The organism is Sellimonas caecigallum, from assembly GCF_019754295.1.
Classification (GTDB): domain Bacteria; phylum Bacillota; class Clostridia; order Lachnospirales; family Lachnospiraceae; genus Sellimonas; species Sellimonas caecigallum.
In genome coordinates this window covers 1-57671 of record NZ_VIRV01000009.1, presented here as the reverse complement: position 1 = coordinate 57671, position 57671 = coordinate 1, and the positions used below count along the sequence as shown (strand labels likewise).

Genomic DNA, 57671 nt, shown 5'->3' with positions numbered 1-57671 from the left:
ATCTATACAACGGCAGTTCCGCTGCTTTATAACCCGGCATCCCGATTTGCAAAAGAAGGAACGCCAAAGTTTAAGATTTTGACGGTTGTCCTTGCAGTGATCGGTCTTATCGTCGGACTATTCCTCCCGTTCAGAACACTCGTAAATGTGATCTACGTTTTGAATGGCTATGTGGGAGCGATTCTGATCATCTTCATGATAAAGAAAAATATATCAGATTTTCTTGCTAAGAAGAAAAAGGCATAACAAAGCATAATATATGAAAAGAAAGACAGCAATCAGATACGGTTGCTGTTTTTTTTGAAGACTGAAAAGATTGCGGAATCAGCAAGTTTGAGACGTCATTGTCGGTATATAGATAAAAGCTGGAAAAAATATAGAAAAAAACAGGTGCCTTTTTTTGAAAATGATGTTATGATTCTCTTGGGGAAGACACAAAAGAAATGGAGTGAGATGTGTTTATGAATTACAACACGATTGTTGAAGAAATCTTGGACATTGGCGAAGAAATGTTAAAGAGCGGCGCCGAGAATTTTCGGATTGAAGAGGCACTTTACCGAATGCTCAAAAGTTACGGATTTACAAGATACGATGCTTTTGTCATACCGAGCAATATCCAGGTTACTGCAAAGACGCCGGACGGAGAATTTATCACACAGATCCGGCATATCGAGACGTCGGAAAATGATTTTGACCGCTTAGATTATCTGAATAATTTATCAAGGTATGTCTGTGCTAACACACCGGATGAAGATACACTCAGGGAAAAATACATGGAAGTCATGCATCGAAAGCCGCAGCATCCTGCAGCAAGATATTTTGCCGGTATCATGGGAGGGGCAGGATTTGCTGTCTTTTTTGGATCAAATTTCGAAGATGCGATTGTGGCGGTTATCGTCTCTTTGATGATTGTCATTGTGGGGAAATGGCTAAGCAAAAGGGAAGGAAATTTGATGATCTACAATCTGATTCTTGCGTTTTTGTCGGAAGTCATCATCATTGGAGCTGTGAAATGTGGAATTGGTCTGCATCCGGATCGAATCATGATAGGGATTGTGATGCTTCTGATCAGTGGTCTTGGAACGACAAACGGAATCAGGGAACTGATTCAGAGAGATTTTATATCCGGTTCTATCAATATTATGAATTCTTTCTTGGGAGCGGCAGGGATTGCGCTTGGCATTGCGCTTGCCATGATGATTTTTGACAGAACGCCTATGGAAGCGTTTATGCTGGCTCCGGGGATTCCTTTGCAGTTAATTTCCTGTACCATTGCATGTACCGGTTTTGCCATGTGGTTCCAGGTGCGGGGAAGACAGGTCTTTTATTCCAGCGTTGGGGCTTTTATTACATGGGGGATCTATGCACTTGTGTATGAGATTCGGCCGAGCAATTTCCTGGCTACGCTGATAGCGGCAGTTTTTGTTGGATTTTATGCATACATCATGGCACGTATCAATAAGGCACCGTCCACAATTTTCCTGACAGCGTCGGTGTTTCCGCTCATACCGGGGCCGAATCTTTACTATCTTTTATACGGCTGCGTAAGCAACGATATGGATTTGGCAGTAAGTGAAGGAATCCTTTTGTTTACGACCTGCCTTGCAATTGCGTTTGGCTTCAATATTGTGGATGTCGTGTCCAGAAGTATTACGAATGCGCTGAGAAAAAGAAATCAGAATCATGTCGGAGGAGACTTCTGATAAAGACATCTCGCAGAAAAAAAGAAAAACATTGATTTTTACAGCAATGTCTAGTAGAATTGTTTTTAGAATGCTAGGAGGTAGAAGCATGGCAGAATTTACGAAGGTGGCACTGGACGCCATGGGAGGAGATAACGCTCCTGTAGAGATTGTCAAAGGTGCTGTGGACGCAGTGAACAAGCGTAAGGATATCAGAGTGGCTCTTGTGGGAAAAGAGGAAATCATAAAGAAAGAGCTTCAGCAATATACTTACGACAAAGAGCAGATTGAGATTGTCAATGCTGATGAGGTAATCGAAACCGCAGAGCCGCCGGTCAACGCGATCCGGAAGAAAAAAAATTCATCTATCGTTGTAGCTATGGGAATGGTTAAGCGCGGCGAGGCGGATGCCTTCGTGTCGGCGGGAAGTTCAGGTGCTGTTCTCGTAGGAGGTCAGGTTCTAATCGGCAGGATCAAAGGTGTGGAGCGTCCGCCGCTGGCCCCGCTTTTACCGACGAAAAAAGGATTCTCTTTGTTGATCGACTGCGGGGCAAATGTAGATGCCCGGCCATCCCACCTGGTGCAGTTCGCAAAGATGGGATCGATCTACATGGAACATGTAATGGGAATCAAAAATCCGAAAGTTGCGATCGTAAATATCGGAGCGGAAGAGGAAAAGGGAAATGCACTGGTAAAAGAAACGTTTCCGCTTTTGAAAGAGTGCAAGGATATCAATTTTACAGGAAGCATCGAGGCAAGAAATATACCATATGGAGATGCGGATGTCATTGTATGTGAAGCGTTTGCCGGAAATATCATACTGAAGCTGTTTGAAGGCGTAGGCGGAGTGCTGATGGAGAAGATCAAAGAAGGATTGATGCAGGATTTGCGGACAAAGATAGGCGCCCTTTTGATCAAGCCGGCTCTCAAAAAGACAATGAAGGGATTTGATGCAAGCGAGTATGGCGGAGCCCCTCTTCTTGGTTTGAATGGGCTTGTTGTGAAGACGCATGGAAGTTCCAAGGCAAAGGAAGTTTGCAATTCCATCATTCAGTGCGTAACTTTTAAAGAACAGAGAATCAATGAAAAAATCAAAGAATGCATTCAAAAAGAGGAAGAATAAAACAGTTAAGGAAGGTATGTGACTATGGAATTTGAAAAATTGCAGGGAATTATTGCAGATGTATTAAACGTGGATACAGCAGATATCACGATGGACACGACATTTGTAGATGATCTGGGAGCAGATTCTTTGGACATTTTCCAGATTATCATGGGAATTGAAGAAGAATTTGACATTGAGATCGATAACGAAGATGCAGAAAAGATCGCTACTGTCGGAGATGCGGTAGAGCAGATCAGAAATGCGACAAATAATTAAGAAAATAGATACGGAAAAGCCCGTCAGGGCTTTTTCGTGTTAATGGGGGATTTATGAGAAAATTGAAAGATCTGGAAAAGAGAATAGGATACCAGTTCAAGGACAAATCACTCCTGGAACATGCGGTGCGGCACAGCTCCTATGTCAATGAAAAGCATATGAAAAAATACGAATGTAACGAGCGGCTGGAATTTCTCGGCGACGCAGTGCTGGAACTTGTATCCAGTGAATATCTGTTTTTTACATACCGGACGATGCCGGAAGGAGAACTCACGAAAAAGCGTGCCAGTATGGTATGTGAGCCGTCTCTTGCTTTTTGTGCCAGAGATATTGAGCTTGGGGAATATCTCCGGCTTGGAAAAGGGGAAGAGGCTACCGGGGGAAGAAAGCGGGATTCCGTGACATCTGACGCGATGGAAGCCCTGATCGGGGCAATCTATCTGGATGGTGGTTTTGCTAGTGCGAAAGAGTTTATACACCGTTTTATCCTAAACGATCTGGAGGACAAGCAGCTCTTTTTTGATAGCAAGACTATCTTACAGGAAATGGTGCAGGCTTCCTCCGATGCAGGGGTTGTCTACGAGCTTTTGCAGGAAGAAGGTCCCGACCACAACAAGACATTCCGAACTGGAGTAAGAATAGGCGGGGAAATTTTTGGAATGGGAGAGGGACGGACAAAGAAGGCTTCCGAGCAGCAGGCGGCATATCAGGCGATCCTGAAATTACAAGGAAAATAGCAGGTGGTATATGTATCTAAAAAGTATTGAAGTGCAGGGATTTAAATCATTTGCAAACAAAATCTTATTTCAGTTTCATAATGGGATTACCGGAATTGTAGGGCCAAACGGAAGCGGGAAGAGTAATGTAGCAGATGCGGTAAGATGGGTGCTCGGAGAACAGCGGGCAAAGCAGCTGCGAGGCGGCAATATGCAGGATGTCATTTTCTCCGGGACAGAGAACCGAAAGCCCTTAAGCTACGCGTCAGTTGCCATTACACTTGACAATTCTGACCATCAGCTGCCGGTGGATTTTTCGGAGGTAACGGTCACAAGAAAGATCTATCGTTCCGGCGAGTCGGAGTATCTTCTCAATGGAAGTGCATGCCGTCTGAAAGATATCAACGAACTTTTTTACGATACCGGTATTGGAAAAGAGGGGTATTCGATCATCGGACAGGGACAGATAGATAAGATCCTGAGCGGAAAGCCAGAGGAAAGAAGAGAGCTCTTCGATGAGGCTGCGGGGATCGTCAAGTTCAAACGGAGGAAAAATGCATCTCTGAAAAAGCTGGACGAAGAACAGCAGAATCTTGTTCGCGTGACGGACATCCTTTCTGAGCTGGAAAAACAGTACGGCCCGTTAAAAAAGCAGTCGGAGACGGCAAGAGAATACCTGAGGCTGCGGGAAGAACTGAAAAAGCAGGATATTAATGTATTTTTGATGGAGACAGAAAAGATACAAAAGGAATCCCAAAGGGTACAGGAGGATTTGAAAGGGGCTGAAGAAGAGCTTTCCGGTGCAAAGAAACAGTACGAGGACATGAAAGAGGAATATGCGGAAGTGGAGACTCGTTCTGACGCCATCGAGGCGGAGACTGAGAAAACAAGAAGACAGCTCAATGAGACTGTGCTTTTGAAACAGCAGTTGGAGAACAGTATCGCGCTTCTTAAGGAACAGATTCGAAGTATCCGTTCAAGCGACGAGCACTATGTTCAGAGAAGAAAAACCGTGTCCGAGGAACTGGAAAATCGTAAGGGTGAACTGCGGAATCTGGAAGAGGAGAAAGAAAATCTTCATTTGGAAGTAAAGCGCAGGGAAAAAATGGAAAATGCTGAGAAAGAAAAGCTCAGAGCACTTCAGGAAGAGATGGCCCGAATCAGTTTTTCCATTGAAGAAAAGAAAGAGGAGATCATAAAACTCCTGTCTGGCCGGGCGTCCACAAAAGCGCAGATCCAGCATTTTGACACCCTGCAGGAGCAGATCCGGGTACAGAAGGCTGAGCTTGCAAAAGAGCTGCTTGGGATCTCACAGAAGGTGGAGGTGTACCGGGCAGAGTATGAGAAATACAAAGCAGAGCTTCAGGAAGCATCGGAAAAGATTCGCGGATATCAGGAAACCATCAGCGGATATGAAGCAGAGATTGTAAGACTTCAGACAGAGATCACACAGGGAAACGAAAAACTTCAGATTGGACAGGCCGCATATCACAGGGAGGAGTCCAGGCTGGAATCTCTGAAAAATATTACCGAGCGCTATGACGGATATGGAAACAGTATCCGAAGAGTGATGGAACAGAAAAAGAGGGAGGCCGGGATCCTTGGTGTCGTGGCGGATATCATTTCTGTTGATGCAAAATATGAGATTGCGGTGGAGACAGCGCTTGGCGGAAGTATACAGAATATCGTGACAGTGGATGAAGAGACTGCTAAGCGGATGATCGGCTATCTGAAAAAAAATAAGTTCGGACGGGCGACATTTCTGCCACTGACAAGCGTAAAATCAAGCCCGTTTTCCAGGCCGGAGGTGCTGGAGGAAGAAGGGGTTATCGGTCTTGCCCACACTCTTGTGAAAACGGAAAAGAAGTTTGAAGAGCTGGCAGGGAACTTGCTTGGTCGCACAGTTGTAGTGGACAATATTGATACGGGAATTCGGCTGGCAAGGAAATACCGACAGTCCATAAGAATGGTCACACCGGAAGGGGAGCTTTTGAATCCCGGAGGATCCATGACAGGAGGTGCATTTAAGAATGCCGGAAACCTCCTTGGAAGACGCAGAGAAATAGAAGAGCTTGAAAAGACAGTTCAGCTTCTCAAAAAAGACATGGATGAGATGGAAACCACCGTTGAGGAAGCTAAAAAGAAGAGAGCGGCATTCTATGGGAAGATGGATGATTTAAAAGCTGAGCTCCAAGAAGTTTTCGTCATCCAGAACACAGCAAAAATGAACCTGAATCAGGTACAGGAACATCAGCGCGGGATCGTAGAAAAGAAGGCAGCACTGATCAGAGAAAACGAAGAGCTGGATGCAAAGATCCGGGAAATGAAAGAAAACCGGGAATCCATAGAGATTGAACTGGGGACGTCAGAAGAGCTTGAGAGAAAACTTGGAGACCGTGCAGAAGAAGAACAGATCCTCTTAGAGCAGAAAAAGAAAGAAGAGGAGAAACTGCATCAGATGGCCGAAGAGGCACATCTTGCATTTGCGGAGCTCGGACAAAAAGAAGTATTCCTTCAGGAAAATGAAGAACGTATCAAAAGAGAGTGTTCAAAACTCATGGAAGAAATGGATGAGCTGGACAGAAGCCGCGGAAGTACGAAAGATACCATTGAGGAGAAAGAAAGACAGATCGTACAGACGGAACAGAAGATCAGAGATGCCGGGGAACTTATAGATGAAATCCAGCAGCTTACGCAAACCTATCAGAAGGAGAGGGAAGAGCTGGCGGTCAAACTCAGGACATTTTTGAAAAAACGAGACGACATGTCGGCTCATATTTCGGATCTTGACAAAGAATGTTTCCGGCTGTCTGGAAAAAAAGAAACTCTTGAAGAAACGATGGAAAAGCATCAGAATTATATGTGGGAGGAATATGAAATTACCTACAATCATGCTCTTTCCTACCGGGATGAGAGTTTAACCGATCTGGCTTCCATGAAAAGAGAAGCCCAGAGGATCAAAGGAGAAATCAAAGGGCTTGGAAATGTCAATGTCAATGCCATTGAAGATTTCCGGAATCTGGAAGATCGGTACGAATTTCTGAAAGGCCAGTATGAGGATCTCGTGGAGGCAGAGGCTACTTTAAAACAGATTATCCAGGAGCTGGATGCCGCCATGAGAAAGCAGTTCGAAGAACAGTTTGCTCGTATCTGCAAAGAGTTCGATTCTGTGTTCCGGCAGCTTTTTGGCGGCGGAAAAGGGACACTGGAACTTTTGGAGGAGGAAGATATCCTGGAAGCTGGAATTAGGATCATCGCTCAGCCTCCGGGCAAAAAACTTCAGAATATGATGCAGCTTTCAGGAGGCGAGAAAGCGCTGACCGCCATCGCATTGCTTTTTGCAATACAAAATCTGAAACCGTCTCCATTCTGTCTTCTGGATGAGATCGAAGCAGCACTTGATGATTCCAACGTGACGAGATTTGCCCAGTATCTGCATAAGCTTACGAAAAACACGCAGTTTATTGTCATTACTCACCGTAGAGGGACGATGACAGCGGCAGATCGGCTATATGGGATCACAATGCAGGAAAAAGGGGTTTCGACGCTGGTGTCCGTGGATCTTTTGGAGCATCAGCTTGATAAATAGAAAATGGAGGAAAAAAGTATGGCAGAGGAAAAGAAAGGATTCTTTCGAAGGCTTGTTTCAGGGCTTACGAAGACAAGAAAAAATATTGTATCCGGGCTAGACAGTTTATTTGGCGGATTTTCCCGGATCGACGAAGAGTTCTATGAAGAGCTGGAAGAGATTCTTATTATGGGGGATCTTGGAGTCAAAGCGACTTACTCGATCCTTGATGATCTGAGACAGAAAGTAAAAGAAAACCATATCAAAGAGCCGATGGACTGCAAGCAGCTTTTGATCGATAGTATCAAAGAGCAGATGCAGATCGGCGAGACCGCCTATGAGTTTGAAAACCGGACATCGGTTGTTCTTGTGATCGGAGTAAACGGAGTCGGAAAGACAACGACGATTGGAAAACTTGCCGGAAAACTCAGAAGCGAAGGGAAAAAAGTCGTGATCGCGGCAGCTGACACTTTCCGGGCGGCAGCCGGAGAACAGTTAAAAGAATGGGCAGATCGCGCCAATGCAGAGTTTATCGGAGGCCAGGAAGGATCTGATCCAGCGGCTGTCGTCTACGATGCAGTTGCGGCGGCAAAAGCCAGGAAGGCGGATGTCATGCTGTGTGATACGGCAGGACGTCTTCACAATAAGAAAAATCTCATGGAGGAACTAAAGAAGATCAACCGTGTCATTGAGAGAGAGTACCCGGATGCATACAGGGAGACGCTTGTCGTATTGGACGGGACGACTGGACAGAATGCTCTTGCACAGGCAAAACAGTTCATGGAAGCGGCCCAGATCACGGGGATTGTCCTTACAAAAATGGACGGCACTGCAAAAGGGGGAATCGCAGTTGCCATCCAGGCGGAACTCGGAATTCCGGTAAAATATATTGGTGTTGGGGAAAGCATCGAAGATCTGCAGAAATTCAATTCGGATGATTTTGTAAATGCACTGTTTACAGACGATGCAAAAGAGGATGAAGAGAACTAAGTGAAACACATGACAGAGTGAGGAAAGAAGGAATCAGCTATGATGACATTGGAGAAATTTGAAGAAGCGAGCGAACTCGTAAAGAAAGTGACAAACCCGACCAAACTTGTTTACAGCGAATATTTGAGCGAGGAGACCGGGGGCAAAATCTTTTTAAAGCCGGAAAACATGCAGCATACCGGTGCTTACAAAATCCGGGGAGCATACTATAAGATCAGCACGCTTACAGAGGAAGAGAAGAAAAAAGGACTGATCACAGCGTCGGCCGGAAATCATGCGCAGGGTGTAGCGTACGCGGCAAGAGAGTTCGGATGTAAGGCGACGATCGTCATGCCTACGATTACTCCGCTGATCAAAGTAAACCGCACAAAAAATCTCGGGGCGGATGTGGTGCTTCACGGAGACGTTTATGACGATGCCTGCAGCAAAGCATATGAACTTGCCAAAGAACATGGATATACATTTGTGCATCCTTTTGACGATCTGGATGTGGCAACCGGACAAGGAACGATTGCGATGGAAATCGTACAGGAACTCCCTACTGTGGATTACATCATTGTGCCGATCGGTGGAGGCGGACTGGCAGCAGGGGTATCCACGCTCGCCAAAATGCTGAATCCGAAAATCAAGGTAATCGGTGTGGAGCCATCGGAAGCGGCAAGCATGAAGGCGGCCTTAAAAGCAGGAGAACCGGTAGAGCTTCCAAGTGCCAATACGATCGCAGATGGTACAGCTGTCAAAAAAGTTGGAACACAAACATTTGAATATGTGAAGGAAAATGTGGATCAGATTTTGACAGTGGACGACGATGAACTCATCGGAGCATTCCTTGATATGGTAGAAAATCACAAGATGGTTGTAGAAAATTCTGGTCTTCTCTCTGTGGCGGCATTAAAACAGATGAAACTAAAAGGGAAAAAGGCAGTCTGTATCCTGAGCGGAGGAAATATGGACGTCATTACAATGGCATCTATCGTGCAGCATGGCCTGATCCAGAGAGATCGGATCTTCTCCGTATCGGTGCTTCTTCCGGATAAACCGGGCGAGCTTGTGAGAGTGGCGAAGACCATTGCGGATGCCCAGGGAAACGTCATCAAGCTGGAACATAACCAGTTTGTAAGTACAAACCGGAATGCGGCGGTGGAACTTCGTATCACGATGGAGGCCTTCGGTACGGAACATAAGCAGGAAATTTTGTCAGCGCTGGAAGAAAAAGGGTTCCGTCCGAAACTGATCGGGGCAAAGCTGTACTAATCATTGTTTGAAAAAGGAGGATTCACTTTGGGACGAGAGATACCGGAGAAAGGGCAGTACTACCGGCATTTTGAAGGAGAGATATACCGGATTCTGGCGGTGGCAAGACATACGGAGACGCTGGAAGAGCTTGTCATCTATGAGGGAATGTACGGGGATCATCCCGTTTATGCAAAACCCCTCCCAATGTTTATGAGTAAGGCAGAGCCAGGGAAATTTCCGGAATCATCCCAGGAATATTTGTTTGAGAAGATTGCGGAACCAAATGAAGGATGTCCGTTTCAGCCAGATCGAAAGGAAGGAAAAAGCCATGAGGATGACGAGAAGAGCGTGCAGCTTCTTCTGGCTTTTCTGGAATTGGGGAAAAATGAAGAGAAGCTTGCTTTTCTCCAGCGGCATCGGTCAGAATTGGATGATCAGCTTCTGGAATCCATTGCCCAAAGCCTTGATTTTACAGAAAAAAGCGGAGATCTTTATTTTCGGATACTCGATATTGAGAAATATCTCCAGACATTGATTAAGTACGAAAGAAGAAGATAGGATCCTGGTTCGGGAGACGAAAAAATAAAAGAGGAAAATGATCTGTTGATTCGGCGGAACATTTTCCTCTTTTATTACGTTAAAGTATTGACATAGGTTGTATAATTGTATACAATTATACAAAATTGCAAAGAAGGAGAATTGAAATGGAAAATAGAAGAGTCTACATGAATTATCACAACAATCTGCTTCAGCTGGAAGAACATATGTATCCGCTTGTGGATGTGGATACACCGAATGTTTTCCGGAATCTGTTTCCATATGACGAGATACCGAAGATTGCCTTTAACGATCGTATTGTTCCGCACTGTATGCCGGATGATATCTGGATTACGGATACGACATTCCGCGACGGACAGCAGTCCAGGGCGCCATACACAACGGAACAGATCGTGACGATCTACGATTATTTTCACAGGTTGGGTGGACCAAAGGGAAAGATCCGTCAGAGCGAATTCTTCCTTTACAGCAAAAAAGACAGGGATGCCGTCTACAAATGTCTTGAAAGAGGATATGATTTCCCGGAAGTGACAAGCTGGATCCGCGCCAGCAAAAAAGATTTTGAGCTTGTAAAAGATATCGGTTTGAAAGAGACGGGAATCCTCGTAAGCTGTTCCGATTATCACATTTTTTATAAACTGAAGATGACGAGACGGGAAGCGATGGAGCACTATCTCTCTGTAATCCGCCAGTGCCTGGAGATCGGGGTAAGCCCGCGCTGCCACCTGGAAGATATTACGAGATCCGATATTTACGGATTTGTGATTCCATTTTGTCTGGAACTAATGAATCTGATGGCAGAGTATCATATCCCGATCAAAGTGAGAGTGTGTGATACGATGGGATATGGCGTCAATTATCCAGGAGCTGTTATTCCAAGGTCTGTCCCGGGGATTATCTATGGGATTATGATCCATGCCGGTGTCCCGAGCGAACTTATCGAATTTCACGGGCACAATGATTTTTACAAGGCGGTCAGCAATGCCACGACGGCCTGGCTTTATGGGGCGTGCGGGGTAAACTGTTCATTGTTTGGAATTGGAGAACGAACAGGAAACACTCCTCTGGAAGCAATGATATTTGAGTATGCACAGCTTCGAGGGACGTTGGATGGTATGGATACGACTGTTATCACGGAGCTGGCAGAGTACTACGAGAAGGAAATTGGATACCATATCCCGGAACACACACCGTTTGTCGGGAAAAATTTCAATGTGACAAGAGCTGGGATCCATGCCGACGGACTTTTGAAAAATGAAGAGATCTATAATATTTTTGACACCGGCAAATTCCTGAACCGACCGGCTGTCGTTTCTGTGTCTAACACTTCCGGGATTGCCGGAATCGCACACTGGATCAATACATATTATAAACTCCCGAAAGAGAGAAATGTGGGGAAAGATTCCCTGCTTGTACAAGAAGTAAAGAAATGGGTAGACATGCAGTACGAAGAGGGAAGAGTTACAGTTATGACAGATGCAGAAATGGTGCGGAAGATCACAGAACTTTGTCACGAAATGCAGATCATTCTTTAAATGAGAGGTAAAGAGAGGTATAATGGAGACATATCAGGATTATTCATTGAGCGGAAAAGTATTCCGGACACTGAGGGATGGAATTTTAACCGGAAAGTATAAAGAAGGCGACGAACTTCGGGAAGTGACTATAGGAAAAGAGCTTGGGGTAAGCCGGACACCGGTAAGGGAAGCACTCAGACAGCTGGAGCTTGAAGGCCTTGTGACCATTGTCCCCAATAAAGGGACTTATGTAAATGGGATTTCCGCGGAAGACGTGAGGGATATCTATATGATCCGCATCAGGCTGGAAGGTCTGGCAGCGCGGCTTGCCGCAAAGCGGGTTTCCCAGGAGCAGATAGACGAGATGGAGGAAATGCTGCTTTTGTCAGAATTTTATAGAAAAAAAGGGATGACAGAACAGCTTGCACAGCTTGACGGCAAATTCCATGTGATATTATATGAAGCGTGCGGAAGCAGGATGCTAAAGCATCTTCTGACAGACTTCCATCGTTACGTAGAGATGGCGAGAAAACGTTCGATTCGTACAGAGAACCGAGCTGAGAAATCCATCGGGGAACATATGAAAATTCTGGAAGCAATGAAACAACGCGATGAAGACCAGGCAGAGAAGCTGATGGAAGAACATATCAGGCACGTAGTACAGCACCTTCGTCTGGATGAAATCGGAAATGAATAGAAAGAGAGGGATACCACGTATGGAAAAAATCAAGATGCAGATACCTATCGTAGAGATGGATGGGGATGAAATGACAAGGATTCTCTGGGCGATGATCAAAGATCATCTGATCCTTCCTTTTGTGGATCTGAAGACAGAGTATTACGACCTGGGACTTGAACACAGAAACGAGACTGACGACCAGGTAACTGTCGACAGCGCGATGGCCACAAAGAAATATAAAGTGGCTGTCAAATGTGCAACAATCACACCAAATGCAGCCAGAATGGAAGAGTATGATCTGAAAGAAATGTGGAAGAGTCCGAATGGAACGATTCGTGCTATTTTGGATGGAACCGTATTTCGCGCTCCGATCGTTGTAAAGGGAATTGAACCATGCGTGAAAAACTGGAAAAAGCCGATCACCATTGCAAGACATGCATATGGGGACGTCTACAAAGGGACAGAAATGAAGGTGTCCGGAAAAGGAAAGGCAGAACTTGTATTTACTGCTGAGGACGGGACCGAGACAAGAGAACTGATCCATCAGTTTGAGGGAGACGGCATTATTCAAGGGATGCATAACTTGAGTGGTTCTATCGCAAGCTTTGCGAGAAGCTGTTTTGCTTATGCTCTGGACACAAAGCAGGATCTCTGGTTTGCCACAAAAGATACGATTTCGAAAAAATACGATCACACTTTTAAAGATATTTTCCAGGAGATTTTTGACGCGGAATACAAAAAACAGTTTGAGAAAGCAGGGATTACTTATTTCTATACGCTGATCGACGATGCCGTAGCACGTGTCATGAAATCGGAAGGCGGATATATATGGGCTTGTAAAAATTATGATGGAGATGTGATGAGCGATATGATTTCCTCCGCTTTCGGCTCTCTGGCTATGATGACATCTGTCCTCGTATCTCCAGACGGATACTATGAATATGAGGCTGCCCACGGAACGGTGCAGAGACATTATTATAAACATCTGAAAGGCGAAGAGACATCCACAAACTCTGTGGCAACAATTTTTGCCTGGAGCGGAGCGCTTAGAAAGCGTGGAGAATTGGATGGAAACAAGGAACTTCAGGATTTTGCCGACTGCCTGGAAAAAGCCACCATTGAGACAATCGAAGGAGGTCAAATGACAAAAGATCTGGCGCTTATCACGACAATAGAAAACCCAATGGTATTGAACAGTGAGGGATTCATAAAAGCTGTTGCGGAAAGAATTAGCAAAAATTTCTGATAAATAATCAAGAATATACCGATTCTCACAAAAGAGATGAAAAAGGAAGGACTGCCACTATTCGGCCAGTCCTTCCCATTTTTCGTATAATTCAGCCAGCTCTTCTGAGATGGCAGCTTTTTCTTTTGCCAGTTCCTGGCATTTCACGGAGTTGGAGTAGATATCTTCACGTGTAAGGAGAGTATCGATTTCCTGATTCCGTGTCTCCAGTTTTTCAATCTGTTCTTCTGTGCGTTTTAAATCATTTTGACGTTTACGCTCTTTTGCCTGGGCTTCTTTCTGCGCTTTCCAGTCCAGCTTTCCGGCGGAATCGCTGTTGGCCCCAGATGCTGCCGTCACAGGTTCTTCCAATGGTGCGGCATAAGCGGCAGTCAATTCCTCTTTTTTCTCCAGATAGTAATCGTAATTTCCGATATAGTTGACAAATTTATGGTTTACAAGATCCAGAATTCGGGTGGCTGTCTGATTGATAAAGTAACGGTCATGAGACACATAGAGGACAGTTCCGGTATAATCATTCAGCGCTTTTTCCAGAATTTCCTTTGATGCTACATCGAGATGGTTGGTTGGCTCGTCCAGGATCAGAAAATTGGCCTCGGAAAGCATCAGCTTTGCGAGAGATACCCGTCCACGCTCTCCACCGCTCAAATCTTTGATCAGTTTGTAGACATCGTCCCCGGTAAAGAGAAAGGCGGCCAGCATATTACGGATTTCAGTGTTAGTAAGCCGTGGATAGTCGTCAGAAATTTCATCGAAGACGGTCTTGTCCATATGGAGGACGTGGTGCTCCTGATCATAGTACCCGATCTTTACATTGGAGCCAAGAGTAAATGTTCCGCCGTCTGCAGGGATGACCTCGTTTAAGATTTTGAGAAGTGTCGTCTTCCCTGTTCCGTTATCGCCGATGACTGCTACATGCTCGCCCCGCTTGATTTCAAAATTGATATCCGTAAAAAGAGTTTGGTTTGGGAAAGATTTGCTTAAATGCTCTACAGTAAGCACATCGTTTCCGCTGATGACGGACGGCTCCAGTTTCAGGTGAATATCGGTATGCAGTTCCACTGGTTTTTCTACCCGCTCCATCTTAGCCAACATTTTTTCACGGCTTTCCGCTCTTTTGATAGATTTTTCCCGATTAAAAGAACGGAGTTTTTCAATGACTGCTTCCTGATGCCGGATTTCTTGCTGCTGATTTAAGTATTCTTTGAGTTTGGCCTCGCGGATTTGCTGCTTTTTTGACGCATAATCCTGATAATTGCCCATGTATGTATGGATTTCTCCTGCCTCTACTTCGATGATTTTGGTAACGACCCGATTAAGAAAATAGCGGTCGTGGGAGACGATCAGGACAGCTCCCGGATAATTCATCAGGTATGTCTCAAGCCAGGCGATGGAATTGAGATCAAGATGGTTGGTGGGCTCATCGAGAAGCAGGACGTCTGGTTTAGTGAGCAGAAGTTTGCCGAGGGATACTCGAGTTTTTTGGCCTCCGGAAAGAGCGGATACAGGCTTTGTAAAATCTTCTTCTAAAAATCCGAGCCCCTTTAGGACGCCGACAATCTCGCTTTCGTACGCATAGCCGTCTTCACGTTCAAAGCGGGCCATAAGATTGTGATAAGAAGCAAGCCGGTCATCCAGTGCGTCCCCTGTAAGAGACTTCAGCTCCAGCTCGATAGAGCGGATTTGAGTTTCCATATCTATGAGGTATTGTTTGGCAGTTTTTACCTCTTCATAGATGGTTCGTGAAGTGTCCGTCATGGGATGCTGGGAAAGGTAACCGATCTGTTTTCCTTTGGAGAGAATGACCTCTCCGCTGTCCGCAGGCAGCTCTTTTACAATCATCTTCAGGATTGTGGATTTACCGGCGCCGTTGATTCCGACAAGGGCGGCTTTTTCGTGTTCTTCTATATGAAAAGAGCCGTTTCTTACGATAACCTGCTCTCCAAACGATTTGTCCAGGTTATGGCATGCTAAAATCATAAGTTCCTCCTGAATCATAAATTCGATCTTTTAAAATGTACCCTATCCATTATAGCGGAATCTGGACAAAATACAATATTATTTAGTTAAAAGTTTGACTTTAAAGATAGAATCCCATATAATAAAGATATTGAATAAAAACAGAAAGGTGCTAAGAGATGGAAGGAAGAGGAATTTCCCAGGCAGTTATCAGAAGACTGCCGCGATATTATAGATACTTAGGTGAGTTGCTGGAAGACGGTGTGGAACGAATCTCTTCCAATGATTTGAGCAAACGAATGAAAGTGACGGCCTCCCAGATCAGGCAGGATCTGAATAATTTTGGTGGCTTTGGTCAGCAAGGTTATGGGTACAATGTAAAATATCTTTATACGGAGATCGGTAAGATCTTGGGACTTGACAGAAAACACAATATGATTATCATCGGAGCAGGAAATTTGGGCCAGGCGCTTGCCAACTATGCAGCATTCGAACGCAGCGGATTTGTGACAAAAGGACTTTTTGATGTCAATCCGACGCTTGCAGGGATTACAGTTCGGGGAATCGAGATCCGTATGATGGATGAGATCAAGAGCTTTATCAAAAATAATGATATTGAGATTGCGGTATTGACTATACCGAAGGCAAAAGCCATTTCGGTTGCCAACATGCTGGTAGAAAATGGAATACGGGCAATCTGGAACTTTGCACATACGGATCTGAATCTGCCGGAGAATATTGTGGTGGAGAACGTACATCTGTCCGAAAGCCTGATGCGTCTTTCCTATAATGTTCTCAGATATAAGGAGACTCACCAGGAAGACAAATAGGGAAAATAAAAAAGCGTGCAGAACACTCGGGATACCCGTTTGTGCTGTGCGCCTTTTTGTTGCCGTAAAGGAGGGCGTATATGAAATATATTTTAGATGGAAAAGCAATGAAGGATGCAGACAGGTATACGATAGAGGAGACAGGGATGCCGTCACTTGTTCTCATGGAACGTGCCGCCTTGAAGACTTTAGAAGTGATGGAACAGGAGGAGTTGGATCTGAGCAATGTACTGATCGTATGCGGCAGCGGAAATAATGGGGGCGATGGATTTGCGGTGGCCAGACTTCTGCTGCAGCGTGGGAAGACGGTCACGGTCGTTCTTGCTGGAAACCCGGATCACTGCACAGAGGAGACAAAGACTCAGAGAAAGATTTTTGAAAACTGCGGGGGCATTACTATGAGAGAGATTCCAAAAGGAGACTACACGGCCATCGTGGATGCGCTGTTTGGAATCGGACTGTCAAGGGAAGTGTCCGGACACTATGCACAGATATTGAAAAAGTTAAACAGCATGTCCGGAAAGAAGGTGGCAGTTGATATTCCCTCTGGCGTATCAGCTGCGTCTGGAGAAATTCTTGGGACGGCTTTTCGGGCAGATATGACTGTTACCTTTGCTTATCAGAAAGCGGGTATGGTGCTCTATCCGGGCGCATCCTTTGCAGGGAAAGTATTTGTAGCAGACATCGGGATCTATTTAAATGAGCAAGTGTGCGGGCAAAGGTATGTAACTTATGAAAAAGAGGATATCGAAAGATTCCGTCCTAAAAGGAAACCGGACTCCAATAAAGGGACATACGGAAAAATACTGATGATCACAGGCAGCAGCGGGATGTCCGGAGCTTCATACCTGTCAGCAAAAGCAGCCTACAGAACAGGAGCCGGACTTGTACAGATCTTTACGTCGGAAGCAAATCGGATCATTCTGCAGAGTACGCTTCCGGAAGCGATTGTCTCAGTGTATACAGACGAGACAGATGCAGCTTTACTTCTGAAAGAAAAACTTGAGTGGGCCGATATCATCTGCCTTGGCTGCGGTATCGGAACGTCTGAAACGGCCCGAAAAATCACAGATACGGTATTCGGCTACCTGAGTGAGCAACCGAAGAACTGTGTCGTGGATGCGGACGGACTGAATCTGATCGCCTCTATGGAAGAAGAGAAAAAAGAGAGGTATTTGAGGGGAGCAGGGAAATGCCTGATCTTTACACCTCATGTAAAAGAATTGTCCAGGCTGCTGTCGAAAACTGTGGAAGAGACGAAAAAAAACAGGATTTCTCTTGCACAACAGTATTCGGAAAACTATAATATAGTATTAGCAGCAAAAGATGCAAGGACAGTCGTGACCGGAAAAGGATTATTTCCGTATCTGAACATGTCTGGGAATGCAGCGATGGCAAAAGCTGGATCAGGAGATGTCCTTGCAGGCATCATAACCGGTCTTCTGGCACTTGGGATGGATCGGTATGAAGCGGCGTCGCTTGGGGTCTGTATCCATGGTTTTGCCGGGGATGCGGCCAGAGAAACCTATGGGGAACATGGAGTCATGGCAGAGGATATCATTGAGATGGCGGCGTCTTTATCAGGGGAAGTAAATTGGAAAGGGACAAAACAACGATGAAACAGTACAGCAGAGTATGTGCAAAGATCAATTTGGATCGGATTGAATATAATATACAGCAGATGGAGAAACATATTTCTCCGAATACGAAGATGATCCTCGTAGTAAAAGCGGACGGGTATGGACACGGTGCTATTCCTATTGCGCAAATGGCAGAGGATATGCAGACTGTGTGGGGCTATGCTACGGCAACACTGGATGAGGCAGTGCTGATCCGAAAATCCGGAGTGAAAAAGCCGATCCTCGTGCTGGGATGTACGTTCCCGGATCAGTACGAGGCGGCTGTGGAACATGGAATCAGCATGACTGTCTATACAGAAGAATCGGCTATGGAGATCGCTTCTGTGGCTGGGGAAATGAAAAAGACAGCAAATATTCATATCAAACTTGATACCGGTATGTCTCGTCTGGGATTTAGGACCGGGGAAACATCCGTTCAGGCTATCTGCCGGATCGCCAACCTTCCAAATATACATATGGAAGGGATCTTTACTCATTTCGCCAAGGCGGATGAGACGGATAAGACATTTACGAAGCAGCAGCTTGAAGCGTACAGATGGATGACAGAGCGTCTCAAAGAAGAAGGAGTAGATCCGCAATACCGCCACTGTTCCAACAGTGCAGGGATAATAGATGTGCCGGAGGCAAATATGGATCTTGTAAGAGCCGGGATCGCACTTTATGGACTTTATCCGTCCGAAGAGGTAGATAAAAATGCAGTACCACTCAAACCATCGCTCTCTCTTCTGAGCCACGTAGTACATACGAAATGGATCGACAAAGGGGAAGTTGTGAGCTATGGGGGCTGTTTTACCGCAAGCCGCCCGACGAAGGTAGCTACTGTACCGGTAGGCTATGCGGATGGATATCCGAGAAGTCTCTCAGACAAAGGATATGTGTTGATCCATGGGAAAAAGGCACCGCTTCTTGGAAGGGTGTGTATGGATCAGTTTATGGTAGATGTGACAGATATCGATGATGTCAAATTTATGGATCCGGTAACCCTCGTGGGAACAGACGGGGAGGAGACGATAGAGGTAGAAGATCTGAGCGCTCTTTCCGGAAGATTTAATTATGAATTCCTCTGCAACTTGGATAAGAGGATCCCGAGGGAATACACAAGACATGGAAAAGTGATTGCGCAGATGGATTATTTTGCCTGAGAAGAAATTGCTTTCGGAATACTTCATAGAAAAGATGGAAATACTTTCAGTATCTTAAAAAATGGAGTGTGAAGAAAGTGCAGGTGCATCGAGGAGATATTTTCTATGCAGATTTAAGCCCGGTCGTCGGCTCCGAGCAGGGAGGTATCCGGCCGGTTCTTATTATACAAAATGAGATGGGGAATAGACATAGCCCTACTGTGATCTGTGCAGCTATCACGTCGAGAATGAATAAAGCAAAACTCCCGACGCATGTCGAGATAGATGCACGGCGATACGGGGTTGTGAAAAATTCGGTTGTCCTTCTGGAGCAGATACGGACCATCGATAAACAGAGACTGAAAGAAAACGTCTGCCATCTCGATAAAGAGATTATGAGAAAAGTGGATGAGGCATTGCGTGTAAGCTTTGCGCTTTCTACATAAAAGGAGAAAAGAATGGGGAAGCAGGAAACGATTGCTGACAGAGTCCTTTCTGCGTTGAAAGACGGGAAGCAGGAAGGGAAGATCAAAGAAAACGAATACAAAATGATAAAAAATGTCTTCGCGTTTGGCGAAAAAGATGCAAAAGATGTTATGACGCACAGAAAGAACATAGTCGCGATAGACGGGGAAGAGACACTGGAGGAGGCGGCACGGTTTGTACTGGAAGCCAAAAATTCCAGATTTCCGGTCTATCAGGATGATATAGATAATATCATCGGAATTACTCATATAAGAGATCTCATGAGATGTTATATGAAAGAAGAACTGCGGAAGAAAAAACTATGCGAACTTCCGGAGTGTCTCATGCCGGCAAGCTTTATCCCGGAGACGAGAAGTATTGACCGTTTGTTTACCCAAATGGAGGCAAAACAGGTACATATGGCTATTGTGATCGATGAATATGGACAAACGGCAGGGATCGTGGCAATGGAAGATATCATCGAAGAGATTATGGGAAATATCCGGGATGAGTATGATGTGGAAGAGGAAATGATCAAAAAAGGAGAAAACGGGGAGTATATTGCAGATGGGATGACAGATTTGTCCGAACTTTCCGATATCTTGGGCATTGTCTTTTCCGATGAAGATGAGGACAATGAATATGAGACTCTGAATGGCTTCCTTATCGTAAAACTGGAGCGAATCCCTGCAGAAAATGAACAATGTAAAATCGAGTACGAAGGATATGTTTTTGAAGTGCTCCATGTGGACAACAATATCATACAAAAGGTAAGGATCGCCAAAATCTAAGCTTGTCACCGAAAAGAAAGAATGCTAGAATAGAAAAAGCGGATTTTATTTCCAATAAAGTAAAGATAAAAGAGAGGATATAGAATATGTCAGGACATTCAAAATTTGCCAATATTAAGCATAAAAAAGAGAAAAATGACGCAGCAAAAGGAAAGATCTTTACGAAGATCGGCCGTGAGATCGCGGTTGCCGTAAAAGAAGGCGGTGGTGCGGATCCGGCAAATAACAGTCGGCTTCGAGATGTGATCGCAAAAGCGAAAGCAAACAATATGCCAAATGACAATATTGACAGAAGCATCAAAAAAGCTCTTGGAGATGGAGATGCCAACAATTACGAAAGAGTTGTATACGAAGGGTATGGACCAAATGGGACAGCGATTATCGTGGAAGCGCTCACAGATAATAAGAATCGTACCGCATCCAATGTGAGAAGTGCTTTTACAAAAGGAAACGGGAATATCGGAACACCGGGCTGTGTATCTTTTATGTTTGACAAAAAAGGACAGATCCTGATCGATAAAGAAGACTTCGAGATGGACGGAGACGAATTGATGATGCTTGCTCTGGATGCAGGTGCAGAAGATTTCGCAGAAGAGGAAGACAGCTTCGAGATTCTTACGGATCCGGATTCTTTTTCTGAAGTAAGAGAAAAACTGGAAGCCGCAGGAATTCCAATGACAGAGGCATCTGTGACAATGATCCCTCAGACATATGTGGAATTGACAGATGAGGCAGATATAAAAAGTATCCAGAAAACATTGGATCTTCTGGAAGACGACGACGATGTCCAGGAAGTGTATCATAACTGGGACGAATAAGCACATCCCGTAATGCAGGAAGGAGGAAATCCTATGCAGGACATACACAGGAATGATTTGATCTCCATGTATGAGGAAGCTTTCGTGTTGTCAAAAGGCTTTAATAAAAATACATACGAAGAAGCCTTTAAAGATTTGTTTGATCGGCAGCGAGAGCCGTTGAAATTGATCCTGCTTGCCATCCGTGAATTCAGGGAGGAAGAAAGGGAAGAATTTCTGAAAGAACTTGCAGATGTTGTTCCAAACTATGTAAATGGGAAACTTTCCAAGGTGGAGGGAAAACGAAAACGTGAAAACGCGGTAATTGATTACAATCTTGCATTCGTTTCCTTTTTCATCCCTCTCATTTTATACAGCAGGGACAAGGAAATGGAGGAGCTGGCAGACTGTACAGTCGAAAGCTGGAATCGGCTTATTGCGGTTACAATGAAGGTAGGAAAAGCAACCTTCGAAGAGATAAACGGAGGCTTCCGAAGAAGACTCTGCTATGTGACGACGGCTGTGTGCAGATCCCTCGAAAAGCCGGACGAGTGCTATGAACTCAGGACGCTCCGGGAGTATAGAGACAATTATCTTTCTATGTCTCCGGGAGGCAGGGATACGATTCGGGAATATTACAATATTGCTCCGACAATCGTAAAGAGAATCGATAAGCTTAGAGATTCCGACCGAGTCTATCGGGAAATCTGGGAAAACTATCTGAGTCCGTGTATTTCCCTGATCGAGGAAGGGAAGATGGAGGCGTGCAGAAAAGTATATACGAAAATGGTACGTGATCTGGAAGAAGAATATCTGTTTCAGTAATCATCGGTACAAATAGAAGAAAAATAGGAGGAGTAAGTGTATGAGCGACAACTACAAGATTGAGACAAAATGTATCCAGTCAGGCTGGAAACCGGGAAAAGGAGAGCCAAGGGTGCTTCCAATTTATCAGAGCACGACATTTAAATATGATACAAGCGAGCAGATGGGGCGTCTCTTTGATCTGGAAGACAGTGGATATTTTTATACAAGACTGCAGAATCCAACCAACGACGCCGTGGCTCAGAAGATCTGCGATCTGGAAGGCGGATATGCAGCTATGCTTACCTCCTCCGGACAGGCAGCAAATTTTTATGCGATCATGAATATTGCAGGGGCAGGGGATCACATCGTATGTTCCTCAGCTCTCTACGGAGGAACTTATAACCTTTACGCACATACGATCCAGAAAATGGGCGTGGAAGCCACATTTGTAGATCCGGACTGTACAGAAGAAGAACTGAATGCGGCATTTCGTGAAAATACGAAGGCAGTCATGGGAGAGACGATTGCAAATCCGGCGCTTACAGTGCTTGATATCGAGAAATTTGCAAAGGCAGCACATGCTCATGGGGTACCACTGATCGTGGACAATACATTTGCAACGCCGATCAATTGCCGACCGTTTGAATGGGGAGCAGACATCGTGACTCATTCTACGACAAAATATATGGATGGACATGCAATGTGCGTTGGCGGTGCTATTGTGGACAGCGGAAATTTTGACTGGGAAGCCTATGCAGATAAATTCCCGGGACTTACGCAGCCGGATGAGACATACCACGGCATCATTTATACGCAGAAATTTGGGAAAGGTGCATATATCACAAAGGCTACAGCACAGCTCATGAGGGATCTGGGATCTATCCAGGCTCCGCAGAATGCCTTTCTTCTGAATGTAGGACTGGAGACACTTCATCTGAGAGTGCCGCGTCATTGTGAAAATGCGAAAAAAGTTGCTTCATACCTGAAAGGACATGACAAGGTTGCCTGGGTAAACTGTGCGATGCTGGAAGGAGACAAATACTACGATCTGGCTCAGAAATACATGCCGGACGGAACATGCGGCGTCATCACTTTCGGACTGAAGGGAGGGCGGGATGCTTCCGTCAAGATGATGGACAGTCTGAAACTTTGTGCCATTGTAACGCACGTTGCCGATGCAAGAACATGCGTTCTGCACCCGGCAAGCCACACACATCGTCAGATGAATGAGCAGGAGCTTCTGGAAGCAGGAGTACAGCCGGATCTGATCCGTTTCAGTGTGGGAATTGAAAATGCAGATGACATCATCGCAGATCTGGAACAGGCGCTGGAGCTCGTATAAGCTTTTTCAGAAAATTGCATATGTATAATTAAGAAAACACCTCCACATAATAGGAAAAAATGTGGAGGTGTTTTTATTATGGAAGAGATGCAGAACATGGAAAAACAGGAGAAGGAGACCGAGCAGATTAAAGAGACGGGAAGTCTGGAACTAAGTGAAGGGAAAAGTGACTATCGTGTGTATCTTCTGACGATCATAGGAGAGATAGAAGGGCACGAGGCCGTATCGGGAAATACGAAAGCTACCAAGTATGAACATCTGCTGCCGAAGCTTGCTGAGATCGAATCCAACGATGAGATTGAAGGGGTGCTTATCCTGCTTCATACTCTTGGGGGCGATGTTGAGGCGGGACTGGCTATCGCGGAGATGATTGCATCGCTCAGCAAGCCAACGGTATCTCTTGTCCTTGGAGGAAGTCATTCTATCGGAGGGCCGCTTGCAGTGTCGGCAGATTACTCCTTTATCGTGCCAAGCGGCACAATGATCGTACACCCGGTACGGTCAAGCGGAATGTTCATCGGTGTGATTCAAAGTTACCGGAATATGGAAAAAACACAGGATCGGATCACAAAATTTATATCTGAGCATTCGAGGATCACGCAGAAGAGACTCGAAAAGTTGATGCTGGATCCCTCTCAACTCGTAAAAGATGTTGGGACGCTGCTGGAAGGAAGGGAAGCTGTTGAAGAAGGAATGATCGATGAAGTGGGAGGGATCCGGGAAGCGTTCCGGAAGATCCATACACTTATTGATGAGTATAGGGACAGGAAAGCACGGGGAGAAAATAGGTAATGACATCACATTTTAAAGATGCTATAATATACGGGTAGATAAATCACAAGGGGGATATTTCATGGCTTCCAGTACAAAAGGAACGCGGAAAAGCAAATCCGCAGCAAAAAAGCCAGGAACAACAAAATCCGGAGGAACAAAGCGCAAGACAAAAGCGCAGATACAGCGGGAAGAGATTGTAAGGGAAGAAATTAGGATTCTCATTATTCTTGCAGTGTCTGTTATTCTTTTGATCAGCAATTTCGGTTTAGGAGGTTTTGCCGGCCGGTTTATCGCTGATTTTATGGAGGGAATTTTTGGACAGGTTTCCTATCTGTTTCCATTTCTGCTGTTTGCAGGGGGCGCTTTTTTAATATCTAACAAAGGAAACAGGACTGCCTATCTGAAATTTTCGGCTGCGGCCGTGTTGGTAGTCCTTGTTTGTGTATTTCTGGAACTTGTCAACAAAGCCGGAGGATTCATCGGAGAAGGTATATCGGAGGTAATGACACCAGCTTTTGGCGTTGTAGGGACATATGTCATCGACATCTTTCTGATGATGATCTGCCTTATATTGATTACACAGAGATCTATGCTGAAAGTGATCAAATCCGGGGGCCAAAAGGCTCTTGCCAGCTTTAAAGAAGGAAAGCTGAAAAGAGAGGAAAGACGAAAAGAGCGTCTGGCAAAAGAGGCAGCAAAACCAAAGAAACGACGGGAGAAAAAAGTGGAAGGCGTTTCTTTTGATACTACTTTGGAAGGACGAGATCCGGAAATACAGGAGATCGTAGTTCCCGTGAAAGCGTCGGAAGAACCGGGAGAAGAGTCGGAAAAATCATCCGTGGAGGACATCGTTATTACACGGGCTGCGCAGGAGGAAACGTCCCGTACAGATACACCTCTTGATATGGATGATGCCGCGCAGGCCGTTCCGGATTTGTCGGAACTGGAGGATGCAGGGATGGTAGAGTTTTCTCCGGCCAATATAAAAGCGCCAAAAGAGGAGAGAGGGGCTGCATCTTTGAAAAAAGGGGAAAGTGTCGAGGAAGAAATACTGAAACGGGCGGCAAAGCCTGTGAAAAAGTACAAGGCACCTCCTATGAACCTTCTGACAAAAGGAAAAAAAGGTCGGGGGGATTCCGACAGCCATTTGAGAGAGACGGCTATGAAGCTTCAGCAGACACTGAAGACATTCGGGGTCAATGTGACAGTGACGAATGTAAGCTGCGGACCATCCGTTACACGATATGAAGTACAGCCGGAACTGGGGGTAAAAGTAAGCAAGATCGTAGGACTTGCAGACGATCTGAAACTGAATCTTGCCGCTTCGGACATCCGTATCGAAGCTCCGATTCCTGGGAAGGCAGCTGTAGGAATCGAAGTGCCGAACAAAGACAATTCGGCCGTCCTATTAAGAGATCTCCTGGAAAGTGAGGAATTCCGCCGTGCAGAATCGAAGATTAGCTTTGCCGTAGGAAAAGATATCGGAGGACGTACAGTTGTGGCAGATATAGCAAAGATGCCGCATCTTCTTGTTGCCGGGGCAACCGGATCAGGAAAATCCGTATGTATCAACACGCTGATCATGAGTATTCTTTACGAGGCATCGCCGGATGAAGTAAAACTTATCATGATCGATCCGAAGGTTGTAGAGTTGAGCGTGTACAACGGAATTCCACATCTTCTCATACCAGTCGTCACAGATCCAAAAAAGGCAGCCGGAGCGCTGAATTGGGCCGTAGCAGAGATGATGAAACGATATCAGCTTTTCGCGCAGTATAATGTACGGGATATGAAGGGTTTTAATGAAAAAGTAGACAGTGTAAAAGACATCAGCACGGAGGAAGAACGTCCGGAAAAGATGCCTCAGATTGTCATCATTGTGGACGAGCTTGCAGATCTGATGATGGTGGCGCCCGGGGAAGTGGAGGAGTCTATCTGCCGTCTGGCTCAGCTTGCCAGAGCTGCTGGAATCCACCTCGTCCTTGCCACACAGAGGCCATCTGTCAATGTTATCACAGGTCTGATCAAGGCAAACATGCCGTCCCGAATCGCATTCTCAGTGTCATCTGGTGTAGATTCCCGGACGATCATCGATATGAACGGGGCGGAAAAACTCCTTGGGAAAGGAGATATGCTTTTCTACCCTTCCGGATATCAGAAACCAGTCAGAGTACAAGGCTCTTTTGTATCGGATAAAGAGGTTCAGGCAGTTGTAGATTATCTTGTGAAAAATAATGGAAATGTGTCTTATGATGAGAATGTAGAGAGCCACATGGCAAATGCGGCCAGCAGCACTGCCGGTGCATCTGCAGCCTCCCCGGGTAATGACAGGGATGTATATTTTAAAGATGCAGGATATTTCATTATTGAGAAGGATAAAGCATCTATAGGGATGCTGCAGAGGGTGTTCAAGATCGGATTCAACCGGGCTGCAAGGATCATGGACCAGCTATACGAGGCAGGCGTGGTAGGAGAAGAGGAAGGCACAAAACCGAGAAAGGTTCTTATGTCAAAAGAACAGTTTGACCAGTACATAGAAGAACATGTCTGATGAGACAGAAACGGAGGAAGAAAATGAAGACAGATATTCAAATTGCACAGGAAGCGAAGATGGAACATATCAGAAATGTTGCAGCTTTGGCAGGGATCGAGGAAGAGGATCTGGAGTTTTACGGCAAATACAAAGCAAAACTCTCAGCTGAACTGTGGGAAAAAGTGAAAGACCGTCCGGACGGAAAGCTTGTGCTTGTGACGGCGATCAACCCGACCCCGGCTGGAGAAGGAAAGACAACTATCACGGTAGGTCTCGGCGAAGCAATGGCAAAAATAGGGAAGAAAGCGATGATCGCACTGCGTGAACCATCTCTTGGTCCGTGTTTTGGGATTAAGGGAGGAGCAGCAGGCGGCGGATATGCGCAGGTTGTTCCGATGGAAGATCTAAATCTGCATTTTACCGGAGATTTCCATGCCATTACTTCTGCAAATAATCTTCTTGCAGCTCTTCTTGACAATCATATCCAGCAGGGAAATAAACTTGGCATCGATCCGCGTCAGGTTGTATGGAAGAGATGCGTGGATATGAATGACCGCGTCCTCAGAAATATTGTAGTAGGGCTTGGAAACAAGATGGATGGAATGGTAAGGGAAGATCATTTTGTTATTACAGTAGCCTCCGAAATCATGGCAATCCTTTGTCTTGCCGACAATCTTGCAGATCTGAAACAACGTCTTGGAAGAATCATTGTAGCCTATAATTTTGCTGGGGAACCGGTCACAGCTGATGACCTGGAAGCTACAGGAGCGATGGCAGCTCTTCTAAAAGACGCGATTAAACCGAATATGATCCAGACATTGGAACATACACCTGCCCTTGTCCACGGAGGACCATTTGCCAATATCGCCCATGGATGCAACAGTGTCCAGGCTACAAAGATGGCTTTAAAAATGAGCGATATCACGATTACGGAGGCAGGGTTTGGTGCCGATCTGGGAGCAGAAAAATTCATGGATATCAAGTGCCGTATGAGCGGACTGAAACCAGATGCGGTCGTGCTTGTTGCGACAATACGTGCACTCAAATATAACGGCGGTGTTGCGAAAGCAGATCTCAACGAGGAAAATCTCGAAGCGCTGAAGAAAGGAATTGTAAATCTTGAAAAACATATTGAAAATCTTCAGAAATTTGGTGTGCCGGTAGTTGTTACCCTCAACTCTTTTGTATCCGATACGGAAGCAGAAAAAGCATATGTCAAGCAGTTTTGTGAAGAAAGAAATTGTGAATTTGCTATTGCGGATGTATGGGGAAGAGGCGGCGAAGGCGGCATCGAGCTTGCGGAGAAAGTGCTGAATACGCTGGAGACAAAGGAAAGCCATTTTAGTCCGCTTTATCCGGATGACCTGCCTCTTAAAGAAAAAATCTGTACTGTAGCCAGAGAAATCTATGGAGCAGATGGCGTAGTGTTTGAAAAAGCAGCAGAAAAGCAGCTTGCAAAGATTGAAAGCATGGGATTTGGAAATCTTCCGGTATGTATGGCAAAGACACAGTACTCTTTGTCAGACGACCAGACACTTCTTGGCCGTCCAAGCGGTTTTGATATCCATGTTCGGGATGTGTATGTAAGCGCAGGAGCAGGATTTGTTGTGGTACTTACTGGAGCGATCATGACGATGCCAGGTCTTCCGAAGGTACCGGCGGCAAACGGAATCGATGTGACAGATGACGGAAAGATTACTGGTTTGTTCTAAAACATGCCGTATCAGGTCGGCAAAGACAGGAGATGGGAATATGACAGTATTGATAGACGGAAAAGCGATTTCCAATCAGATAAAAAATGAATTGAAAGAACAGACAGCAGACTTAAAGGCACGGGGAATTACCCCATGCCTTGCTGTCATTTTAGTCGGGAAAGACCCGGCATCTGCAGTTTATGTGCGGAATAAGAAAAAAGCATGTGAGTATGTAGGGATTGAATCCCGATCCTATGAACTGGATGAAGAGACGACAGAAGAGAAGCTGGAGGCGTTGATACGTTCTCTCAATGCGGATGACACTGTACATGGAATCCTTGTCCAGCTTCCGCTTCCGAAGCATCTCAATGAAGAGAAGATCACGGGAATGATATCTCCAAAGAAAGATGTGGACGGCTTTCTTCCGGAAAGTATTGGAGCACTATGCCTTGGAAAAGAAGGATTTCGCTCCTGCACACCGGAGGGCGTCATAGAGCTGATCAAACGATCCGGATTTGACATTGAGGGCAAAGAATGTGTAGTCGTAGGGAGAAGCAATAATGTCGGAAAACCGATGGCTTTTCTCCTTCTTCAGGAAAACGGAACTGTGACGATCGCACATTCCAGGACAAAGAATCTTAAAGAGATTACAAGACGGGCAGATATTCTTGTGGCAGCGGCAGGGAAGCCGCGCCTTATTACAGAAGAATATGTCAAAGAGGGAGCCATCGTCATCGATGTTGGCATACACAGGGGAGAAGACGGCAAACTATGCGGAGACGTGGATTTTGACCGGGTAAAAGAAAAAACGGCTGCCATCACACCGGTTCCGGGAGGCGTGGGCCCGATGACAGTAGCGATGCTTATGTACAATTGTGTGGAGGCGGCACGAAAATAAGAGGAGAGAATAAGACGTATCATGCAAAGGACAACGAATCAAGACCATATGTTATCGGAGGAACAAATCAGACGGCGCAGGAAAAAGGCAAAACAGGCACGGATGAAAAGACTCAGGAGACTGCGCCGCCTGCTGATCGCGGGGATGATCCTGATCGTAGCTGCCCTGGCAGGACTTGGTATACTGATATACCGGAATACATATACGGGGGTAATTAATCAAGGGAAAAAGGCACTCGTAGACGGAAACTATGCAAAGGCAGAGCAGCTCTTTTCAAAGGCGATAGAGAAGGACGGGAAAAGGGAAGAAGGATATCTGAACCTCGCAAAGACTTATGAGGATCAAAAAGAGCTGGAAAAGGCGGATACACTTTTTGAGAAAGCAGTGACAGATTACCCGGATAGTGTGGGTGTTTACCGTGCCGCTGTGGAGTTCTACGTGGATTCTGACCAGACAGACAAAATTTCGCCGATCATGAACGAATGTACCAGCACAGAAGTTTTGACAGCACTAGACGACTATGTGGCAAAACTTCCGGTATTCAGCTTGGACGAAGAAGAAGTGTACGACGATGTACAAGAACTTACCTTAAGTTCAAAAGGAAAGGGAAATATCTATTATACAATTGACGGAAGCGAACCGACACAGAGCAGCACGAAGTACGAAGATCCGATCCAGTTAAGTCAGGAAGGAGAGACGACAGTGCGTGCCATATTTGTCAACCAGAAAGGCATCCCGAGTCTGGAAGTAAAGAAGACCTTTACCATCCGTTTCCCGATCGCAGACGCGCCGGCAGTTTCTCCGACGACAGGAGAATATATTCAGGCACTGGCTGTTGAAATCCGTGTACCGGACGGATATACGGCTTACTACACTACAGATGGAAGTGAGCCGACGGAAGGATCACAGAAATACACTGGTTCTCTGATGATAAATAAAGATACGGAACTGAATGTCGTATTGATTGACAAGAATGGAAGAAAGAGCGAAGTGACGACAAGAAAATATCGTTTTTCATCTTAATGAGTAGACAGAATAATCCCCTGCGGTTATCCGCAGGGGATTATTCTGTTTTTGAAGATTGCACATCGTTTTGAAAAGTAAATAGATGAAAGCTCTTTCATCTATTGTGCAAAATGTACTATAAAAAATGGGGGAAAAACAGGAAAACATATGTAAAAATGAAAATGAAGTGAAAAGATTTTCAGAACAGCTGCAAAACGTTGAAAGACTTTTCATAAGTGTTATACTTGGTTCAAGAAAGGGAGTCAGAAAGGAGAGCACTATGAATCAAAAATTAGAACAGCTCAAAGGAAATCTGATCGTATCATGTCAGGCATTGCCCCATGAACCGCTCCATTCTTCTTTCATTATGGGAAGAATGGCGCGGGCAGCTGCGGAAGGAGGAGCGCTTGGCATCCGTGCCAACACACCGGAAGATATTGCTGAAATCAGAAAAAATGTAGATCTTCCCATCATAGGCATTGTAAAGAGAGATTACGAAGACAGTAAGGTATACATTACGCCTACGATGAAAGAAATTCACTATTTTTTAAATAAATGGAGCTCCAAAATGATTAAAAAGTCTTTTGAGCCTTATTTTTTATAAAAAATAAATAAAATTGTATTTTGACCTAGTAAAAACAGCTCTGCGGGATGGGTTAAGTGAAGGGATCTTTTTGGTGATTCCTTACACGAACCTTGAAAACAGAGTGGCCTGTCCATAGTGATACCAGACTTGAATATGCATTCAGCGTGTCTTTTCTGGAATATACGTCCCGGAAACATCGGAACCCGGTAAAGGAACGGATATGGGATGCAAACAGGCAGTAAAAATTAAAGGGAGGAGGGAAAAGATGCAGAAGAAACTAACAGCACTGTATGAACGTCTCAGCCATGATGATGATCTTATGGGTGAAAGTAATAGTATTTCAAATCAGAAACAAATGCTTTCGCAATATGCGGAATCCCATGAATTAACACCATATATCCATTTTACTGATGATGGGATATCCGGAACGAGATTTGACCGACCGGGCTTTACTAGTATGATGGATGCCATCAAAGCTGGGCAGATCGGTACGGTCATCATAAAGGATATGAGCCGGTTGGGCCGGGATTATTTGATGGTAGGGCAGATTCAGGAAATGATGAGACAGAAACAGGTCAGGCTGATTGCCATCAATGATGGACATGACAGCCTGAACGGCGATGATGATTTCCTTCCTTTTCGTAACATTATGAATGAGTGGTATGCGAAAGACACAAGTAAAAAGATCCGCTCTACATTTAAGGCGAAAGGTAATTCAGGGAAACACGTTGCCAGTACCACTCCATATGGTTACCTGAAAGATCCCGAAGATAAAAATCACTGGATCATAGATGAAGAAGCAGCGCAAGTTGTTCGCAGAATCTTTCAGATGACGATGGATGGCTGTGGACCTTATCAGATCGCAAAAAGATTGAAAGAAGATCAGGTGGAGATCCCGGCCGTGCATATGGCAAGACATGGAGCGGGATTATGGCAGGGGAGGGTAAACGAGATCAAAGACCCATATGCATGGGGTTCTTTTACGGTTGCAGGGATCTTGAAAAAGAGGGAATATCTTGGACATACTGTGAATTTTAAGACAAGAAAGCACTTTAAAGATAAAAAGAGCCATTATGTGTCAGAAGATAATTGGACAGTGTTCGAGGATACTCAGGAAGCAATCATTGACCAGGAAACTTTTGATCATGTACAGAGAATCCGGAAAAATGTTCGCAGATACCCGGACGGATGGGGAGAGGCCCATCCACTGACAGGATTGATGTATTGTGCGGACTGTGGTTCCAAGATGTATGTTCATCGTGTTAATAATGGGAAACGAATCCCACAATATACCTGTTCAGCTTATAGCAAAGTTCCAGTCGGGACACTTTGCCCCACACAGCACAGAATTAATGCTGACGTTGTGATACAGCTTATTAAAGACCTGTTAAAAGCGATAGCGGAATATTCTGATCTGAACAGAGAAGAGTTTATTGAGACGGTCAGAACAACACAGAATTCTCAACAGTCCAGTGAAATGACAAAGATGAAAACCAGGCTGACGGAAGCTAAAAAGAGGATGCAGGAACTAGAAACATTAATCTGCCGGATCTATGAAGATAATATTCTCGGAAAACTGCCAGATGACCGATATTCAACCCTTAATGCGCAGTATTCAAAAGAGCAGAAAGAATTGACGGTAGAAATATCTGAATTAGAAACAGAGATTTCCGGAGGGGAGAATGAAAGACGTTCACCGGATAAATTTATTGCATTGGTGGATAAATATAAGAATTTTGATGAATTGACTACCTATATGCTAAATGAGTTTCTGGAGAAGATTCTGGTACATGAAAGAGACAGAAAAGGAAGCCAGCAGACGACACAGGAAATAGAGATTTATTTTAACTTTGTAGGAAAGTATCTTCCGCCACATTTTGGAGAAGTCCAAATGACTCCGGAAGAAGCGGAAGAAATGCGTAAACGGGAAGCCAGGAAAGACAGATTACACCAGAATTATCTGAGGCGGAAAGCGAATGGAAAGCAGAAAGCATATGAAGACAAGGTAAAACAAAAAAAGAAGGCAGAGATCGAGGCAAAGAAGGAAGCAATCCGGCAGGAAGATATTGCAAAAGGCGTGTTTGTCCCGGTATCGATGCTTCCGCCTGTGGAACCAAAGAAAGGAGTGGCAAGTGTATGAAACTATTACAAAAAGAATTATTTTCTACTCGAAACCGGACGGATGAAATGGTATATGTGTAGGAGGATGCTTATGAGATACAGGATTGAATATGCAGATGGTCGCTGCTGTAATTTTGCCAACAGCCGGAAAGAGCTTCTGGAATGGTTGAAACTTTTAAAGGATGAAGAGATTACCGACATTCGAAAAATATATAAAAACGGTGTGACCGATTCTGTATTGGAAAAATATCGAGGCTATGTGGATAAAAATGCCGGATGGTAAGAAGACAGAATGCAGAGGGATATACTTTTATAGGACGATAAAAATCGTCCTTTTAAATTGCAAAAAAGCTATCAAAGACGGAAAGGACTATGCAAAGATTTATCACAGATGAAAGAACAGTATCCAGTACGAACTTATCGGAGATTATTACTACCCCTGATTGATGATAGAAGAACCGCCCACTCTCTCAAAATACGGAAGAATGAGGGAACGATATTTAAAGGAACACAGAAAAATTTTATATTTCAATCTGCTGACAAGCGGTAAGTTAAATGAACACCTTGTAGAAATCGATACTTCGGCGTGTAATATGGCGGAGTATCTTACAAAGGAAATGGCAAAAAGACAAGGTGTAACCGAGCAATTAAAAGCAACGGATATAATGAAATGGGTCGGAATGATGAATAATATCCGAGCCTGTGTTGATGAGATTGTACTGAATGATATTATGTATTCTTAACAGGATACCAGCCGAAAGAGAACTGCTGTCGCTTGATGGCAGTTTTTCTTTTTCGGCAAGTATTCAAGAAGTCACTAAGTTGTGGATATAATGGAAGTGGAACAGAATAAAGAAAAATAAACAGTATCTTTGGAAGCGACTTAGTTGAATTTGTTGTATTTTATACTTTAACAGAGAAATAGAATTTTGGATAGATAATGAAGTATTCGTATCGTAACACATATTTTATTTATCGTGATACAATAAAAAATTATTGATAATTTGCAATGATGGTGCTATACTATAAAAAAGCAAAGGAGGTTCATTTATATGGAACAAAAACATCTTTCCAAATGGCTAAAACTAATTCTGATCGGCGTTGGTATTTGCGGTTTGATTTTGTATGCTGCTGTCATTCCTATGTATGGCTTGAGTTTGCGAACATTGTATCCTGAGCTTAGCAATCGCTTTTGGCCTTGGCTTATATTCATTTGGGTATCTGGTATTCCTTGTTTTATGGTGGTATATTTTGCTTGGAAAATAGCGAAAAATATTGGGAAAGACCTATCTTTCACTGAGCAGAATGCATCTTTTCTGAAAAAGATTTCTGCTTTGTCTGTAGGAGATGCCGGTTTCTTTTTTGCCGGAAATATTGTTCTACTTTTTTTGAATATGAGCCATCCCGGTATTGTGATTGCATCGTTTGGCATCTCTTTTATAGGTGTTGCTGTAGCAGTTGTATCTGCGGTATTATCATATTTGGTAAAGAAGGCTGCTGCATTGCAGGAACAAAGCGACTGGACTATATGAGGAGGCAACGATGGACGGAGAAATTATTTTTAATATCGATGTAATGCTCGCCAAAAGAAAAATGAGCGTGACAGAGCTTTCCGAAAAAGTGGGAATTACCATTGCTAATGTATCGGTTTTGAAAAATGGAAAAGCAAAAGCCTTAAAAATATCTACTCTTATAAAATTGTGTGACGCATTAGAATGCCAGCCGGGTGATATTTTAGAATATAGAAAGGGAAAAAATCATGAAGAAGAAAACTAAAATGGTTATATCCATCATTTCTATCGTTATTATAGCCGTTGTTATTGGATTATTCTGTGTATGGAATCATCTGAGTGACTATTCTACAGTTCTCAACTCTAACTGGGGATTTGAACTGGCCTCGAAATCACATTATACAGAAGTATATAGCAAAGATTCAGGTGCAAGTTTTCATGGAGACGGAATACGATACCACATTTTTTCCTATGAAGAAGATGAACCAATAAGAGAAATGTTTGATTGGAGCAATGCGGAAGAAAAAACCATATACAGTGTCTCTTATGAAACCGCAGTAACCGAGTGGCTAAATAATATAGATGTTCCTGCTGAAAAGTTTCCAAACTATTCAGAATGTTTATATTGGTATGAATCTCAAGAAGATAATAGCGAAATTATTGTGATGTGGGATTCGAGTAAAAACAGAGTATATATAGCGGAGTCATTTCTGTAACAATTTTCTCGTGTAACTTAAATAAAATATATGTCAGAAAACATCGTAGTAATACGGTGTTTTTTGTTATCCAAAACTGACAATTTAATTCATAACCACAGGTTAGTACAAATACCTTGCGTGATTTTTTGAAAGGCTTAGAAAGGGAATTTTGCCCGATTTTCGCCCCGGGAAATAACAGAAACAAGGCTTTGAGTATCTTTCCTGTGGTTTTTTATTTTCAGACGAAAAGGAGACTGATATGCCGAGAATGAGCAAAAAACGGAAACAAGAGTGGGCATTGTTTCTAAATGAAAGAAATCGCATTACCTACAACGAACTTTGCAGAAAGTGCAGTAATGACTGCAAGCAGAGTTTTCGCTGTGTTGTAGTGTATTGCCTAAAATATTTATCGAAAAGGAGAGCAAAGAACTATGAAGATGAAATGAATGTAAATATCAAGACTCGTAAAAATAAGTGTGGTATGGAAAGATAAACACTTCAACTATACTCACGACTTTATGACTTCTTGATATGTTGAAATGGTGATTGTTGGGTGTTCTAAGTTGAATGCCCAGCAATCAAATTTTATAAAGGAGGAGCCGACTATATGACAAAAAATGATTTTTCTTATGCGACACGCATAGGTAATACAACTTTTATCGTGAATGTAAAACAATCAGAAAGTGCGAAAAAACCTTTAGATACAGTGTTTCAAGAGATATGCAGGCACGAAGTGTTAGGCGATTTTTCGACGGATAATTCATCGAATTTAGAAAAGTTACCGAAATCATCTTGACAAACTCAATCCCGAAGGAACTGAATATGACCGATAAGGTCAAAGATGGGAGCCGATACAATGGATCTTTCCAGCAGGAAGGACGAAGTGTCGGCTCTTATTTTTTCAGAAAATCCGAGCTGAGGATTTTTGAAAAAACGGACAAAATGGAAATGCTGACAGAAGGGACACTGCCAGAAATTTTTATTTTGTCCGGCGGGAGTACAGAGGGCGCAGCCCTTTGTGGGGGGGAATGCAAAGGGGCGGCAGCTCCTTGCTGGGGTTAAGGGGCAACGCCCATTATCGGGTCAAGGGTGAAACGCATTGCCCAGTGATTTGACGCCTGCGTCAAGTCGTACTGGGTATTATCTGGCGAATTGTATTACCGAAAATGATTTTTGGAAATGACCGCCACATGCAAAAGCTTCTGAAATGCAAGAGTCAGATAATGGAATGACCTTAGAGAAAGACAGATTGAAAAAAGAAAATGCAGAAATGATGACAGGGGGAATGCAGAAAGATGAGAGCAACCAGGCATAATGGCAGATCGGGAAAACATGGTGTTTATAACCCAAGGCACAATGACAGGCAATTTGATATTGCCAACAGTGAGCACATTGATGCGGAGAAAGAAAAACAGAATATCTATTGGGACTGTTACAGGGGATATGTTCAGAACCCATCAAACCAAACGCTTAGAGATCTGGGAGCGGTCGAGCCGGATGCAAGTTTTCACGATATGGAGAAAATGTATTATGAAGACCATTACTATGATTTTATCCAGGGGCAGAATGCCAGAAATGAAAAGAACCGTCATCCGGAAAGGAATCGGACAACAGAAGATCTATTGAAAAATAAAATGACCTGCCCGGAAGAAACGATCTTTCAGATAGGAAAGGAAGGCGAGCATATATCGGGAGACCAGCTTTTTCAGATTGCGGATACTTTTATGAAAAGGTTCGAGGGAAGATTTGGTGAGCATGTCCACATTCTGGATTTTGCGCTGCACATGGATGAAACGACTCCGCATATCCATGAACGGCATGTTTTTGACTGTAAGAATAAATATGGAGAACTTTGCCCGCAACAGGAAAAAGCATTGGAGGCACTGGGGATCCCCCTTCCTGATCCTGATAAGCCAAGAGGAAGAAATAACAACCGGAAGATGATGTTTGACCTGATCTGCAGAAACCTTCTTCTTGATATTTGCAGGGAGCAGGGATTGGAGATTGAGGAAGAGCCGGAATACGGTGGAAAGAAATATCTGGAAAAGCAGGAATTTATCATACAGGCGCAAAAAGAAAAGATCGCCCGGCAGGAACAGAAGATCAAGGATCAGGAAGAGCGGATCATGGATAATGAAACTTTGATCGATGAAGTGTCGGAGATCGCTTATGACAAGGCGGTGGAAGTCGTTACGGAAAAGGTAAGAGTACAGACGCAGGAAGAGGATATAAGGGTTCTGGATCAGCTTTGTAACAGTATTGTTCAAAACCCCCATAACTCTGATAAGGCAAAAACAATCACCAAAAATGTGATTAAGATGGCAAAAGATAAATTACGGGACGCAGCAAAAACGGTGATCGCAAAAGTGCAGAGAAACCTACAGGAGCCGGAGACCAGAAAAGCGAATACGGAACAGATCAAAAAGACAGCACGGTCAAGTATTCTTGAGAAACTGGCTGTTAATAAAAAAAGGATCGCCGAGGATGCTGCCAGAAAGAAAAATAAAGAGAAAGACCATGACAGGAATTCCCTGTAAAGAGCATTTTGATTTATTCAGTTTTGGATAAAAAGTCAGGATGCTCTTTTTTTATTTTAAATAAGTTGGAAAGGAAGTGGACAGACAGTGGATGTATTTGAAGTGGTAAAGAAGAATGTGACGGTCAGGCAGGCCGCAGAATTTTATGGATTCAAGCCCAACAGGAGCGGATTGATCCGCTGTATTTTTCATAATGACCGTACACCGAGCATGAAAGTGGATCGAAGATATTATTGTTTCGGTTGCGGATGTACCGGGGATGTGATTGATTTTACCGCCCGCCTTTTTGGTCTGACTCCAAAAGAAGCAGCCTTAAAACTGGCAGATGATTTTGGGATTCCTTACGGAAGCCGGGAGAAGCCGCCTAAAGCTAGGAAAATATCTTCACTTGCAAGAAATGATATCCCCAAAGCGGACTGGGAAACAGAATGCGTAAGATATGTAAAACTATTTCTGGATTACCGCGCTCTTCTTTTCGATTGGAAAAACCGATATGTCCCTAAAACAAAAGAAGAAGAATGGGACGGACATTTTGTTACAGCACTGAAGGAATTAAGTGTTGTCGAATATTATCTTGATATCCTCCTTTTTGGCGATGAATGGGAGAAAAAAGGATTGATTCAGGATAAAAGGAAGGCGGTGGAACGAATTGAACGGGAATGTAGAAAAAACTTCAGATATGGAAAAGCAGAATGCCCTACAGAAAATGGAACAGATGGTGCAGACCGTTCCTGCCGAGAGCATAAAAGGACAGCTGGAGGTCACAAGACAGGGAACGATCAAGGGAACGATGCAGAATTATATCATTGTATTAAAAGAAGATCCGCTTCTCAAAGGGAGTCTTCGATATAATCTGTTGAATCAGAGGATTGATATTGTAAAAGAACTCTGGTGGAATGAAGGAATATGTCCTCTGACAGATGCGGGGCGGGATTTTTTTTATTTATATTTTGAGAAATATTATGAGCTGGGAAATGAGAAAAACATGGATAAGGCACTTCGGACCGTAGCGGCAAGTGATCAGTACCATCCTATCTGTGAATATCTGAATCAACTGGAGTGGGATGGCACAGAGAGGATCCGGTATGCATTGAAGCGGTATATGGGAGCTGACGATTCGGATATGGTATACGAGTGTCTGAAACATTTTATGATGGAAGCACTGCTCCGTATTTTTAAACCGGGATATAAAGCGGACGAAATGCTCTGCCTTGTGGGAACACAGGGGGCTGGGAAGTCTACTTTTTTCCGCTTTCTGTCACTCCGGGACGAATGGTTCTCGGATGATCTGAGAAATCTTGGGGATAGCAAGATCTATGAAAAACTCAGGGGGCACTGGATCATAGAGATGTCTGAGATGATCGCTGCGATCAGTGCCAAGAACAACGAAGAAATAAAATCCTTCCTGAGCAGACAAAAGGATACTTTTCGGAATGCTTATGGAAAGTTTGAGGAAGACCGACCCAGACAGTGCCTTTTTGGAGGTACCACGAATACCAGGCAGTTCCTTCCGTTCGACCGGACCGGGGCAAGACGTTTTCTTCCGATTGAGGTGGACGCTTCCGGAATGGAAAGACATATCCTGGATAATGAAGAAGAATCAAGAGCTTATTTTGACTAGCTGTGGGCGGAAGCAATGGTCATTTACAATTCCTGTGACAATAAAAGTGAATTGCTGAAATTTTCAAAAGAGATGGAAACGCAGATCAATGAATACCGGAAACAGTTCATGCAGGAAGATACCATGGCAGGACAGGTACAGGGCTGGCTGGATGGTTATTCCGGGACTTATGTATGTTCCCGACAGATATGGAAAGAGGCTTTTCATCATTATGACGGGGAACCGAAAAAATATGAGACCAATGAGATATGCCAGATCATGGACACACAGATCATTGGATGGAAAAGAGGAGGCTATCATCGTTTTTCAAAAGAGGGATTTGGTACACAGCGTTGTTGGATCAGAGAGGGAAAGAGCCATCCTGGGAATGTCAACGAACCGGATAAAGACGGCTTTATAAAACTGACGGAAGGGGAACAGATAGAGCTGCCCTTCGATTAGCCTGACAGGGAGAGGACGCTCATACGACTCAAAGCTGAGATCTTATCAGATTTTGTTTCGTTTGTTGACATTTCTGTTGACAGGAAAAATCCTTGAAATATAAGCTTTTTTGGCATTTTTCTTAACTGTCAACAAGGATATCTAAAAAAGATAAATATTGTTATGAAGAGAGAGGACTTTGGAAGAGGCATTCATTTACGAATATGTTAAAAGTTTCAACTGCCTTGTTGACATTGGCAGAGCCGGTGTTTCCCGAATCTGGAGGCTGTCCCGGCAGGAAGAATCCTGGTTCTCTCTTTGTCAGGCAGATATCTGAACTGCGGGCAGACGGAGGGATCCTCTCTTCTGCCCATTCATCGATCATGGGAAAGGAGAATCTTATGGAACAGAGCATCAATACAAAAAGAGAACGCAATACATTTACAAAAAGGATCGGGCAGACAACTTATGTCGTTCGATATCATTTTAATGAAGATGCGAAGGAAAATATGCAAGAAAAGATAAATCGAATGTTGAAACAAGAAGCTAGAAGGGGATAAGAGATATTTAAAAATAGTAATGGATATATAAATATGCTATTATCATGTTATGAATTTGAATTTTACAATACCATATGAAATTGAGGTGATAGTATGAAAATTAAGGTGGGGAAGTTTCTTATTGAATCTTTAGATGATAAAGTAATACAGATATTACTGAAAAAAAGAAATAAAATTATTTGGGAAGGGAATATTTCAGATATTGAAATAACATTTTATCTTCCAGAAAAAACAATTTCAAGAGTGCCCAGTATGATTTTGGTTCTCCCTGTAGAACATTTACCAATTAATATTGTTAATAGACATGATAATGGAGAAATTAAAAATTTGTATGAATATTTAGTTAGTCATGGTTCGGTAGAAAATTTGCATAGTATTTTTACTGCGGGAGCGGTCTCACATTCTACAATCAGGAAAGAAACTGAAATTAATAAAGCGAAGTTGAGAGAAAAAAGAGTAATTGAGAAAGAAAATAAAAAGGAAGAAGCAAAAAAAGAAAGAGCAATTAAAAGACAGATCAGAGCAGAAAAAGCAAAAATAGATTTGGCTAACCGTAGAAGAAGAGCTGGATGTAAAGAAATGAAGGAAGAAAAATATACTTGTACAGTATGTCATACGGTTTGGTATTCAAATGATATGGATAAAATTAAAAATATTCATAATGCACTTACTCTTTCTAATTACTCCGTGAACCATATGAAAGATATTTCTCGATGTCCGAAATGTGGCTCAAGAGCATCATCTCATAAAACAGTTACATATTGGGTTGATAAAAAAGGAAATTGTGTAGATAGAGAAGAATAAATTTGATTATTAACAGAGGGCTGGTTATTGAACCAGTCCTTTATTTTTTGGAATTTGAGAAAATATGATGAAAAAACTATTGACATTTTGTTACTGGATGAATAAATATATCTGTATTGATATAGGAGGTACTTCCATCAAACATGGCGTCATTACAGAAAACGGAAAATTCTGTGAAATTGGTGAAATATCTACAGAAGCCATGAAATATGGAGGACCAGGAATCCTAAAAAAAATTCATAGGATTACTGAAGAATATTTAAAAATATATGCTGTGGAAGGAATATGCATTTCCACAGCAGGGATGGTAGACTGTGAAGAAGGAAAAATCATCTATGCAGCACCGTTGATTCCGAACTATACAGGGACTGAAATAAAGAAAAGCATGGAAAAAGCCTTTGGGATACCATATGAGGTAGAGAATGACGTAAACTGCGCGGGACTTGCGGAAAATTTTGCAGGAGCTTCCAAGGGAAGTCGTATCAGCGTCTGCCTTACAATAGGAACTGGAATAGGCGGAGCGATCATCATAGACGGCAAAGTGTTTCATGGTTTTTCCGGGAGCGGGTGTGAAGTGGGGTATATGCATCTTCCGGGCGGAGAATTTCAGGATTTGGGTGCAAGCAGTATTCTCGTGAAAAAAACGGCCATTTATAAGAATGTAGATTCAGCATCGATCAATGGGAAATATGTTTTTGAACAGGCAAAGAAGGGCGATGTAGACTGCATCCGGGCAATCGATGAAATGGTAGACGTATTGGGGATGGGTATCGCTAATATCTGCTATGTGATCAATCCGGAAGTCGTTGTACTTGGCGGCGGTATTATGGCACAGAAAGAGTATTTGGAGGGCCGCCTTGTGAAAAGTTTGGAAAAATATCTTATTCCGTCTGTTGCAGAGCATACGAAGCTGGCGTTCGCCGAAAATCAGAATCAGGCAGGGATGCTTGGAGCGTTTTATAATTTTAAGGGAAGACATTAGTCTTCCCTTAAACGAGTTATGAAGAAAACTACGGGAGGGATAGAAGATGGAAGAATATGAAAGAAATATCATACCGCATATTGAAGCAATCTACGAAACGTTTACAGAACTTGAGAAAAACATTGCGGATTACTTTATACATTACGACGGAAAAGAAGATCTGGTTTCCAAAAAGGTAGCCAAAAGACTATATGTTTCTGAAGCATCTCTCTCAAGATTCGCGAAAAAATGCGGATATACAGGATACAGAGAGTTTCTGTTCAGTTATCAGCAGGGACGGAATGCCTCTCCACATCCGCACGCAAGTCACCACATTAAAAAAGTTTTGAACAGCTATCAGGAACTTTTGAATAAGAGTTATTCCCTGATGGATGAGGAACAGATTATCAGGATCGTAGATATTTTATCGAAAAAAAAGAGAATCTATGTCTATGGGAAAGGGAGCTCCGGTCTGGTGGGAATGGAAATGAAGCTGCGATTTATGAGGATAGGTGCAAATATAGAAGCTATCACAGACGAACATATCATGAAAATGAACTCGGTGCTTTTAGATGATGAGTGCGCAGTAATCGGAATCAGTATCAGCGGAAAGACGGAAGCTGTCATTGAGTCTTTAAAAATAGCAAAAAAGTGTGGGGCAAAAGTGATTCTTATGACTGCGCATGCAGAAAAACAGTTCCTTGATTTTTGCGATGAAGTAATGCTGTTTGCTCTGAAAGAAAATCTGGAGCAGGGAAAAGCGATTTCTCCACAATTTCCAATATTGATTATGGTAGATATGCTGTATTCACAGATGATTCAGCTAGATGAATATCGAAGAAAAATGCTGCATGAATATACACTGGAAGCTTTGGATGAAAGATAGTTTTTCAGAAATTTTGCCCTCCTTTTCCACATTATGTGTAAAATATTAAAAAATATGTAAAAAGTATAAAAAGCCGTTGAAAAGAGAAAAAAATAGGAGTATAATCAGGATAGTTAAAAAAATGTCAATGTAAGAAAAGGAGAGATAGCAATGAGCAGATTTTGTTTACCAAGAGACATTTACCACGGAAAAGGAAGCCTGGAAGAGCTCAAAAACCTGAAAGGGAAAAAGGCCATCGTCGTAGTCGGTGGAGGTTCTATGAAACGCCAGGGCTTTCTTGACAAAGTTGTCGACTACTTAAAAGAAGCTGGAATGGAAGTAGACGTTTTTGAAGGTGTAGAGCCAGATCCGTCTGTAGAGACTGTTATGAAAGGCGCCGAAGCTATGAGAAAATTCGAGCCAGACTGGATCGTAGCAATGGGCGGAGGATCACCGATCGATGCGGCAAAGGCAATGTGGGCATTTTATGAATACCCGGATACTTCCTTTGAAGATCTTTGTACTCCGTTCAATTTCCCTGAACTGAGACAGAAAGCAAAATTTGCAGCAATTCCGTCCACATCAGGAACAGCTACAGAAGTGACGGCATTCTCTGTTATCACAAACTATCAGACAGGTGTGAAGTATCCGTTAGCAGACTTTAACATTACTCCGGATGTTGCTATCGTGGATCCGGATCTTGTAGCAGGACTTCCTGTAAAACAGGTTGCTTACACAGGGATGGATGCTCTTACACATGCTATCGAAGCATATGTATCTACATTGAACGGACCTTTCACAGATCCTTTAGCTTTGCAGGCGATTGAGATGGTACTTGATTATCTTCCGGCATCTTATCACTGCAATATGGACGCAAGAGAACAGATGCACTACGCTCAGTGTCTCGCAGGTATGGCATTTTCCAATGCACTGCTTGGTATTGTACACTCCATGGCTCATAAAACAGGTGCTGCATTTTCTACAGGGCACATTCCGCATGGATGCGCAAATGCTATCTATCTGCCATATGTAATCAAATACAATGCAAAATGTCCGGTGGCTGCAAAACGTTATGCAGAGATCGCACGCAGGATGGGACTTCAGGGAACATCTGAAAAAGCTCTGATCAACAGTCTTATCGCAAAAATCGATGCGTTTAACGTAGAGCTTGGTATTCCGAAGACATTACAGGAATTTGGCGTAAATGAGGAAGAATTCAAAGAAAAACTTCCGAAGATCGCAGAACTCGCAGTTGGAGATGCTTGTACAGGATCCAACCCGAGAAGCATCACTCCTGCAGAAATGGAAAAACTTCTTACATGTACATACTATGGAACAGAAGTAGATTTCTAACATAAGATACACAAACAGAAAACAGAGCGGGCATTTCCCGCTTTGTTTTTTGTCAAAAACAGCTATTTTTAACATAATTGCACTTGATATTTTTTCGGCAATATTTTATGATAATAAAAGTATAACAATTAGGAGGCATGAGAGATGTACAAAATTTTAAAAGCTGAAGAACTTGCAGATAAGATTTTTCTCATGGATGTTGAAGCTCCGCGCGTTGCAAGACATTGCGAACCGGGGCAGTTTGTCATTGTGAAAATGGATGAAAAGGGAGAGAGAATTCCCCTTACTATTTGTGACTATGACAGAGAAAAAGGAACGATCACAATCGTATTTCAGATTGTGGGAGCATCCACAGAGAAAATGGCCGATTTAAAAGAGGGGGATTATTTCCGCGATTTTACAGGGCCGCTTGGATGTGCGTCTGAATTTGTTCACGAAGATATTGAAACATTGAAAAATAAAAAGATGCTTTTTGTTGCTGGTGGTGTTGGCGCAGCTCCGGTATATCCGCAGGTTAAATGGCTGCATGAGCATGGTATTGATGCGGATGTTATTGTAGGTTCCAAGACAAAAGATCTTTTGATCCTGGAAGATGAGATGAAGGCAGTCGCTGGAAATCTTTATGTATGTACAGATGATGGAAGCTATGGACACAGCGGAATGGTTACGTCCATGGTGGAAAAACTTGTAAAAGAGGAAGGCAAAAAGTACGATGTATGCGTCGCTATCGGACCAATGATCATGATGAAATTCACATGCCTCATGACAAAGGAACTTGGTATCCCGACGATCGTCAGCATGAACCCGATCATGGTAGATGGTACAGGCATGTGCGGTGCATGCCGTCTTCATGTGGGCGATGAGATCAAATTCGCGTGTGTAGACGGACCGGAATTTGATGGTCATCTTGTCAATTTCGATGAAGCGATGAAGAGACAGATGATGTACAAAACACAGGAAGGAAGAGCCATGCTGAAGTTACAGGAAGGCAATACACATCACGGCGGATGTGGAAATTGTGGAGGTGACAACTAATGGGAGACGTAATGAAAAAAGTACCGGTTCGGGAACAGGATCCGAAGGTAAGAGCTACAAACTTTGAAGAAGTATGTTTGGGATACAATGCAGAAGAAGCGATGGAAGAAGCTTCCCGTTGCATCAACTGTAAAAATGCAAAATGTATTCAGGGATGTCCGGTTGCAATCGACATTCCGGCATTTATCAAAGAAGTAAAAGAAGGAGACTTTGAAGGAGCATATAAGACGATCGGTCTTTCCTCTGCACTTCCGGCTATCTGTGGACGTGTATGCCCTCAGGAATCCCAGTGTGAAGGAAAATGTATCCGCGGAATCAAAGGCGAGCCGATCTCCATCGGTAAACTGGAACGTTTCGTAGCAGACTATGCTCTGGAACACGATATCAAACCGGAAGGAGCAAAGGAACACAATGGACATAAAGTTGCCATCATCGGTTCCGGTCCTGCAGGTCTTACCTGTGCGGGAGACCTTGCAAAACTTGGTTATGATGTGACTGTTTTTGAAGCACTCCACGAACTTGGCGGAGTACTTGTATATGGAATTCCGGAATTCCGTCTTCCGAAACAGAAAGTCGTTGCAAAAGAAATCGAAAAAGTAAAAGAACTGGGCGTAAAATTTGAGACAAACGTTGTGATTGGAAAATCCACAACTATCGACCAGCTCATCGAAGAAGAAGGTTTCGAGGCTGTATTTATCGGATCTGGCGCCGGTCTTCCGAAGTTCATGGGAATCCCAGGAGAAAATGCCAACGGAGTATTCTCAGCAAATGAGTACCTTACAAGAAGCAATCTTATGAAAGCGTTTGATGAAAACTACGATACACCGATCGCTGCAGGAAAGAAAGTCGCAGTCGTTGGCGGCGGAAACGTTGCGATGGATGCTGCAAGAACAGCTCTTCGCCTTGGAGCAGAGGTACATATCGTTTACAGAAGAAGCGAGGAAGAACTTCCTGCCCGTGTGGAAGAAGTACACCATGCAAAAGAAGAAGGAATCATCTTTGATCTTTTGACAAATCCGGTTGAGATTCTCCAGGAAGATGGCTGGGTAACAGGAATCAAATGCGTGAAAATGGAACTTGGCGAGCCGGATGCATCCGGAAGAAGACGTCCGGTACCGGTAGAAGGATCTGAATTTACTATGGATGTAGATACTGTAATCATGTCTCTTGGTACATCTCCGAACCCGCTGATCTCTTCTACAACAGAAGGTCTGGAAGTAAATAAGTGGAAATGTATCGTTGCAGATGAAGAATTCGGAAAGACATCCAAAGAAGGCGTATACGCCGGAGGCGATGCCGTTACAGGTGCAGCTACTGTTATCCTTGCTATGGGAGCAGGAAAAGCTGGCGCAAAAGGTATCCATGAATATCTGAAAGATAAATAATCTGTGAAGAAGCAGGGAAGGATGTATTCGTAAGAGAGTGCATCCTTTCTTTCTTTGTCGTCATCATTTGGGAGTTTTGCAGAGTTTTGCGTAATGCAACAGCACTGTTAAGAAAAGGAAGTGAGAAATGAATTTTTATCTGCTGCTTATAGGAATTGTAATTTTTATCTGTATTTTGGCAAACCGCTATCTGGAAAAAACAGCGGTTCCGTCTCTTGTCTTTTTCATTTTTTTGGGAATGTGTTTTGGGGAAAATGGAGTCTTCCGAATTCCATTTGATGATTATGTGATATCCGAGGCGATCTGTTCCATCAGTCTCATATTTATCATGTTTTACGGAGGATTTGGAACAAGCCTGAAAGCGGCGAAGCCGGTTATCGTCCGATCTGCGATCCTGTCCTCTATGGGAGTTATCCTGACAGCAGGGATCACAGGCGGTTTTGTCTACTTTGTTCTGCATCGGCCTCTTTTGGAAAGCCTTTTGATCGGAGCAGTCATCTCCTCCACAGATGCGGCTACCGTTTTCCATATTTTACGTTCGAAAAAGATGGCTTTGAAATACCATACAGATTCTATGTTGGAGCTGGAATCTGGTTCCAATGACCCGATTTCTTATATGATGACGACAATTCTCGTTGCTCTTATGACCGGAGAATCAATTTCCATCCCGGTTATGTTTGCAAAACAGATTTTTTTGGGTGTTCTGGTAGGGATAGTGGCAGCAAAACTGGCTGTTTATCTTTTGCAGCATGTAAGTTTTCATGTGGAGCATGAAAAGACAGTTCTTGTATTTTCTGTGGCAATCGTCTCTTATGCATTTGCATACCAAATCGGAGGAAACGGCTATCTGAGTGTGTACTTGTGCGGAATCCTGATGGGAAATGCGTCTCTTACGGACAAAAAATATCTTGTTCATTTCTTTGATGTGATTACCAATGCAGCTCAGGTAACAATCTTTTTTCTTTTGGGACTGCTTGTCACGCCTAAAGAGCTTCCGGAAGTCTTGATTCCGGCATTTGGTATTATGGTCTTCCTGACATTGATCGCGAGACCAATTTCTGTGTTCCTGCTGCTAAAGCCATTTAAGGCTCCGATGAAGCAGATCGGAGTTGTGTCCTGGGCAGGGCTTAGAGGGGTGGCATCCATCGTGTTTTCCATTTATGCCGTTTTGCAGGATGCGCCGCTAAAGGATAATCTGTTCAATCTAGTATTTTGCATTGTAATTATGTCGATTTTGATTCAGGGAACACTTCTTCCGTCGGTATGCAGGAGGCTGGATATGCTGGATCAGGGAGCGGATATCCGTAAGACATTCAATGACTATCAGGAAGAGAGTGATATCTGTTTTGTAAAGATGCACATCGAGGAAAATCATCCGTGGATCAATAAGCAACTGAAAGAGATAGAAATATCCAAGGAACTTCTGATCGTTCTCGTCATTCGAGATGAGAAAACGATCGTTCCTGACGGGATGACCAAAATTCAGAAGGGAGATCTTGTGGTGCTGGCTGCCCTGGAGTTCGAGGACAGGGAAAATATTGCATTGAAAGAAATTATTCTGACAGAAAATCACAGATGGATCGGTCAGACTCTTGGAGAAATCACTCTTCCACCTGGCTGCCTTGTCATTATGATCAAGAGGGACAAAGATACGATCATTCCTCGGGGAGATACAAAGATGCAGGAGGATGATGTGCTTGTGGTTGCGAAGCAGCCGCCTGTGTTGGAGACGAAAAGCACCGCATAGCGACGGCATGAAATTTAGAAATAGAGAAGGAGTATACACCATGCAAACAGACAGCAAAATCACGATTGTCGGAATTGGCGGAGTAGGCGGCTATCTTTCCGGGATGCTCTGCAGGACATTCAGCCAAGTGACTTTGATCGCGAGAGGAGAGCGAGGGAAAAGCATAGAAAAAGGGGGAGTTATCCTGCACAGCGAATATAATGGAGAGATCCATGCTGTGCCGCATAGAGTTGTACATTCGGCAGAAGAGATCCGCGAGATTCAGGATATCATCTTCCTCTGCGTAAAAAATTACTCTCTGGAAGATGTATGCCGGGATTTGAGACACTGTGTGGACGCGCATACGATCATTGTGCCTGTCATGAATGGGGCAGACACCGGAAAAAGGACAAAAGCATTTCTGGGAAAAGGACGTGTTTCAGACTGCGTGATTTATATTACTTCTTTTTTGAATCCGGATTTTAGTGTCACACAGCTCGGACAGTATGCAAGGCTCGTTCTCGGTTCCAAAGAGGATGCAGAAGCTGCCAGGGAAGCGGGGAAATATCTGGCTGCCGCAGGAATTGACTGTGAAGTATACGAGGATGCAGATCAGGCTGTCTGGGAAAAATATATTTTCAACTGCGCCTATAATGTAGAGACGGCATATTACAATGCCAATGTGGAAGACCTGCAGACAGATGAAAAAAGACGTGAGGAATTAAGGACGCTTCTTGGAGAAGCATGTTCTGTTGCTGCAGCAAAGCATATCCATATTCGAGAGAATTATCAGGAGGAGGAGTACGAAAGATTCCTGCATCTTTCAGAAGGATCCACAAGTTCCCTGAAAAGGGATATGGAGGCCGGAAAAACGTCGGAGATAGAGACGTTTGGAGGATATCTCGTGGAGGAAGCACAGAGGCTTAATATCCCGATCCCGCTTTCGGAGAAGATATACCGGGAGCTTAGATGCAGAGAGTTTCTGAATGGAGTTAAGAGAAAAATCGAAAAGAAACTGGAAGAAACGAGAAAAGAGATCGAAGAAGGACGGCAGGATATTGCCGGGATGCATGAGTACTACTGGGAAAACCGTGCAGAGATGGATCAGTATGGATATGAAGATTACGATAACCAACAGGCGCTTTTAAGAAGTGTAAATGCAAATCAGGAGAAGCAAAAGCAGGAACATCGATACAGAAAAATGCTGGATTCTCCGTTTTTCGGCAGGGTGGACTTTACTTACGAAGGAGAAGAACGGCCGGAGTCTTTCTATATTGGGATTGGAAATTTTGCAGAGCGAACCGGTGCAGTTCCGCTGATCTATGACTGGCGTGCCCCGGTTGCAAGTCTGTTTTATGATTTTGATCAGGGAAAAGCGTATTATGATGCCCCGTCTGGAAGACTGGAAGGAGAGATTATTTCCAAATGGCAGTACAAGATTCGCGGCGGAAAAATGATCTATGCTTTTGAAAGCGATATGAAAATCGATGATGAAATCTTGAAGGAAGAGCTCGGAAGCAATGGAGATGTGAAACTGAAAAATATCATCCGCACGATTCAGAGAGAGCAAAATGCCATCATCCGCAACACGAAAGATAAGATACTGGCAATCCAGGGAACAGCGGGCAGCGGGAAGACATCGGTGGCTCTTCACCGTATAGCCTATCTTCTGTACCATGACCGAAAACATCTTAAGTCCTCGAACATTTTGATCCTCTCGCCAAACAGTGTATTTGCGGACTATATTGCCCATATCCTTCCGGAGCTTGGTGAGGAGGCTATTCAAGAACTGAATTTTGATCTGTTTGCGTACAGAGAACTTCAGGACGTGGTATCAGACTGCGAAGACAGGTACGATGACATTGAAAAGCGGATGCAGAAAAATGTGTGCCAGGCAAGACACCGGGAGAAACAGTCCCGTGAATTTTTAGGGATGGCAGAAGGGTTTCTGGCAGAACTGGAAGAGAGACTGGTAAATCTAAAAGCAGTGAGTTTCCGGGGAATTGAAAAAACAGAGCAGGAGATGATACGGCTTTTCTATTTCAAGTTTCAGAATGTTCCGCTTCTTTCCAGGGCAGATGCCATTATGGAGGCGCTCATCGATGAATATGAAACTTTATATAACCGGAATATATCGGAAGAAGATCTGGAGGAGATCCGAAAAAAATTCTCACAAATGTATGTGACAAAGGACCTCTATGTCATCTATAACTGGCTTATGGAAGAGAGCGGCTATCCGCTGCTTCCGAAGGTTCCATATGAAAAGAGAAAGCTGGAGTACGAGGATGTATTTCCGATGCTGTACCTGAAATATCGGCTTTACGGAGCAAAGTCACAAAAGACAATTCGTCATCTCGTCATTGATGAGATGCAGGACTATTCGTATCTCCAGTATGTGATTCTGGATATGCTTTTTGCATGTCCGATGACGATCCTCGGAGATCGTGCACAGACTCTGGATGACAAGACGAGGGATGTGCTGACCTTTCTGCCGCAGATTTTTGGGAAGAAGATTCGAAGGATCGAGATGAAAAAAAGTTACCGCAATACAAGTGAGATTGCACAGTACGCTGCTGCATTGTACAAAGAGCAAAATATGGATGTGGAGATTTTCAGGCGCCATGGAAAACCGGTAGAAGAAAAAGCATTTTCTACACTTTTGGAGGCAGTGCGTGAGATAAGAAAAAATGTAAAAACAGGACCTGACGGATATGAAACTGCAGCTGTCCTAACTGCCACACAGGAAGAGGCGGAGGCGGTCTGCAGATGCCTGAAAGAAGAAGGACAGGAAGCTTTCTGTATTGATCGGGACAGCAGTACATTTCGGAGAGGTCTGTCTGTAACCACGTTCTATCTCGCAAAAGGGCTGGAATTTGACCAGGTGTTCGGAATCCGCCCTGAGAAAGGAAATATATTTTCTGCCCAGGCAGACTATATTACTGCCACAAGAGCCATGCATGAATTGTATATGTATCGAATCTGTGGAGATGGGAAGGAAGAGGAATAAAAATGCAAGATAAGAAAAAGAGATATATCTATATTGATGTACTGAATATTTTCGCCTGTCTGTGCGTAATTTTCATGCACTGCAATGGAATCGCGCATATTTATTCGGATACCCGTGCATGGAAAGAAAGTATGGCGGTAGAGACACTGGCGTACTGGGCGGTGCCGGTATTCTTTATGATTTCCGGAGCAACCCTCCTGGGATACAGAGATAAATATACGACAGGAGTATTTTTCAAAAAAAGGATCCTGAAGACGGTTATCCCGTTTTTTATCTGGATTCTGATCAATCTGGCGCTGAAAGTCGCCACAGGAAAAATGGAGATGGAAGGCGGGGTGCGGGGTATCGTAAATATGTTTACCAATACGACGACGGAACATGTCTACTGGTTTTTCATTCCCCTCTTTATGGTATATCTGTCCCTGCCCGTTGTTTCAGTATTAAAGGATTACAAGAAACTGCTCGTTTATATGACGGCAATGGCATTTTTGATTTATTCTGTTTATCCAGTTACCTGCACATTGCTGAAAATCCCGATAAACGGTTACATTCAGTTCCCGGCAGCAGGGGGGTATCTGCTTTTTGTACTGCTTGGATATCTCATTTCCACGACAGAAATGTCCCGAAAGACGAGGCTTTTGCTTTACGTCCTTGGGATTGCAGGGGCAGTCATTCGATATGGAACGACACTCGTGTGGTCTGGCCGAAGCGGAAGTCTCAATCAGACATTCTGGGGATATATGAATTTTCCATCTGTATTCTTAGCGGCGGCAGTCTTTGTAGCGGTAAAATATATGCCGTGGGATAAGATGCTGGCAAGTGAGAAAGCAAAGAAAATAACGGCCAGCCTGGCTGGAACCGGGTTTGGTGTTTATCTGATGCACATGATCGTTTACCGGACTTTGCAGACAATGACTGGACTTTCCGGAACTTCCTATACCTGGAGATTTTGCATGCCATTTGTGATATACGGTATCTGTGTATGCATCGTTCTGGTCTTAAAGAAAATCCCGGTATTAAAACACATTGTCCCGTAAATCTATAGTCAAGAAAAGCTGATACATACGATATAAGGAGAGAAAACGTGAAAATAACTGTCATTACCGTGGGGAAAATCAAAGAAAAATATCTGAAAGATGCCATCGCAGAATACCAGAAAAGGCTTGGGAGATACTGTAAACTGGAAATCGTGGAAGTGGCAGACGAAAAGACTCCGGACAACGCAGGGGAGACCCTGGAAAACCAGATCAGGAGAAAAGAAGGCGAGCGGATCGCAAAATACTTAAAAGACGATGCGTATATCATCGCGCTTGCCATCGATGGGAAAATGCTGTCATCAGAAGAATTTGCAGATCAGATTCAAAGACTTGGAGTTGGCGGGACGAGCCATATCCAGTTTGTCATCGGCGGCTCCATCGGTCTTGATGAGGAAATTCTTAAAAGGGCAGATTATCGGCTTAGTTTTTCCAAGATGACCTTCCCTCATCAGCTGATGAGAGTCATCCTTCTGGAGCAGATCTACAGAGGATACAGAATTATCGCCAACGAGCCATATCATAAGTAAGTGCGGGTTTTCGCATTTGGGTATGATATGATTGTGAAATAATGTTTGAAAACAGAGAAAGCATTACAGACTATCAAATTATAGGAGAAACAATATGGAATGGTTACCAATCATCATAATAACTATACTGATTTTAACATTAGGTTTATACTCTATTGTTAAATGGGCAGTAAAAGATGCGTTAAGAGAATATTTTAGGGATAAGGACAAAATAAGGTAGGAAATAAAGGGATAAAGATTGTTCTGCGGGGCTCCATTCAATTAGAACCCCGCAGAACAATAAATTCTTGTTCAATCAATCAGTATAGATGTTTTAAGATTATAAAACATATTTATCTGCATTTATCATTTTTGTTGCTGGCAGATTCAATAAAATTCCAAGCATACCGCCGGGCTCTCCGTTTTCTTTCCGGCTGCCAATTTGCGACACGTTAATGCTCTTCTGGTATACGGCAGATTTCTGGTTTTCTGTGCAATCCACCCTGGCACAGTTAATAATTTCTATCTGATCAAGAATTTCCCGGGGAGTAATATTCACATCGATTGTAAGAATAGCGCAGTTCCTAACCAGAATACCCTGCGGTGAAGAGGTAAGAATATTGCTATCTAAAATGATCCGAGGACGGTTCTCAAGTATTCGCCTTTTTTCCTCTTTTACAATTTTAACAGAACTGCATTCTACGTCAATTTGACTAAAACTGTCTTTTAGATTTTCAGGTACAGACAGAGTTCCCAATACGTACAGTTTTTCTAGCTGGGACAGAAGAGGAGTGTTTTCCTCAGTAAGATCCAGATCTCCCCTGAAGTAAAGACGTTTCCCGTATTTTTTCAGAAGCTTTTGATTAAGCTCTTCATCTTCCCCGACAAAAACGTATCCATGCGGGACTATCTCCATTGAGGCTGTCTCGTCAAAAAGTTCCAGAGCATCTGATGCCTTTTCAGCAGGAACAAAAAAGCGAGGCGAGATAAACTGTACTTTTTTATTTCGTAAAACTGCCAGATTTATGTCGGAATCAGTTAGGCGTATTTCTTGTTCCGCATAGTACTTTTGCCCTTCTTTTGCACGGAGATGAAAATACATATCGGGTGTAAATATGGAGGAGAGGACAATACAGTCGTCCGGATAGGCTTTTATCTCTCCGGTTACATAAAGATCTTTTATGCATGTGAGAAGAGACACAGGACACAGGAGCGAACCGGTTACATTTATTGCCCTCAGAGTTTCCAGCACCTTCCTGGAAGTACCGGAGTGAACTATCAAATTCCCATTGACTGCGAGGATGGAATTGACCGGGAACGCAGATGCGCTGCTGATTTCTGAATTTCCATTCTGGAAGATAAGATTAACATTGTCATCCACTTCCAGAGTGTTGTCCGTATTGCAGATTGCAGGAAGCCGTTCCAGAATCCCCCGGCTCTCAGCACTTACCAGAAGTAAATCAGTATTTATCATAATCTGTTCATATCCTGAAAGATACTCCTCTTTTGCATTTCTTGCATCACATACATCACAGTTGATCATAAGATTTTTTTTCTCAGACATAATTTTCTCCTTTCAAAGCCGCTTTGAGATGTTTTCGAGCTGATGAAAGCTGCGCACGTACTGTACCGGCAGGAATGTGAAAAAAGTTACCTATTTCCGTGGAAGTATAGCCTTCCAGATAACGCATGGCAAAGAACACACCTTCTTTTCCAGGCAGAGTATCAAAGAGCAGTTCCCAGTCGATACCGTCATACTCTGGGGCATTACCGCCGTATACCGGAAGCTCCTCAGAGACAGACTCAAAACGTTGGTGCCGGATCCGATCTATATACATGTTTTTTATGACGCGGTAAAACCAGGCTTTTTTCTGTACATATGATAGAGATTCCAGTGTTGCCAGATGCTGCTCCATGGCACGGAGAAATGCTTCATGGACCAGATCTTCTGCAAGCAGCGGATCGTGGGTAAGGGTAGTACACCATCCGATGAACTCATTGCGGCAGTCTTTATAAAACTGTTCCAGCATTATGTTTTCTCCTTTGAATAAATGTAATCAGAAAACAGAAGCAGCGCTGCATGCTGATTTTGATCTTCTATAATTATAACGTTTGAGGAAGGGAGAGTGTTGGGAAGAATTCATTTTTCATCTACACTAGTATGCAGCACTTTACCAGCAGTACAGTAGACCATATGACAAAATATCTTCTCAATGCCAGAATGAAAATGTATAATAGAGAAGAAGAGTGGAAATACAGTGTTCGAAAACTTTGGTTTTCCAACCGGACATACGTGTCTGGTTGGAAAATACGTCATTTTCTCACTTTGTGTCGTGTAAACAAATGAACTTTTGACATAATCTGTTCGTGAAGGAGGTAAAGTCAATGGATCAGAAAAAAGTAGGCCAGTTTTTAAAAACACTACGCAAAGAAAAAAATATAACGCAGGAAGTGTTAGCTGAAACATTGAATGTATCCAGCAGAACAGTATCCAGATGGGAAACCGGAAGTAATATGCCAGATATCAGTTTGCTGGTTGGACTATCTGAATTCTACCAAGTCAGTATACCTGAGATAATTGACGGAGAAAGGAAAAGTGAGGAAATGAATCAAGAGACGAAAAATACTGCAATTAAAATGGCAGAATATAGTAAAAATGAACTCGGCATAGAGAAACGAAAAATGATAAGTGCAGTCTTCATGATTTTTGGCGTATTTATTATTATTTCTGCTTTGGCAATATTTCCGAATGAAAGTAGCTGGGGAAGTATATATGCAATTATTGGTGGAGTTGTATTAACGATAGGAATTTATTTGACAATTAAGTCTGTGCTGATAAAAAGAAGCTTACGAATATTGAGTGTTGTTGGATGTGTCATTGTATTGTTTGGAATATTTACTGTTACAGATTATATTGCAGTTTCACAATTTCATCAGGTTCCTAGATTTAGTTATGAAAAATCTTTTGGCGAAGATATAGTTGAACATAAAACATTATTTTATACGGTTATCCAAAAAAATCCAGGAACTGCCAATGAGAGTATAGAAATTGCAAAATAATTTTATTTGGATTTCATTTTTCATAAAAATAGTATGTGATTTAGGGAAGCACGATGTTCCGTTTTCCTTTTTATACATACAAGAAAGAAAATGACAGAGGGAGGAAGACAGCAATGTATGCACTGTTGCTGATCGTAATAATGGGCTTAAAAACGCTTTTATGTAAAGGTGCGGCGTTAGGAATTTTCCTATTATTCTTTTGGATAAAAGGGAAACAGCTTCAATTTAATTCTGATAGGTGGGACGATTTTTTCATATCTTTTCCGGCAAAAAGAGCGAACAGATATGCAGTAGTGATATACTTGACAGCAGCAGTGATTTCTTCTGCTGTCTGCTACGTTGTTCTCAGACTGGCAAAATACCGTTATAGTCTGGAAATAGCTGTCCTACTCTTTGCAGGAGGGCTAATCATTACAGCATATAAATGGCATACAAAAGGGAAGGATTACCTATTAAAGCGGTATCAGGAAATATCAGAAACAATATTGGAAAAAAAGAGAATGTGAAAAGCAACCAAAATGAATACCCATGAATGAACATCCCATCGGAACTTTATAAAAACCCACTTGGATGTATTATGGAAAACTGTATCACAAATTCTACTTAACGTAGGTTGATGGAGAGCCGGTTCTTTCATAAAATATACTCATAATAGTTGAAAGGAAAATGATTATGAGTTATGTAACAGGCAATACGATAAGAAATCTAAGAGAAAAGCACGGAATCACACAAAAAAAGCTTGCAGAAATCATCAATGTAAGTGACAAAACGGTTTCTAAATGGGAAACAAACAAAGGCTTGCCAGACATTGGTATTATTGAAGAATTGGCAAAAGCGCTTGGAGTTTCCGTGACAGAGTTATTGACAGGCGACTTGAAAACGAATGAGAATGTTTCCGGAAATATGAAAAAAGTACAATTTTATATATGCCCGATTTGCGGAAATATAATAACAGCAGTTGGAGAAGGAAACTATACATGCTGCGGAATAACACTTCCTAAACAGGAAGCAGAAACAGCTGATGAAACTCATATGATTTTTGTGGAGACCATTGACAACGAATATTCCGTTACAATGCATCATCCAATGAGAAAAGATCACTATGTGTCTTTTATCGCGTATATTACATCAGATTCTGCAGAAATAATAAAGCTGTATCCGGAGCAAGATATTTCAGTTCGATTCAGAAAGAAAGGGCGAGGTATTCTTTATTTTTATTGTAACAGGCATGGATTGTATAAAAAATATATATGATATTACTGTTGTTTTAGAAGCATTATCTTTTTAGAGAAAAAACAATTTGTGAAGTGTAGAAGAGAGCGGGCATATAATGCGTCGCTCTTTTTGCTATATAAAAGATAAATAAAGTGACAAAATAATAGTATAGTGCTATAATATATAAAAATAGTATGCTAAATCAGAAAATATCACTCTAAAATATTGGGAATTGGAGGAATGGCTATGGATAATATTATGTATTTAATTGTAATGTGGGCAGCAGCAGTAATATTTATTATCATTGGCATCTATGCAATGAACAGAAAAAAAACTATGTGGCTTGGTGCTGGTTCTCCAATTTCTGAATCGAACATCAATGATGTGAAAGCGTATAATCGGACAGCGTATCAAGATAGCACGAATTAAGAAAG

General features: G+C 43.2%; 55 protein-coding genes and 2 pseudogenes (1 of these 57 running past the window's edge). 54 read left to right on the top strand and 3 right to left on the bottom strand.

All coding sequences use genetic code 11. The annotated features are described in order from the left end of the window. From FLB61_RS07670 to FLB61_RS07615, 12 genes are all read left to right on the top strand, one after another. Positions 1-246 carry the 3' portion of a YkvI family membrane protein gene (locus tag FLB61_RS07670; protein ID WP_087210638.1) on the top strand. It extends 900 nt beyond the left edge of the window, so only the last 246 of its 1146 coding nucleotides appear in the window; the start codon falls outside the window, past its left edge; the stop codon is at positions 244-246. Between the two features lie 215 nt (positions 247-461). Then, on the top strand, positions 462-1703 hold the full coding sequence (locus tag FLB61_RS07665) for a threonine/serine exporter family protein (protein ID WP_087201392.1): 1242 nt from the start codon (positions 462-464) through the stop codon (positions 1701-1703). Positions 1704-1791: 88 nt separating this feature from the next. After that, positions 1792-2805, top strand: coding sequence for a phosphate acyltransferase PlsX (gene plsX / locus FLB61_RS07660; protein WP_246599161.1), 1014 nt, complete (start codon positions 1792-1794; stop codon positions 2803-2805). A gap of 24 nt (positions 2806-2829) precedes the next feature. Next, positions 2830-3063 carry an acyl carrier protein gene (acpP, locus tag FLB61_RS07655; RefSeq protein WP_087201390.1) on the top strand — a complete coding sequence of 78 codons (234 nt, stop codon included), beginning with the start codon at positions 2830-2832 and terminating at the stop codon, positions 3061-3063. Positions 3064-3116: 53 nt separating this feature from the next. Then, a complete protein-coding gene (gene rnc / locus FLB61_RS07650; protein WP_221919803.1) occupies positions 3117-3800 on the top strand; it encodes a ribonuclease III in 684 nt (227 codons plus the stop codon). Positions 3801-3810: 10 nt separating this feature from the next. Next, a complete protein-coding gene (smc, locus tag FLB61_RS07645) occupies positions 3811-7368 on the top strand; it encodes a chromosome segregation protein SMC (protein ID WP_221919802.1) in 3558 nt (1185 codons plus the stop codon). A gap of 18 nt (positions 7369-7386) precedes the next feature. Then, entirely contained in the window at positions 7387-8337 is a 951-nt protein-coding gene (gene ftsY / locus FLB61_RS07640) for a signal recognition particle-docking protein FtsY (RefSeq protein ID WP_087201384.1), read from the top strand. A gap of 39 nt (positions 8338-8376) precedes the next feature. Beyond that, positions 8377-9591, top strand: a complete 1215-nt coding sequence (gene ilvA / locus FLB61_RS07635) for a threonine ammonia-lyase (RefSeq protein WP_087201382.1) — start codon at positions 8377-8379, stop codon at positions 9589-9591. Between the two features lie 27 nt (positions 9592-9618). After that, entirely contained in the window at positions 9619-10131 is a 513-nt protein-coding gene (locus FLB61_RS07630) for a DUF1653 domain-containing protein (protein WP_158096515.1), read from the top strand. Positions 10132-10277: 146 nt separating this feature from the next. Then, a complete protein-coding gene (locus FLB61_RS07625) occupies positions 10278-11666 on the top strand; it encodes a 2-isopropylmalate synthase (protein ID WP_087201380.1) in 1389 nt (462 codons plus the stop codon). Positions 11667-11688: 22 nt separating this feature from the next. Further along, positions 11689-12345, top strand: coding sequence for a GntR family transcriptional regulator (locus FLB61_RS07620; RefSeq protein ID WP_221919801.1), 657 nt, complete (start codon positions 11689-11691; stop codon positions 12343-12345). 19 nt (positions 12346-12364) lie between these two features. Then, positions 12365-13573 carry an NADP-dependent isocitrate dehydrogenase gene (locus FLB61_RS07615; protein ID WP_221919821.1) on the top strand — a complete coding sequence of 403 codons (1209 nt, stop codon included), beginning with the start codon at positions 12365-12367 and terminating at the stop codon, positions 13571-13573. A gap of 57 nt (positions 13574-13630) precedes the next feature. Here the strand turns inward: FLB61_RS07615 and FLB61_RS07610 are convergent, their stop codons facing one another. After that, positions 13631-15553: an ABC transporter ATP-binding protein gene (locus FLB61_RS07610; protein WP_087210620.1), complete on the bottom strand. Its 1923-nt coding sequence runs from the start codon at positions 15551-15553 to the stop codon at positions 13631-13633. Positions 15554-15711: 158 nt separating this feature from the next. Between FLB61_RS07610 and FLB61_RS07605 the strand changes: the two genes are divergently transcribed. The 38 genes and pseudogenes from FLB61_RS07605 to FLB61_RS07430 all read left to right on the top strand — a co-directional run bounded on the left by FLB61_RS07605 (position 15712) and on the right by FLB61_RS07430 (position 53203). After that, positions 15712-16362: a redox-sensing transcriptional repressor Rex gene (locus tag FLB61_RS07605; RefSeq protein WP_087201373.1), complete on the top strand. Its 651-nt coding sequence runs from the start codon at positions 15712-15714 to the stop codon at positions 16360-16362. Between the two features lie 80 nt (positions 16363-16442). Then, complete coding sequence (locus FLB61_RS07600) at positions 16443-17981, top strand: NAD(P)H-hydrate dehydratase (protein ID WP_221919800.1); 1539 nt, start codon at positions 16443-16445, stop codon at positions 17979-17981. Further along, positions 17978-19144 carry an alanine racemase gene (alr, locus tag FLB61_RS07595; protein ID WP_221919799.1) on the top strand — a complete coding sequence of 389 codons (1167 nt, stop codon included), beginning with the start codon at positions 17978-17980 and terminating at the stop codon, positions 19142-19144. Before FLB61_RS07600 ends, alr begins: the two co-directional genes overlap by 4 nt. Positions 19145-19221: 77 nt before the next feature. Beyond that, positions 19222-19569, top strand: a complete 348-nt coding sequence (locus FLB61_RS07590) for a type II toxin-antitoxin system PemK/MazF family toxin (RefSeq protein WP_087201369.1) — start codon at positions 19222-19224, stop codon at positions 19567-19569. Between the two features lie 12 nt (positions 19570-19581). Further along, complete coding sequence (locus tag FLB61_RS07585; protein WP_087201367.1) at positions 19582-20379, top strand: hemolysin family protein; 798 nt, start codon at positions 19582-19584, stop codon at positions 20377-20379. Positions 20380-20465: 86 nt separating this feature from the next. Continuing rightward, entirely contained in the window at positions 20466-21197 is a 732-nt protein-coding gene (locus FLB61_RS07580; protein ID WP_087201365.1) for a YebC/PmpR family DNA-binding transcriptional regulator, read from the top strand. Between the two features lie 33 nt (positions 21198-21230). Continuing rightward, positions 21231-22001, top strand: a complete 771-nt coding sequence (locus tag FLB61_RS07575) for a CFI-box-CTERM domain-containing protein (protein WP_087201363.1) — start codon at positions 21231-21233, stop codon at positions 21999-22001. A 40-nt stretch (positions 22002-22041) separates the two neighbouring features. Further along, positions 22042-23325: an O-acetylhomoserine aminocarboxypropyltransferase/cysteine synthase family protein gene (locus FLB61_RS07570; protein ID WP_221919798.1), complete on the top strand. Its 1284-nt coding sequence runs from the start codon at positions 22042-22044 to the stop codon at positions 23323-23325. A gap of 78 nt (positions 23326-23403) precedes the next feature. Beyond that, positions 23404-24117, top strand: coding sequence for a ClpP family protease (locus tag FLB61_RS07565; RefSeq protein WP_087201359.1), 714 nt, complete (start codon positions 23404-23406; stop codon positions 24115-24117). A gap of 61 nt (positions 24118-24178) precedes the next feature. Beyond that, positions 24179-26650: an FtsK/SpoIIIE family DNA translocase gene (locus tag FLB61_RS07560; RefSeq protein WP_221919797.1), complete on the top strand. Its 2472-nt coding sequence runs from the start codon at positions 24179-24181 to the stop codon at positions 26648-26650. Positions 26651-26673: 23 nt separating this feature from the next. Further along, positions 26674-28344 carry a formate--tetrahydrofolate ligase gene (locus FLB61_RS07555; RefSeq protein WP_087210712.1) on the top strand — a complete coding sequence of 557 codons (1671 nt, stop codon included), beginning with the start codon at positions 26674-26676 and terminating at the stop codon, positions 28342-28344. Positions 28345-28384: 40 nt separating this feature from the next. Then, positions 28385-29224 carry a bifunctional methylenetetrahydrofolate dehydrogenase/methenyltetrahydrofolate cyclohydrolase FolD gene (gene folD, locus FLB61_RS07550; RefSeq protein ID WP_087201355.1) on the top strand — a complete coding sequence of 280 codons (840 nt, stop codon included), beginning with the start codon at positions 28385-28387 and terminating at the stop codon, positions 29222-29224. A gap of 21 nt (positions 29225-29245) precedes the next feature. After that, positions 29246-30247 (top strand): chitobiase/beta-hexosaminidase C-terminal domain-containing protein, encoded by a 1002-nt coding sequence (locus FLB61_RS07545; RefSeq protein ID WP_221919796.1) that lies wholly within the window; start codon positions 29246-29248, stop codon positions 30245-30247. A 262-nt stretch (positions 30248-30509) separates the two neighbouring features. Beyond that, a pseudogene (locus FLB61_RS07540) lies at positions 30510-30770 on the top strand (N-acetylmannosamine-6-phosphate 2-epimerase); the annotation flags it as partial. Positions 30771-31080: 310 nt separating this feature from the next. Next, positions 31081-32955: a recombinase family protein gene (locus FLB61_RS07535; protein WP_221919795.1), complete on the top strand. Its 1875-nt coding sequence runs from the start codon at positions 31081-31083 to the stop codon at positions 32953-32955. Positions 32956-33027: 72 nt separating this feature from the next. After that, positions 33028-33219, top strand: a complete 192-nt coding sequence (locus tag FLB61_RS07530; RefSeq protein ID WP_221919794.1) for a hypothetical protein — start codon at positions 33028-33030, stop codon at positions 33217-33219. Between the two features lie 202 nt (positions 33220-33421). Beyond that, the gene (locus tag FLB61_RS07525; protein ID WP_246599160.1) at positions 33422-33679 is read left to right on the top strand and encodes a TnpV protein; all 258 of its coding nucleotides are present in this window, start codon (positions 33422-33424) and stop codon (positions 33677-33679) included. Between the two features lie 309 nt (positions 33680-33988). Next, positions 33989-34468, top strand: coding sequence for a DUF2975 domain-containing protein (locus tag FLB61_RS07520; protein WP_221919793.1), 480 nt, complete (start codon positions 33989-33991; stop codon positions 34466-34468). A gap of 10 nt (positions 34469-34478) precedes the next feature. Further along, the gene (locus tag FLB61_RS07515) at positions 34479-34712 is read left to right on the top strand and encodes a helix-turn-helix domain-containing protein (RefSeq protein ID WP_221919792.1); all 234 of its coding nucleotides are present in this window, start codon (positions 34479-34481) and stop codon (positions 34710-34712) included. Continuing rightward, positions 34696-35163, top strand: a complete 468-nt coding sequence (locus FLB61_RS07510; RefSeq protein WP_221919791.1) for a hypothetical protein — start codon at positions 34696-34698, stop codon at positions 35161-35163. Before FLB61_RS07515 ends, FLB61_RS07510 begins: the two co-directional genes overlap by 17 nt. A 241-nt stretch (positions 35164-35404) precedes the next feature. Next, positions 35405-35638 (top strand): hypothetical protein, encoded by a 234-nt coding sequence (locus FLB61_RS13045; RefSeq protein WP_246599159.1) that lies wholly within the window; start codon positions 35405-35407, stop codon positions 35636-35638. Positions 35639-35752: 114 nt separating this feature from the next. Further along, complete coding sequence (locus tag FLB61_RS07505) at positions 35753-35941, top strand: transposon-encoded TnpW family protein (protein ID WP_221919790.1); 189 nt, start codon at positions 35753-35755, stop codon at positions 35939-35941. 26 nt (positions 35942-35967) lie between these two features. After that, complete coding sequence (locus FLB61_RS07500; protein ID WP_221919789.1) at positions 35968-36207, top strand: hypothetical protein; 240 nt, start codon at positions 35968-35970, stop codon at positions 36205-36207. A gap of 233 nt (positions 36208-36440) precedes the next feature. After that, the gene (locus FLB61_RS07495; protein WP_221919788.1) at positions 36441-37682 is read left to right on the top strand and encodes a plasmid recombination protein; all 1242 of its coding nucleotides are present in this window, start codon (positions 36441-36443) and stop codon (positions 37680-37682) included. A gap of 87 nt (positions 37683-37769) precedes the next feature. Beyond that, positions 37770-38534 carry a CHC2 zinc finger domain-containing protein gene (locus tag FLB61_RS13255; RefSeq protein ID WP_330625528.1) on the top strand — a complete coding sequence of 255 codons (765 nt, stop codon included), beginning with the start codon at positions 37770-37772 and terminating at the stop codon, positions 38532-38534. Further along, positions 38473-39744: pseudogene (locus FLB61_RS07490) on the top strand (virulence-associated E family protein). The gene FLB61_RS13255 and the pseudogene FLB61_RS07490 overlap by 62 nt, the downstream one beginning before the upstream one ends. Before the next feature lie 380 nt (positions 39745-40124). Beyond that, on the top strand, positions 40125-40283 hold the full coding sequence (locus tag FLB61_RS07485) for a transposon-encoded TnpW family protein (RefSeq protein WP_221919787.1): 159 nt from the start codon (positions 40125-40127) through the stop codon (positions 40281-40283). 93 nt (positions 40284-40376) lie between these two features. After that, entirely contained in the window at positions 40377-41087 is a 711-nt protein-coding gene (locus FLB61_RS07480; protein WP_221919786.1) for a hypothetical protein, read from the top strand. A 97-nt stretch (positions 41088-41184) separates the two neighbouring features. Further along, positions 41185-42069, top strand: a complete 885-nt coding sequence (locus tag FLB61_RS07475) for an ROK family protein (protein ID WP_221919819.1) — start codon at positions 41185-41187, stop codon at positions 42067-42069. Positions 42070-42115: 46 nt separating this feature from the next. After that, positions 42116-42934, top strand: coding sequence for a MurR/RpiR family transcriptional regulator (locus FLB61_RS07470; protein WP_087210600.1), 819 nt, complete (start codon positions 42116-42118; stop codon positions 42932-42934). A 150-nt stretch (positions 42935-43084) separates the two neighbouring features. Beyond that, entirely contained in the window at positions 43085-44266 is a 1182-nt protein-coding gene (locus FLB61_RS07465) for an iron-containing alcohol dehydrogenase (RefSeq protein WP_087201340.1), read from the top strand. A gap of 144 nt (positions 44267-44410) precedes the next feature. Further along, entirely contained in the window at positions 44411-45301 is an 891-nt protein-coding gene (locus FLB61_RS07460; RefSeq protein WP_087201338.1) for a sulfide/dihydroorotate dehydrogenase-like FAD/NAD-binding protein, read from the top strand. Next, positions 45301-46686 (top strand): NADPH-dependent glutamate synthase, encoded by a 1386-nt coding sequence (gene gltA, locus FLB61_RS07455; RefSeq protein ID WP_087201336.1) that lies wholly within the window; start codon positions 45301-45303, stop codon positions 46684-46686. Before FLB61_RS07460 ends, gltA begins: the two co-directional genes overlap by 1 nt. A 127-nt stretch (positions 46687-46813) precedes the next feature. Continuing rightward, a complete protein-coding gene (locus FLB61_RS07450) occupies positions 46814-48433 on the top strand; it encodes a potassium/proton antiporter (protein WP_087210597.1) in 1620 nt (539 codons plus the stop codon). Further along, positions 48375-51419, top strand: a complete 3045-nt coding sequence (locus FLB61_RS07445; RefSeq protein WP_416390199.1) for a 2-dehydropantoate 2-reductase — start codon at positions 48375-48377, stop codon at positions 51417-51419. The genes FLB61_RS07450 and FLB61_RS07445 overlap by 59 nt, the downstream gene beginning before the upstream one ends. A gap of 2 nt (positions 51420-51421) precedes the next feature. Further along, positions 51422-52456 carry an acyltransferase gene (locus tag FLB61_RS07440; RefSeq protein WP_221919784.1) on the top strand — a complete coding sequence of 345 codons (1035 nt, stop codon included), beginning with the start codon at positions 51422-51424 and terminating at the stop codon, positions 52454-52456. Positions 52457-52503: 47 nt separating this feature from the next. Further along, on the top strand, positions 52504-52983 hold the full coding sequence (rlmH, locus tag FLB61_RS07435) for a 23S rRNA (pseudouridine(1915)-N(3))-methyltransferase RlmH (protein WP_087201328.1): 480 nt from the start codon (positions 52504-52506) through the stop codon (positions 52981-52983). 94 nt (positions 52984-53077) lie between these two features. Continuing rightward, positions 53078-53203, top strand: a complete 126-nt coding sequence (locus FLB61_RS07430) for a DUF6019 family protein (RefSeq protein WP_221919783.1) — start codon at positions 53078-53080, stop codon at positions 53201-53203. A 99-nt stretch (positions 53204-53302) separates the two neighbouring features. On the opposite strand, the gene FLB61_RS07425 is transcribed toward FLB61_RS07430, so the two are convergent. Both FLB61_RS07425 and FLB61_RS07420 read right to left on the bottom strand, forming a co-directional pair. Further along, a complete protein-coding gene (locus tag FLB61_RS07425; protein ID WP_221919782.1) occupies positions 53303-54214 on the bottom strand; it encodes a hypothetical protein in 912 nt (303 codons plus the stop codon). A 304-nt stretch (positions 54215-54518) separates the two neighbouring features. Then, a complete protein-coding gene (locus FLB61_RS07420; RefSeq protein ID WP_087210582.1) occupies positions 54519-54992 on the bottom strand; it encodes an RNA polymerase sigma factor in 474 nt (157 codons plus the stop codon). A gap of 355 nt (positions 54993-55347) precedes the next feature. Between FLB61_RS07420 and FLB61_RS07415 the strand changes: the two genes are divergently transcribed. The 4 genes from FLB61_RS07415 (at position 55348) to FLB61_RS07400 (ending at position 57666) form a co-directional block, all read left to right on the top strand. Further along, positions 55348-56022, top strand: a complete 675-nt coding sequence (locus FLB61_RS07415; protein WP_087210579.1) for a helix-turn-helix domain-containing protein — start codon at positions 55348-55350, stop codon at positions 56020-56022. Positions 56023-56135: 113 nt separating this feature from the next. Then, positions 56136-56528 carry a hypothetical protein gene (locus FLB61_RS07410; RefSeq protein ID WP_087210576.1) on the top strand — a complete coding sequence of 131 codons (393 nt, stop codon included), beginning with the start codon at positions 56136-56138 and terminating at the stop codon, positions 56526-56528. Positions 56529-56694: 166 nt separating this feature from the next. Next, positions 56695-57276 carry a helix-turn-helix domain-containing protein gene (locus FLB61_RS07405; protein ID WP_087201320.1) on the top strand — a complete coding sequence of 194 codons (582 nt, stop codon included), beginning with the start codon at positions 56695-56697 and terminating at the stop codon, positions 57274-57276. Positions 57277-57483: 207 nt separating this feature from the next. Beyond that, a complete protein-coding gene (locus FLB61_RS07400; RefSeq protein ID WP_221919781.1) occupies positions 57484-57666 on the top strand; it encodes a hypothetical protein in 183 nt (60 codons plus the stop codon). Positions 57667-57671 lie beyond the last annotated feature (5 nt).

Excerpts from the sequence above, each read along its gene's own strand:
- FLB61_RS07665 (WP_087201392.1), top strand. The coding sequence starts at position 462 with ATGAATTACAACACGATTGTTGAAGAAATCTTGGACATTGGCGAAGAA.
- plsX (WP_246599161.1), top strand. The coding sequence starts at position 1,792 with ATGGCAGAATTTACGAAGGTGGCACTGGACGCCATGGGAGGAGATAAC.
- acpP (WP_087201390.1), top strand. The coding sequence starts at position 2,830 with ATGGAATTTGAAAAATTGCAGGGAATTATTGCAGATGTATTAAACGTG.
- rnc (WP_221919803.1), top strand. The coding sequence starts at position 3,117 with ATGAGAAAATTGAAAGATCTGGAAAAGAGAATAGGATACCAGTTCAAG.
- smc (WP_221919802.1), top strand. The coding sequence starts at position 3,811 with ATGTATCTAAAAAGTATTGAAGTGCAGGGATTTAAATCATTTGCAAAC.
- ftsY (WP_087201384.1), top strand. The coding sequence starts at position 7,387 with ATGGCAGAGGAAAAGAAAGGATTCTTTCGAAGGCTTGTTTCAGGGCTT.
- ilvA (WP_087201382.1), top strand. The coding sequence starts at position 8,377 with ATGATGACATTGGAGAAATTTGAAGAAGCGAGCGAACTCGTAAAGAAA.
- FLB61_RS07625 (WP_087201380.1), top strand. The coding sequence starts at position 10,278 with ATGGAAAATAGAAGAGTCTACATGAATTATCACAACAATCTGCTTCAG.
- FLB61_RS07620 (WP_221919801.1), top strand. The coding sequence starts at position 11,689 with ATGGAGACATATCAGGATTATTCATTGAGCGGAAAAGTATTCCGGACA.
- FLB61_RS07615 (WP_221919821.1), top strand. The coding sequence starts at position 12,365 with ATGGAAAAAATCAAGATGCAGATACCTATCGTAGAGATGGATGGGGAT.
- FLB61_RS07610 (WP_087210620.1), bottom strand. The coding sequence starts at position 15,553 with ATGATTTTAGCATGCCATAACCTGGACAAATCGTTTGGAGAGCAGGTT.
- FLB61_RS07605 (WP_087201373.1), top strand. The coding sequence starts at position 15,712 with ATGGAAGGAAGAGGAATTTCCCAGGCAGTTATCAGAAGACTGCCGCGA.
- FLB61_RS07600 (WP_221919800.1), top strand. The coding sequence starts at position 16,443 with ATGAAATATATTTTAGATGGAAAAGCAATGAAGGATGCAGACAGGTAT.
- alr (WP_221919799.1), top strand. The coding sequence starts at position 17,978 with ATGAAACAGTACAGCAGAGTATGTGCAAAGATCAATTTGGATCGGATT.
- FLB61_RS07585 (WP_087201367.1), top strand. The coding sequence starts at position 19,582 with ATGGGGAAGCAGGAAACGATTGCTGACAGAGTCCTTTCTGCGTTGAAA.
- FLB61_RS07580 (WP_087201365.1), top strand. The coding sequence starts at position 20,466 with ATGTCAGGACATTCAAAATTTGCCAATATTAAGCATAAAAAAGAGAAA.
- FLB61_RS07575 (WP_087201363.1), top strand. The coding sequence starts at position 21,231 with ATGCAGGACATACACAGGAATGATTTGATCTCCATGTATGAGGAAGCT.
- FLB61_RS07570 (WP_221919798.1), top strand. The coding sequence starts at position 22,042 with ATGAGCGACAACTACAAGATTGAGACAAAATGTATCCAGTCAGGCTGG.
- FLB61_RS07565 (WP_087201359.1), top strand. The coding sequence starts at position 23,404 with ATGGAAGAGATGCAGAACATGGAAAAACAGGAGAAGGAGACCGAGCAG.
- FLB61_RS07560 (WP_221919797.1), top strand. The coding sequence starts at position 24,179 with ATGGCTTCCAGTACAAAAGGAACGCGGAAAAGCAAATCCGCAGCAAAA.
- FLB61_RS07555 (WP_087210712.1), top strand. The coding sequence starts at position 26,674 with ATGAAGACAGATATTCAAATTGCACAGGAAGCGAAGATGGAACATATC.
- folD (WP_087201355.1), top strand. The coding sequence starts at position 28,385 with ATGACAGTATTGATAGACGGAAAAGCGATTTCCAATCAGATAAAAAAT.
- FLB61_RS07545 (WP_221919796.1), top strand. The coding sequence starts at position 29,246 with ATGCAAAGGACAACGAATCAAGACCATATGTTATCGGAGGAACAAATC.
- FLB61_RS07535 (WP_221919795.1), top strand. The coding sequence starts at position 31,081 with ATGCAGAAGAAACTAACAGCACTGTATGAACGTCTCAGCCATGATGAT.
- FLB61_RS07530 (WP_221919794.1), top strand. The coding sequence starts at position 33,028 with ATGAGATACAGGATTGAATATGCAGATGGTCGCTGCTGTAATTTTGCC.
- FLB61_RS07525 (WP_246599160.1), top strand. The coding sequence starts at position 33,422 with ATGAGGGAACGATATTTAAAGGAACACAGAAAAATTTTATATTTCAAT.
- FLB61_RS07520 (WP_221919793.1), top strand. The coding sequence starts at position 33,989 with ATGGAACAAAAACATCTTTCCAAATGGCTAAAACTAATTCTGATCGGC.
- FLB61_RS07515 (WP_221919792.1), top strand. The coding sequence starts at position 34,479 with ATGGACGGAGAAATTATTTTTAATATCGATGTAATGCTCGCCAAAAGA.
- FLB61_RS07510 (WP_221919791.1), top strand. The coding sequence starts at position 34,696 with ATGAAGAAGAAAACTAAAATGGTTATATCCATCATTTCTATCGTTATT.
- FLB61_RS13045 (WP_246599159.1), top strand. The coding sequence starts at position 35,405 with ATGCCGAGAATGAGCAAAAAACGGAAACAAGAGTGGGCATTGTTTCTA.
- FLB61_RS07505 (WP_221919790.1), top strand. The coding sequence starts at position 35,753 with ATGACAAAAAATGATTTTTCTTATGCGACACGCATAGGTAATACAACT.
- FLB61_RS07500 (WP_221919789.1), top strand. The coding sequence starts at position 35,968 with ATGACCGATAAGGTCAAAGATGGGAGCCGATACAATGGATCTTTCCAG.
- FLB61_RS07495 (WP_221919788.1), top strand. The coding sequence starts at position 36,441 with ATGAGAGCAACCAGGCATAATGGCAGATCGGGAAAACATGGTGTTTAT.
- FLB61_RS07485 (WP_221919787.1), top strand. The coding sequence starts at position 40,125 with ATGGAACAGAGCATCAATACAAAAAGAGAACGCAATACATTTACAAAA.
- FLB61_RS07480 (WP_221919786.1), top strand. The coding sequence starts at position 40,377 with ATGAAAATTAAGGTGGGGAAGTTTCTTATTGAATCTTTAGATGATAAA.
- FLB61_RS07475 (WP_221919819.1), top strand. The coding sequence starts at position 41,185 with ATGAATAAATATATCTGTATTGATATAGGAGGTACTTCCATCAAACAT.
- FLB61_RS07470 (WP_087210600.1), top strand. The coding sequence starts at position 42,116 with ATGGAAGAATATGAAAGAAATATCATACCGCATATTGAAGCAATCTAC.
- FLB61_RS07465 (WP_087201340.1), top strand. The coding sequence starts at position 43,085 with ATGAGCAGATTTTGTTTACCAAGAGACATTTACCACGGAAAAGGAAGC.
- FLB61_RS07460 (WP_087201338.1), top strand. The coding sequence starts at position 44,411 with ATGTACAAAATTTTAAAAGCTGAAGAACTTGCAGATAAGATTTTTCTC.
- gltA (WP_087201336.1), top strand. The coding sequence starts at position 45,301 with ATGGGAGACGTAATGAAAAAAGTACCGGTTCGGGAACAGGATCCGAAG.
- FLB61_RS07450 (WP_087210597.1), top strand. The coding sequence starts at position 46,814 with ATGAATTTTTATCTGCTGCTTATAGGAATTGTAATTTTTATCTGTATT.
- FLB61_RS07445 (WP_416390199.1), top strand. The coding sequence starts at position 48,375 with ATGATGTGCTTGTGGTTGCGAAGCAGCCGCCTGTGTTGGAGACGAAAA.
- FLB61_RS07440 (WP_221919784.1), top strand. The coding sequence starts at position 51,422 with ATGCAAGATAAGAAAAAGAGATATATCTATATTGATGTACTGAATATT.
- FLB61_RS07430 (WP_221919783.1), top strand. The coding sequence starts at position 53,078 with ATGGAATGGTTACCAATCATCATAATAACTATACTGATTTTAACATTA.
- FLB61_RS07420 (WP_087210582.1), bottom strand. The coding sequence starts at position 54,992 with ATGCTGGAACAGTTTTATAAAGACTGCCGCAATGAGTTCATCGGATGG.
- FLB61_RS07415 (WP_087210579.1), top strand. The coding sequence starts at position 55,348 with ATGGATCAGAAAAAAGTAGGCCAGTTTTTAAAAACACTACGCAAAGAA.
- FLB61_RS07410 (WP_087210576.1), top strand. The coding sequence starts at position 56,136 with ATGTATGCACTGTTGCTGATCGTAATAATGGGCTTAAAAACGCTTTTA.
- FLB61_RS07405 (WP_087201320.1), top strand. The coding sequence starts at position 56,695 with ATGAGTTATGTAACAGGCAATACGATAAGAAATCTAAGAGAAAAGCAC.
- FLB61_RS07400 (WP_221919781.1), top strand. The coding sequence starts at position 57,484 with ATGGATAATATTATGTATTTAATTGTAATGTGGGCAGCAGCAGTAATA.